Origin of the sequence: Pseudoalteromonas sp. SCQQ13 (assembly GCF_015864415.1) — a bacterium.
Classification (GTDB): domain Bacteria; phylum Pseudomonadota; class Gammaproteobacteria; order Enterobacterales; family Alteromonadaceae; genus Pseudoalteromonas; species Pseudoalteromonas nigrifaciens.
The window spans coordinates 1-57,671 of sequence record NZ_JADYXG010000002.1 but is presented as its reverse complement, the minus strand read 5'-3'; the positions used below and the strand labels follow the sequence as shown (position 1 = coordinate 57,671).

54 protein-coding genes and 2 tRNA genes are annotated in these 57,671 nt (G+C 40.0%); 31 read left to right on the top strand and 25 right to left on the bottom strand.

The window, feature by feature from the left end:
- Positions 1 to 120: 120 nt before the first annotated feature.
- The 4 genes from I6F41_RS01945 (at position 121) to gcvP (ending at position 5,465) form a co-directional block, all read left to right on the top strand.
- Positions 121 to 720: a hypothetical protein gene (locus tag I6F41_RS01945; protein ID WP_182683934.1), complete on the top strand. Its 600-nt coding sequence runs from the start codon at positions 121 to 123 to the stop codon at positions 718 to 720.
- Between the two features lie 157 nt (positions 721 to 877).
- A complete protein-coding gene (gcvT, locus tag I6F41_RS01940) occupies positions 878 to 1,960 on the top strand; it encodes a glycine cleavage system aminomethyltransferase GcvT (RefSeq protein WP_011329123.1) in 1,083 nt (360 codons plus the stop codon).
- A 59-nt stretch (positions 1,961 to 2,019) separates the two neighbouring features.
- A complete protein-coding gene (gene gcvH / locus I6F41_RS01935) occupies positions 2,020 to 2,409 on the top strand; it encodes a glycine cleavage system protein GcvH (protein WP_011329122.1) in 390 nt (129 codons plus the stop codon).
- Between the two features lie 164 nt (positions 2,410 to 2,573).
- The gene (gcvP, locus tag I6F41_RS01930; protein WP_182683935.1) at positions 2,574 to 5,465 is read left to right on the top strand and encodes an aminomethyl-transferring glycine dehydrogenase; all 2,892 of its coding nucleotides are present in this window, start codon (positions 2,574 to 2,576) and stop codon (positions 5,463 to 5,465) included.
- 129 nt (positions 5,466 to 5,594) lie between these two features.
- Here the strand turns inward: gcvP and I6F41_RS01925 are convergent, their stop codons facing one another.
- Entirely contained in the window at positions 5,595 to 6,506 is a 912-nt protein-coding gene (locus I6F41_RS01925; protein ID WP_182683936.1) for a hypothetical protein, read from the bottom strand.
- Between the two features lie 4 nt (positions 6,507 to 6,510).
- Positions 6,511 to 8,346: a type I restriction enzyme endonuclease domain-containing protein gene (locus I6F41_RS01920; RefSeq protein WP_231613351.1), complete on the bottom strand. Its 1,836-nt coding sequence runs from the start codon at positions 8,344 to 8,346 to the stop codon at positions 6,511 to 6,513.
- A 199-nt stretch (positions 8,347 to 8,545) separates the two neighbouring features.
- Here I6F41_RS01920 and I6F41_RS01915 point away from each other — a divergent pair, with 199 nt between their 5' ends.
- Positions 8,546 to 9,520, top strand: a complete 975-nt coding sequence (locus I6F41_RS01915) for a transposase (protein ID WP_182683937.1) — start codon at positions 8,546 to 8,548, stop codon at positions 9,518 to 9,520.
- A 93-nt stretch (positions 9,521 to 9,613) separates the two neighbouring features.
- Here the strand turns inward: I6F41_RS01915 and I6F41_RS01910 are convergent, their stop codons facing one another.
- The gene (locus I6F41_RS01910; RefSeq protein WP_182683938.1) at positions 9,614 to 9,985 is read right to left on the bottom strand and encodes a hypothetical protein; all 372 of its coding nucleotides are present in this window, start codon (positions 9,983 to 9,985) and stop codon (positions 9,614 to 9,616) included.
- 523 nt (positions 9,986 to 10,508) lie between these two features.
- On the opposite strand from I6F41_RS01910, the gene I6F41_RS01905 reads away from it, so the two are divergent.
- Positions 10,509 to 11,123, top strand: coding sequence for an acyl carrier protein phosphodiesterase (locus I6F41_RS01905; protein WP_182683939.1), 615 nt, complete (start codon positions 10,509 to 10,511; stop codon positions 11,121 to 11,123).
- Between the two features lie 52 nt (positions 11,124 to 11,175).
- Here I6F41_RS01905 and I6F41_RS01900 read toward each other — a convergent pair whose 3' ends face one another.
- On the bottom strand, positions 11,176 to 11,484 hold the full coding sequence (locus I6F41_RS01900; protein WP_011329115.1) for a hypothetical protein: 309 nt from the start codon (positions 11,482 to 11,484) through the stop codon (positions 11,176 to 11,178).
- Between the two features lie 366 nt (positions 11,485 to 11,850).
- Between I6F41_RS01900 and I6F41_RS01895 the strand changes: the two genes are divergently transcribed.
- Positions 11,851 to 12,189, top strand: coding sequence for a YajD family HNH nuclease (locus I6F41_RS01895; RefSeq protein ID WP_041454557.1), 339 nt, complete (start codon positions 11,851 to 11,853; stop codon positions 12,187 to 12,189).
- 392 nt (positions 12,190 to 12,581) lie between these two features.
- On the opposite strand, the gene I6F41_RS01890 is transcribed toward I6F41_RS01895, so the two are convergent.
- The 3 genes from I6F41_RS01890 to I6F41_RS01880 form a co-directional block, all read right to left on the bottom strand.
- On the bottom strand, positions 12,582 to 13,559 hold the full coding sequence (locus I6F41_RS01890) for a GGDEF domain-containing protein (RefSeq protein WP_182683940.1): 978 nt from the start codon (positions 13,557 to 13,559) through the stop codon (positions 12,582 to 12,584).
- A 249-nt stretch (positions 13,560 to 13,808) separates the two neighbouring features.
- Positions 13,809 to 14,135: an SMR family transporter gene (locus I6F41_RS01885; RefSeq protein WP_011329111.1), complete on the bottom strand. Its 327-nt coding sequence runs from the start codon at positions 14,133 to 14,135 to the stop codon at positions 13,809 to 13,811.
- Complete coding sequence (locus tag I6F41_RS01880; protein WP_011329110.1) at positions 14,132 to 14,470, bottom strand: DMT family transporter; 339 nt, start codon at positions 14,468 to 14,470, stop codon at positions 14,132 to 14,134. Before I6F41_RS01880 ends, I6F41_RS01885 begins: the two co-directional genes overlap by 4 nt.
- Positions 14,471 to 14,571: 101 nt before the next feature.
- Between I6F41_RS01880 and I6F41_RS01875 the strand changes: the two genes are divergently transcribed.
- Together I6F41_RS01875 and I6F41_RS01870 are read left to right on the top strand one after the other, a co-directional pair.
- Positions 14,572 to 15,474: a LysR family transcriptional regulator gene (locus I6F41_RS01875; protein WP_011329109.1), complete on the top strand. Its 903-nt coding sequence runs from the start codon at positions 14,572 to 14,574 to the stop codon at positions 15,472 to 15,474.
- Between the two features lie 173 nt (positions 15,475 to 15,647).
- Positions 15,648 to 16,358 carry a VC0807 family protein gene (locus tag I6F41_RS01870; protein ID WP_011329108.1) on the top strand — a complete coding sequence of 237 codons (711 nt, stop codon included), beginning with the start codon at positions 15,648 to 15,650 and terminating at the stop codon, positions 16,356 to 16,358.
- A gap of 62 nt (positions 16,359 to 16,420) precedes the next feature.
- On the opposite strand, the gene I6F41_RS01865 is transcribed toward I6F41_RS01870, so the two are convergent.
- The 6 genes from I6F41_RS01865 to I6F41_RS01840 all read right to left on the bottom strand — a co-directional run bounded on the left by I6F41_RS01865 (position 16,421) and on the right by I6F41_RS01840 (position 27,093).
- Positions 16,421 to 18,160, bottom strand: coding sequence for a SulP family inorganic anion transporter (locus I6F41_RS01865; protein WP_011329107.1), 1,740 nt, complete (start codon positions 18,158 to 18,160; stop codon positions 16,421 to 16,423).
- A 153-nt stretch (positions 18,161 to 18,313) separates the two neighbouring features.
- Positions 18,314 to 21,253 (bottom strand): TonB-dependent receptor, encoded by a 2,940-nt coding sequence (locus tag I6F41_RS01860; RefSeq protein ID WP_011329106.1) that lies wholly within the window; start codon positions 21,251 to 21,253, stop codon positions 18,314 to 18,316.
- 852 nt (positions 21,254 to 22,105) lie between these two features.
- Entirely contained in the window at positions 22,106 to 22,621 is a 516-nt protein-coding gene (gene dps / locus I6F41_RS01855; protein WP_182683941.1) for a DNA starvation/stationary phase protection protein Dps, read from the bottom strand.
- A 294-nt stretch (positions 22,622 to 22,915) separates the two neighbouring features.
- Positions 22,916 to 24,784, bottom strand: coding sequence for a bifunctional glutathionylspermidine amidase/synthase (gene gss, locus I6F41_RS01850; protein ID WP_182683956.1), 1,869 nt, complete (start codon positions 24,782 to 24,784; stop codon positions 22,916 to 22,918).
- A 120-nt stretch (positions 24,785 to 24,904) separates the two neighbouring features.
- Complete coding sequence (locus tag I6F41_RS01845) at positions 24,905 to 25,501, bottom strand: DUF6515 family protein (RefSeq protein WP_011329103.1); 597 nt, start codon at positions 25,499 to 25,501, stop codon at positions 24,905 to 24,907.
- A gap of 248 nt (positions 25,502 to 25,749) precedes the next feature.
- Entirely contained in the window at positions 25,750 to 27,093 is a 1,344-nt protein-coding gene (locus I6F41_RS01840) for an L-cystine transporter (RefSeq protein WP_182683942.1), read from the bottom strand.
- Between the two features lie 229 nt (positions 27,094 to 27,322).
- On the opposite strand from I6F41_RS01840, the gene I6F41_RS01835 reads away from it, so the two are divergent.
- The gene (locus I6F41_RS01835) at positions 27,323 to 28,447 is read left to right on the top strand and encodes a glycosyltransferase family 4 protein (RefSeq protein ID WP_231613350.1); all 1,125 of its coding nucleotides are present in this window, start codon (positions 27,323 to 27,325) and stop codon (positions 28,445 to 28,447) included.
- A gap of 103 nt (positions 28,448 to 28,550) precedes the next feature.
- Here the strand turns inward: I6F41_RS01835 and I6F41_RS01830 are convergent, their stop codons facing one another.
- Together I6F41_RS01830 and I6F41_RS01825 are read right to left on the bottom strand one after the other, a co-directional pair.
- Positions 28,551 to 28,913, bottom strand: a complete 363-nt coding sequence (locus tag I6F41_RS01830) for a DUF1971 domain-containing protein (RefSeq protein WP_089368711.1) — start codon at positions 28,911 to 28,913, stop codon at positions 28,551 to 28,553.
- A gap of 40 nt (positions 28,914 to 28,953) precedes the next feature.
- Positions 28,954 to 29,340 (bottom strand): lipoprotein, encoded by a 387-nt coding sequence (locus I6F41_RS01825; protein ID WP_011329099.1) that lies wholly within the window; start codon positions 29,338 to 29,340, stop codon positions 28,954 to 28,956.
- A 186-nt stretch (positions 29,341 to 29,526) separates the two neighbouring features.
- Between I6F41_RS01825 and I6F41_RS01820 the strand changes: the two genes are divergently transcribed.
- Positions 29,527 to 30,000, top strand: coding sequence for a VOC family protein (locus tag I6F41_RS01820; RefSeq protein WP_182683943.1), 474 nt, complete (start codon positions 29,527 to 29,529; stop codon positions 29,998 to 30,000).
- Between the two features lie 32 nt (positions 30,001 to 30,032).
- On the opposite strand, the gene I6F41_RS01815 is transcribed toward I6F41_RS01820, so the two are convergent.
- Together I6F41_RS01815 and I6F41_RS01810 are read right to left on the bottom strand one after the other, a co-directional pair.
- Entirely contained in the window at positions 30,033 to 30,908 is an 876-nt protein-coding gene (locus I6F41_RS01815) for an endo alpha-1,4 polygalactosaminidase (protein WP_182683944.1), read from the bottom strand.
- 110 nt (positions 30,909 to 31,018) lie between these two features.
- Positions 31,019 to 32,161 (bottom strand): alkene reductase, encoded by a 1,143-nt coding sequence (locus I6F41_RS01810; protein WP_182683945.1) that lies wholly within the window; start codon positions 32,159 to 32,161, stop codon positions 31,019 to 31,021.
- A 118-nt stretch (positions 32,162 to 32,279) separates the two neighbouring features.
- Between I6F41_RS01810 and I6F41_RS01805 the strand changes: the two genes are divergently transcribed.
- On the top strand, positions 32,280 to 33,197 hold the full coding sequence (locus tag I6F41_RS01805) for a LysR family transcriptional regulator (RefSeq protein WP_197107643.1): 918 nt from the start codon (positions 32,280 to 32,282) through the stop codon (positions 33,195 to 33,197).
- A gap of 84 nt (positions 33,198 to 33,281) precedes the next feature.
- Here I6F41_RS01805 and I6F41_RS01800 read toward each other — a convergent pair whose 3' ends face one another.
- Both I6F41_RS01800 and I6F41_RS01795 read right to left on the bottom strand, forming a co-directional pair.
- Positions 33,282 to 34,553: a mechanosensitive ion channel family protein gene (locus tag I6F41_RS01800; RefSeq protein WP_011329094.1), complete on the bottom strand. Its 1,272-nt coding sequence runs from the start codon at positions 34,551 to 34,553 to the stop codon at positions 33,282 to 33,284.
- A 117-nt stretch (positions 34,554 to 34,670) separates the two neighbouring features.
- Positions 34,671 to 36,554, bottom strand: a complete 1,884-nt coding sequence (locus tag I6F41_RS01795) for a propionyl-CoA synthetase (protein ID WP_197107641.1) — start codon at positions 36,552 to 36,554, stop codon at positions 34,671 to 34,673.
- A 363-nt stretch (positions 36,555 to 36,917) separates the two neighbouring features.
- On the opposite strand from I6F41_RS01795, the gene rpsF reads away from it, so the two are divergent.
- The 9 genes from rpsF (at position 36,918) to alr (ending at position 43,122) form a co-directional block, all read left to right on the top strand.
- Positions 36,918 to 37,259 (top strand): 30S ribosomal protein S6, encoded by a 342-nt coding sequence (gene rpsF, locus I6F41_RS01790; RefSeq protein ID WP_011329092.1) that lies wholly within the window; start codon positions 36,918 to 36,920, stop codon positions 37,257 to 37,259.
- 44 nt (positions 37,260 to 37,303) lie between these two features.
- Positions 37,304 to 37,621, top strand: a complete 318-nt coding sequence (gene priB / locus I6F41_RS01785; protein ID WP_041454555.1) for a primosomal replication protein N — start codon at positions 37,304 to 37,306, stop codon at positions 37,619 to 37,621.
- A 12-nt stretch (positions 37,622 to 37,633) separates the two neighbouring features.
- Positions 37,634 to 37,861 carry a 30S ribosomal protein S18 gene (gene rpsR, locus I6F41_RS01780; RefSeq protein ID WP_002962753.1) on the top strand — a complete coding sequence of 76 codons (228 nt, stop codon included), beginning with the start codon at positions 37,634 to 37,636 and terminating at the stop codon, positions 37,859 to 37,861.
- A gap of 36 nt (positions 37,862 to 37,897) precedes the next feature.
- Positions 37,898 to 38,350 carry a 50S ribosomal protein L9 gene (gene rplI, locus I6F41_RS01775; RefSeq protein WP_011329089.1) on the top strand — a complete coding sequence of 151 codons (453 nt, stop codon included), beginning with the start codon at positions 37,898 to 37,900 and terminating at the stop codon, positions 38,348 to 38,350.
- Positions 38,351 to 38,580: 230 nt separating this feature from the next.
- The gene (locus I6F41_RS01770) at positions 38,581 to 39,129 is read left to right on the top strand and encodes an RNA polymerase sigma factor (RefSeq protein ID WP_197107639.1); all 549 of its coding nucleotides are present in this window, start codon (positions 38,581 to 38,583) and stop codon (positions 39,127 to 39,129) included.
- Entirely contained in the window at positions 39,116 to 39,601 is a 486-nt protein-coding gene (locus I6F41_RS01765) for a hypothetical protein (RefSeq protein ID WP_197107637.1), read from the top strand. Before I6F41_RS01770 ends, I6F41_RS01765 begins: the two co-directional genes overlap by 14 nt.
- Positions 39,602 to 39,610: 9 nt before the next feature.
- Positions 39,611 to 40,549 (top strand): DUF4097 family beta strand repeat-containing protein, encoded by a 939-nt coding sequence (locus tag I6F41_RS01760; RefSeq protein ID WP_197107635.1) that lies wholly within the window; start codon positions 39,611 to 39,613, stop codon positions 40,547 to 40,549.
- Positions 40,550 to 40,663: 114 nt separating this feature from the next.
- Complete coding sequence (dnaB, locus tag I6F41_RS01755; protein WP_041454554.1) at positions 40,664 to 42,043, top strand: replicative DNA helicase; 1,380 nt, start codon at positions 40,664 to 40,666, stop codon at positions 42,041 to 42,043.
- Complete coding sequence (gene alr, locus I6F41_RS01750) at positions 42,043 to 43,122, top strand: alanine racemase (protein ID WP_197107633.1); 1,080 nt, start codon at positions 42,043 to 42,045, stop codon at positions 43,120 to 43,122. Before dnaB ends, alr begins: the two co-directional genes overlap by 1 nt.
- A gap of 13 nt (positions 43,123 to 43,135) precedes the next feature.
- On the opposite strand, the gene I6F41_RS01745 is transcribed toward alr, so the two are convergent.
- Complete coding sequence (locus I6F41_RS01745) at positions 43,136 to 43,375, bottom strand: DUF2960 domain-containing protein (protein ID WP_011329083.1); 240 nt, start codon at positions 43,373 to 43,375, stop codon at positions 43,136 to 43,138.
- 95 nt (positions 43,376 to 43,470) lie between these two features.
- Between I6F41_RS01745 and I6F41_RS01740 the strand changes: the two genes are divergently transcribed.
- The 6 genes from I6F41_RS01740 (at position 43,471) to I6F41_RS01715 (ending at position 47,085) form a co-directional block, all read left to right on the top strand.
- Positions 43,471 to 43,722, top strand: coding sequence for a hypothetical protein (locus I6F41_RS01740; protein WP_011329082.1), 252 nt, complete (start codon positions 43,471 to 43,473; stop codon positions 43,720 to 43,722).
- Between the two features lie 41 nt (positions 43,723 to 43,763).
- Positions 43,764 to 44,387, top strand: a complete 624-nt coding sequence (gene pnuC / locus I6F41_RS01735) for a nicotinamide riboside transporter PnuC (RefSeq protein WP_041454551.1) — start codon at positions 43,764 to 43,766, stop codon at positions 44,385 to 44,387.
- A 7-nt stretch (positions 44,388 to 44,394) separates the two neighbouring features.
- Positions 44,395 to 45,201: a phosphotransferase gene (locus I6F41_RS01730; RefSeq protein ID WP_197107631.1), complete on the top strand. Its 807-nt coding sequence runs from the start codon at positions 44,395 to 44,397 to the stop codon at positions 45,199 to 45,201.
- Between the two features lie 210 nt (positions 45,202 to 45,411).
- A tRNA-Arg gene (locus tag I6F41_RS01725) sits at positions 45,412 to 45,486 on the top strand.
- Positions 45,487 to 45,545: 59 nt separating this feature from the next.
- On the top strand, positions 45,546 to 45,767 hold the full coding sequence (locus I6F41_RS01720) for a Rho-binding antiterminator (RefSeq protein WP_041454550.1): 222 nt from the start codon (positions 45,546 to 45,548) through the stop codon (positions 45,765 to 45,767).
- A 103-nt stretch (positions 45,768 to 45,870) separates the two neighbouring features.
- Entirely contained in the window at positions 45,871 to 47,085 is a 1,215-nt protein-coding gene (locus tag I6F41_RS01715; RefSeq protein ID WP_197107630.1) for an HD-GYP domain-containing protein, read from the top strand.
- Here the strand turns inward: I6F41_RS01715 and I6F41_RS01710 are convergent.
- The gene (locus I6F41_RS01710) at positions 47,045 to 47,368 is read right to left on the bottom strand and encodes a hypothetical protein (RefSeq protein WP_086997811.1); all 324 of its coding nucleotides are present in this window, start codon (positions 47,366 to 47,368) and stop codon (positions 47,045 to 47,047) included. The two genes, I6F41_RS01715 and I6F41_RS01710, sit on opposite strands and share 41 nt — an antisense overlap.
- A 283-nt stretch (positions 47,369 to 47,651) precedes the next feature.
- On the opposite strand from I6F41_RS01710, the gene I6F41_RS01705 reads away from it, so the two are divergent.
- Positions 47,652 to 48,893: an outer membrane protein transport protein gene (locus tag I6F41_RS01705; protein ID WP_182683952.1), complete on the top strand. Its 1,242-nt coding sequence runs from the start codon at positions 47,652 to 47,654 to the stop codon at positions 48,891 to 48,893.
- 146 nt (positions 48,894 to 49,039) lie between these two features.
- Here the strand turns inward: I6F41_RS01705 and I6F41_RS01700 are convergent, their stop codons facing one another.
- The 3 genes from I6F41_RS01700 to pepA form a co-directional block, all read right to left on the bottom strand.
- Entirely contained in the window at positions 49,040 to 51,895 is a 2,856-nt protein-coding gene (locus I6F41_RS01700; protein WP_182684578.1) for a valine--tRNA ligase, read from the bottom strand.
- Between the two features lie 60 nt (positions 51,896 to 51,955).
- Positions 51,956 to 52,402 carry a DNA polymerase III subunit chi gene (locus tag I6F41_RS01695; protein WP_058374054.1) on the bottom strand — a complete coding sequence of 149 codons (447 nt, stop codon included), beginning with the start codon at positions 52,400 to 52,402 and terminating at the stop codon, positions 51,956 to 51,958.
- Between the two features lie 151 nt (positions 52,403 to 52,553).
- The gene (pepA, locus tag I6F41_RS01690; protein WP_011329073.1) at positions 52,554 to 54,065 is read right to left on the bottom strand and encodes a leucyl aminopeptidase; all 1,512 of its coding nucleotides are present in this window, start codon (positions 54,063 to 54,065) and stop codon (positions 52,554 to 52,556) included.
- Positions 54,066 to 54,369: 304 nt separating this feature from the next.
- On the opposite strand from pepA, the gene lptF reads away from it, so the two are divergent.
- Both lptF and lptG read left to right on the top strand, forming a co-directional pair.
- On the top strand, positions 54,370 to 55,482 hold the full coding sequence (lptF, locus tag I6F41_RS01685; protein WP_011329072.1) for an LPS export ABC transporter permease LptF: 1,113 nt from the start codon (positions 54,370 to 54,372) through the stop codon (positions 55,480 to 55,482).
- The gene (gene lptG / locus I6F41_RS01680) at positions 55,479 to 56,546 is read left to right on the top strand and encodes an LPS export ABC transporter permease LptG (RefSeq protein WP_089368699.1); all 1,068 of its coding nucleotides are present in this window, start codon (positions 55,479 to 55,481) and stop codon (positions 56,544 to 56,546) included. The genes lptF and lptG overlap by 4 nt, the downstream gene beginning before the upstream one ends.
- Positions 56,547 to 56,658: 112 nt before the next feature.
- Here lptG and I6F41_RS01675 read toward each other — a convergent pair whose 3' ends face one another.
- On the bottom strand, positions 56,659 to 57,153 hold the full coding sequence (locus I6F41_RS01675; RefSeq protein ID WP_182684577.1) for an RDD family protein: 495 nt from the start codon (positions 57,151 to 57,153) through the stop codon (positions 56,659 to 56,661).
- Between the two features lie 272 nt (positions 57,154 to 57,425).
- On the opposite strand from I6F41_RS01675, the gene I6F41_RS01670 reads away from it, so the two are divergent.
- Positions 57,426 to 57,510, top strand: a tRNA-Leu gene (locus tag I6F41_RS01670).
- The last annotated feature ends 161 nt before the right edge of the window (positions 57,511 to 57,671 follow it).

Genomic DNA, 57,671 nt, shown 5'->3' with positions numbered 1-57,671 from the left:
ATCACAATTAATATCGCCATATATATAAGCATTATTTATCAATTGATTAATAATTACAATTTGTTGTTGTACAGCGGGAGCAATATACTTTTGATATTATAAGTTTGATAGGTGTTTGTTATGACTTTTAGCCCCATTATGTTTGCCCGCCATAGCAAAGCTAACAGCGCGGTTATTAATTCTTTGCAGGCCAGCAACAACCACGTTGTAATAGACTTTAGCGGCACAGAAGCCTCGGTATTTTTAAGTAATATACTAGGCCACGATTTAACTAAGTTAACTGCCAGTGGTTTGGGTTTAATTGGCACCCTTGATGGCGATTTTAATTCTGATTATAGCTATGCCGTTTACTGCTTTAGCGAAACTGCTTTTAGATTTATATTACCGCACTGCGCAAGTCTGCAATTACAAGCACTTATAAACGAGCAACAACTGCGTTATGACATTGATTATGTTATGCGTACTGACCTAGCAAGCTTTATTTTAAGCGGCAGTAATGCCTTTGACTCAATTGTAGAAGCCTTTAAATTAACGCCGGGTTTACGTCTTTCAGATGCACAATTATGTTACGGTACGCAAAGCGGTGACGTATTTATCACAGCCATAAATAAAAACGACCAGCAACAATTTGTACTGGTGGCTAAAACTCCTGAGCTGCAAAAGTGGCAAGAGTATATGGAAGCCCAAGGCTTTGCCCTTATTCAAGGCGCTGCAGCGTAAAATATTCACCCTAACTTGGGTGCTCACAGCTTAGTATTAATATTTGGCTGTGTTTAATTACAATTTGGCAGGCGTTAAACGCAGGCCATATTATTCCCCCTCATTAAATTGAGGCCACGCCCAAATAACTGGGTTAATTTAAAAGTGAAGGAATATCATGACTTCTAAAACAGTACTTTATGCTAAGCACCTTGAAGCGGGCGCTAAAATGGTTGATTTTCATGGCTGGGAAATGCCAATTAACTACGGTTCGCAAATAGAAGAGCACAATGCAGTACGCAACGATGCCGGTATGTTTGACGTATCGCACATGACCATTGTTGATATACAAGGCGAGCAAGCACAAGCATTTTTACAAAAACTAGTAGCAAACGATGTTGCTAAACTTACCGTACCTGGTAAAGCGTTATATACCCCAATGCTAAATGAGCAAGGCGGCGTAATTGACGACTTAATAATTTATTTTTTCAGTAACACCTCTTATCGCCTAGTTGTTAACTCAGCAACCCGCGAAAAAGACTTAGCTCACCTTGCTAAAATATCAGCCGATTTTGCCGTTACCGTTACAGAGCGTAACGAATTTGGCATGATTGCAGTGCAAGGCCCTAACGCTAAAGCTAAAACTGCCACATTATTAACAGCTGAGCAAAATGCAGCAATAGAGGGTATGAAACCGTTTTTTGGCGTGCAAACAGGTGATTTATTTATTGCCACAACGGGTTATACTGGCGAAGACGGTTACGAAATTGTAGTGCCAAAAGAGCAAGCTGCCGATTTATGGCAACAACTGTTAGACGCAGGAGTTGCACCAGCAGGTTTAGGCGCACGCGACACGCTACGTTTAGAAGCGGGCATGAACCTTTATGGCCTAGATATGGACGAAAGCGTATCGCCACTAGCGGCTAACATGGCTTGGACTATTGCATGGGAACCACAAAGTCGTGACTTTATTGGCCGTGATGTACTAGTACAACAACGCGCCGACCAAAGCACTGATAAACAAGTAGGCCTAGTGCTAGAAGAAAAAGGTATCTTGCGCAGTGGCTCTAAAGTAATTGTTGATGGTGGCGAAGGTGTTATTACTTCTGGCACTTTTTCACCAACACTGGGTTACAGTGTAGCGCTTGCACGTGTACCACGTTCAACGGGCGACACCGCTCAGGTAGAAATGCGTAAAAAATTAGTTACCGTAAAAGTAGTAAAGCCTGGCTTTGTACGTAACGGTAAATCAATACTTTAAAGTATAAATAAATTTAATTTTGGTGCTATCACCCAATATAAACCAAAGGACAAAACAAAATGAGCAATATCCCTAGCGAGTTAAAGTATGCCTCTTCACACGAGTGGGTTCGCAACGAAGGTGACGGTACGTTTACTGTTGGTATTACTGAACATGCGCAAGAGTTACTTGGCGACATGGTATTCGTAGAACTTCCAGAAGTAGGCGACGAAGTAGATGCAGGCGAAGAGTGTGCAGTAGCAGAATCGGTAAAAGCAGCATCAGACATTTACGCACCAATTGGTGGCGAAATTGTTGCAATTAACGAAGAGCTAGAAGACGCACCAGAAACAGTTAACACCGACGCGTTTGGTGACGGCTGGTTATTTCGCATTAAAGCATCAGATGAGTCTGAGCTTGAAAACCTACTAAATGCAGAAGACTACGCAAACACTATTGACGAAGATTAATCTTTAGTGAGTAAAAAGCCCCATTATTTAAAACATTGGGGCTTTTATGATTTTGCTGCTTACCTTTCCATACACTGTAAGTTATTAAATCATATTAATTTTAAGTTATTGCTGGTTACCCATTAGTAATAATCACATTTTTTGGATCATAGGAATCTGGACACATGTCAAACGCCAAATCTCTTGAGCAGTTAGAGCAAACGCAAGATTTTATTCGCCGCCATATTGGGCCAAGCCCAGCGCAAGTAAGCGATATGCTTAGCGCGCTTGAAGTATCGAGTGTTGAAGAGCTGATCGGTCAAACTGTACCTGCAGGTATTCGCCTTGAGCAGCCTTTAACCGTGGGCGAAAGCCGCACCGAAGTTGAAACACTAAGCTACTTAAAGTCAGTAGCAAGCAAAAATAAAGTTTTCAAATCGTATATTGGCCAAGGCTACCACCCAACACATGTACCGCACGTAATTTTACGTAACGTACTAGAAAACCCAGGTTGGTATACTGCGTACACTCCATATCAGCCAGAGATAGCGCAAGGGCGTTTAGAGTCGCTACTTAACTTTCAAACTATGACCCTAGATTTAACCGGCCTAGATTTAGCAAGTGCATCGTTACTTGACGAATCAACCGCTGCAGCAGAGGCTATGGGCCTTGCAAAACGTGTATCTAAAGCGAAAAAAGCCAATGCATTTTTTATTGCCGACGACGTACACACACAAACAATTGACGTAGTAAGCACCCGCGCCGAGCAGTTTGGTTTTGAAATAATTGTTGGCAAAGCAGCCGACGCTGTTAACCATGAGATTTTTGGCGCGTTATTTCAATACCCATCAACAACTGGTGAAGTGGTAGACATTACCGACCTAATTGCTGGCGTACAAAGCAAAAAGGCAATTGCCTGTGTTGCTGCCGACATTATGAGTTTATTACTATTAAAAGCACCGGGTAAATTAGGCGCAGACGTAGTATTAGGTTCGGCGCAGCGTTTTGGTGTACCTATGGGTTACGGTGGCCCACATGCTGCATTTTTTGCAACACGTGACGCGTACAAACGTTCATTACCAGGTCGTATTATTGGCGTATCTAAAGACCGTTTAGGTAACGATGCACTGCGTATGGCAATGCAAACGCGTGAGCAACACATTCGCCGCGACAAAGCCAACTCAAACATTTGTACCGCGCAAGTATTACTTGCCAACATGGCAGCGTTTTACGCTGTGTACCATGGCCCACAAGGCTTAAAAACTATTGCTCAGCGTATTCATCGCTTTGCCGATATTTTAGCTGCAGGCTTACAAGCTAAAGGCGTGAGCCTTAAACACAACACCTGGTTTGATACCCTAACGGTAGTAAGCGATAGCAAAGCCGACGTTATTGCGCGTGCACTAGCAAGCGGTGTTAACTTTGCTACTAACCGCGATGGCGAATACTCAATTGCCGTATCAGAAACCACCACACGTGCAGACGTAGCGCAGTTATTTGATATTGTATTAGGCGAAGGCCATGGCCTAAGTGTTGATGCAATTGCAGCCGATATTGAAAACAATGGCAGCACGTCAATTCCAGCAAGCTTAGAGCGTGATGACGAAGTATTAACGCACCCTAACTTTAATTCGTACCACAGCGAAACTGAAATGCTACGTTATATTAAGCGCCTAGAAAACAAAGACTTAGCGCTTAATCACTCAATGATCTCGTTAGGTTCATGTACTATGAAACTAAACGCGACTGCTGAGATGATCCCAATTACCTGGCCTGAATTTTCAAACTTGCACCCATTTTGCCCGCTAGATCAAGCACAAGGCTATCAAATTATGATGGGCGAACTGCATGATTGGTTGGTAAACATTACCGGTTACGATGCGGTTTCATTGCAACCTAACTCAGGTGCTCAAGGTGAATACGCAGGCTTAATTGCCATTCGTAAATACCACGAGTCACGCGGCGACGCTCACCGTAACGTATGTTTAATTCCAAGCTCGGCGCATGGTACTAACCCAGCGTCGGCACAAATGGCCAGCATGAAAATTGTGGTGGTTGATTGTGATAAAAACGGTAACGTAGACATGGCCGATCTTAAAGCGAAAGCAGAAGCGGTAGCCGAAAACTTATCGTGTATTATGATCACTTACCCATCTACACACGGCGTATACGAAGAAACAATTCGTGAAATTTGCGATATTATTCATCAGCACGGCGGCCAAGTTTACATGGACGGCGCAAACATGAACGCGCAAGTTGGCGTAACTAGCCCAGGCTTTATTGGCTCAGACGTATCGCACTTAAACTTGCATAAAACCTTTTGTATTCCACACGGTGGCGGTGGCCCAGGTGTTGGCCCAATTGGTGTTAAATCGCACCTTGCGCCATTTATGCCTAACCACAGCATTATTAACGTACCAGGTACTAACGAAGGTAATGGAGCGGTATCGGCAGCGCCATATGGTTCAGCGTCTATTTTACCTATTTCGTGGGCTTACATTACCATGATGGGCTCAGAGGGCTTAAAACAAGCCACTGAAATGGCAATTGTAAATGCTAACTACTTAACGCATGAGCTAAGCAAGCACTTTCCAATTTTATACCGTGGCCGTAACAACCGTGTTGCGCACGAATGTATTGTTGACTTGCGTCCGCTTAAAGAGTTGTCGGGTATTACTGAAATGGACGTGGCTAAACGCCTACAAGACTACGGTTTCCATTCACCTACTATGTCGTTCCCAGTAGCGGGCACGTTAATGATAGAGCCTACCGAGTCTGAGTCTAAGGTTGAGATCGACCGCTTCATCGAAGCAATGGTGTCAATTAAGAGCGAAATCGACAAAGTAATCTCTGGCGAATGGTCTATCGAAAACAACCCGTTAGTGTTTGCACCGCACACCCAAGGCGACGTGTTAGGTAACGAATGGGACCGTGCATACGACCGTTTTTACGCAGCATTCCCAGTGGCAAGCGTGGCTAAAAACAAGTTCTGGCCAACCGTAACACGTATTGACGACGTATACGGCGACCGCAACTTAGTGTGTGCTTGCCCACCGGTTGAGACATACCGCGATTAATAATTGTTATTGTTCATGATAAATAAGTTTGCGAACGTGAATAAATAAGTTTGCGAATGGATAAAAGGTGAGCCTAGTGGCTCACCTTTTCTATTTTTTTGAGGATATGAATTAATTATTTAAGCGTTATTATCTAATATAATTAAAAGTTATTTGATTACCATCAATAGTTTTTACTGCTAATGGAAAACCAATTTCATATGTAGTATCGTTTTTAACTGTTTGAACTACATAATCAGTAATGTCCTCTTGTAATGTATTGCCTGTGGTCATGGCTTTTTGAGCGACATTTTTTGCCTGTGGACCATAGGTATTAATCATTCCTAAGATGCCAATATCGTTTGCTTGTACCAAATCCTTTTGGCAATAAGCTTCAACCCCACCTCCTGGGATATTTCTAATTCTAAATGAGTATGTGTAAAGGTGATCAACTTTTTTTATCGGGCATGTAAGACCAAGCATAATTTCAGTGCGCATTGCATCCAAGGCTTGTTGGTCTATGACGTGTTTCATTTTCGATTCGAGTGCCTTATTTATGGAATGCTCCACAACATCTGAGACAAACTCGGCAGATAACAAATTTTGATAATCTCGATCTGGGATAAAGATATCTTCATCATAAATGCTAGATCTACCATTTGATATCAAATTGTTTGGATCGCAGCTTTTTCTAACAACACATTCAAATTTCTCACCTGATTTATAGTCAATTCTTAGCTTCCCTAAATGACCTGTAATACAGTTGATTATGTGCTGCGCTGTTAGAGTACTGCCCGCAAAGGCGATTAAACATTTGTGAGAGTTAAATACTTTTATATAGTCGTGAAAGTTTTCACCAATAAAATGAGGTTCCCAAACATGAATCGGAACTTCTATTATTTTTCTAAACTCAGAGACTAAAGGCTTTCTTCCTGTTGCCGTTACAGTACTAATAATACTGTCAGCGACCATAAAAATACCTGAACGCCTATCTGGCACATAAGTACTGGGTGTTCCCCAAGAGAGACTGCTTTGTCTGTATCCTGCTACTACTAATGTCATTATCTTATGCTACCCACTTATTATTATTTGCAGAAAAATCTACAACCAAGCTATAAATCTTGTCACACTTCTCTTTAAATTCAATTCGACCATAGCTCTCAGGCAAGTCTTTATCTAACACTTCTTCAATTGCATTCTTAACCTGAAGTTGTGTTTGACCGTCTTTCCACCAATCTTGAACCAATACCTTCGGATGCCCATCAAGTAGCCTTAGAATTAGGTGCTTAGCTGCAAGTTTAACCTTTTGTTCCTCAGCTCTTGTAATTTTGTCTTTTTTGAGTAAATCAAAAAGTTCGAGTTCATCTTCGGTCAAACCTTCACGCATATGACGCTCATCTTCTTCCTTCATGCTTTCGGTAAACTTCATCAAGTCATCAAAATAGTTTTCTGTTGATGAGCCGCCAGCGTTATACTGCTCTACGATTTGTTGAAGTTTTTCGGCGAAATCAGTTCGGGTATGATTTTGCTCCATCATTTTGCGAAGCTTATCTTCAATAAATGCCTTGAGTTCGGCAATCTCTACGTTTTTATATTTAGCTTCCTTGAAGTCTTCCTTTAGCTTTTCAAAGTTAATTTTGGAAAGGTCCCAAGTTTTACCTTTTTGAACTATTTGATAATTGGCTTTGTGTTCTTTAACCGCAAACTTTTCAGTATTGTCTACAACAACACTCTCATCAAGCAAATCAGAAACTTTCCGAGTTAAGTCATCAATGTCTACTTGCTCAACATGCGCATCAACAATACCTCTTAAATATTGGATAACTGCAATAAGAGGGCGGCGACTTTGTTTCAAAATTTCTGGTTTACATGCCTCGAACAGGGAAGAAACGGTATTATCGTAAACATAAAAGTTCTTTCTCCACTCATCCTTGCTCAACAGGGTATCTGCAAATTCTTCAAATAATTCTATGTTTTGAAATATATCGTCACTATCAGCAATTGATTTGAGGTTTATATTTCTTTCTTTACACCAATGATCAGCTTGAGTGATTGCATCGTCTAACAATCTGAATAGCTCAGATTTTTCTTGTACTGAAGGTATTTCACCTTCTTTTTCATCCTCACCAACAACGTCGCCTTGTCCATAGTCTTTTAGTGCCTCCTTCATGTTGCGGAAAACATTGTAGTAATCGACAATTTCACCATTTTTCTTTTCGATGAACTTCCCGCTATATCCTTTTATTTTATGAGATGCCACCCGGTTCGCTCTCGCGATAGTTTGCATTAAAGTGTGTCCCTTCATAGGCTTGTCTAAATAAAGCGTTGATATAGTAGGAGCATCAAAGCCTGTTAGCCACATGGCACAAACAAAAACTATTTGAAGAGGATGTTCTGGATCTTTAAAGTTATATTCAACATCGCGACCGTGTTTATCTAATTGATCTAATCGAGCTATATGCGGCTTGATATCTAAATTAGCTTTTTCGAATCTTTCTTCATCCGCTTTCGGGTCGCTAATAACAACTGCCATTTCGACAGAGCGCATGTAATCAACAATTTTCTTAAATCGAGCTTTCTCAATGTCACTTGTAGACTTTTTAACAAGACCTCGAAGGCGCTTAATTTCTTCTTTCCAGTGATTTTGAACCTTGTCATACATTTTCACAGCAGTGAACTTGTCCAACGTGACTACCATGCCTTTACCTAAGTATCCACGCCTTGGAAAGTGATAAACAATATCCTTAGCCAGTGTTTCAAGGCGGTCATCACGCACAATTACGTGCATCTCTTTTGAAAATTTCTTTTCTAGCTTTTGCTGCTGCGCTTCATCTAAGCTTTCATCCTCTAGCAGCTCATAAAACTCATCGCTTAAATCATCATTTTGAACCAAAGGGGTCAAATCTTGACTTCATACATCAATGGTCTAGATTTATAGTTTATTGCTCATTGAGTTTATTATTATGTCTAAAACCAAAGGGGTCAAATCTTGACTTCATACATCAAACCACATCAAACCACATCAAACCAAAGGGGTCAAATCTTGACTTCATACATCAATGGTCTAGATTTATAGTTTATTGCTCATTGAGTTTATTATTATGTCTAGACCACTGCGAATAGAGTATGAAAATGCGTTTTATCATGTGATGAATCGCGGAAGAGGGCGTGAAAATACCTTTTTGAGTGATGACGATTTTAAGTGTTTTTTATACTGCATTGAGCAAGCAAGCCTTCGTTTTAATATTGAAGTACATTCGTATTGTTTAATGACCAATCATTACCACCTGTTAATAAAAACCCCAGATGCAAATTTAGGCAGAGCCATGAAGCATATTAATGGCCTCTATACGCAATATTTTAATAGAGCACATAATACAGATGGTGCACTGTTTAGAGGTCGCTACAAGGCGGTGCTGGTGGATGCTGATAATTACTTACTACATGTTAGCCGTTATATACATCGTAACCCAATAGAAACAAGTACACCGTTAGTAGATGTACTTATTGACTATAAATGGTCTAGCTATTCAGCTTTCATCAAAAAAACAGCGACGCCAAAATGGCTAGTTCGAGACTTTATATTTTCGCTTCAAGGAAAAAATCGTAAATATGCTGCGTACAAACAGTTTGTTGAATATGAAAATAATAAAGAGGTAATTACGTTTTATGGCGCTAAAAAGTTACTTTCAGTTTTGGGTTGTGACGCATTTATTGAAAAAATAAAGGGGTATATAGCAATACCAGATAGCGAAAGAAGTATTGTTATTAAAAAACGCTCAACGGATGATGTAATTGATTACTTAGCTAAATATTTTTGTATAGATACACATGATATTGTAACGGTTAAAAAAGGGCGAAAAGAGAAAAACTTGCCACGTATGTTTGCTATTAAATTATGCCAAGATTTAACTGGGCAAAATTTAAAAGCGTTAGCCGTTATTTTTAATGTTCAACATTATTCAGCCATATCTCAAACGGTATGTAGGCTAAATAAGTTAATAATTGAAGATGATAAGGTCAAATTACAATTCGAAAAACTGCGAGATAGCTTGATGTGTGAAGTCAAGATTTGACCCCAAACCTTCAACGCAAATAAGGTAGGCCGGATAAGCGGCGCAGCCGTGCCATCCGACAGTTTACATAATTGCTTAAATAAACTTAAGAGCTTACGCTTCAGCCCCCAATAAACTATCAATATAAGCGAGTTCTTCGCTAAAAATACCACTAATGAATGCACTTTGTTCGCTAATTACAGCGTCATGAGGTTGGGCTTTATAGTCTTGTTGGCACCTGACAAGTTCGGTGGCTAACCATTGGCATGTGTTGTTTGCTGTATTTATGGCTGTTTTTAAAAAAGATGACCATTTTATTTTTTGTAGATTAAAGCGGTATAGCGCGACAGCAATTAAGCTATAGGCTTGTTGCTTGGGCGATGGTGCGTTATTGCTCTTTAATGTGTAGCTGTTTAAAAGCTTGGTGCTGATAAGGGCTTGTTGCAGTGCGACTTGCTGTAATTGGCTTAAAAAAGTAGTTGTCATAACGTGTTGTGCCTCTGTGAGCTTAATAACCTGATCTCCGGATAATAAACTTATCTCAAGCAGCTATTTTCAGCGCTAACTGCGTTGAATTTACTTGCAATAGGCCAGCTATTGACGCGTAAATTCGCCTTGTTTTCACTGAAAGCCTTTGGCTAGAGAAAATAAAATTAAATATAAATATGATTCAATACGTTAGTAAATCTCTTAACCAGAGTTCAGGTTTAATAGTTAAGGTTAAGCAAGGCGTTTTATGACTCATGCAGTACCGAAAAATACAGCAACATTGATAGCAAAATAGGGCTGACTCTTTACTGAACTAATCAAACATAATTGTAATTGGGTGGGGAGCAGGTTTGTGTTGTCTTTTTTATGGGGAGCGCAGGAGCCTGTGTTTTATTGGTGAAAAAATCACGAACTAAAATATCATTCCCTTGAAGCTTAAAGCCTTTCACTTTTCCTTTATATGAATTTCATCTACAACTGCGTTATTATCTAAAAGGTATTAACCAAACCCGAGAACACGTTGAATTATTTAGCTCATCTTTATTTAGCACAGCCTACGGCCGATTCGCACTTTGGTAATTTACTGGGCGACTTTGGTGGTCAACGGCATTTAAACCAGATACCTATAACGGTAAAGAATGCGCTCGATAATCACTATTTAGTGGATAAATTTACTGACTCTCATCCTATAGTTAAAGAGGCTAAACAGTATTTTTCACCTAAGCGTAAGCGTTTTGCAGGGGTGGCTATTGATGTGGTGTTTGATCACTTTTTAATTATGCATTGGCAAAAATATAATCTACAGCCATTAAACGACTTTAAACAAACTAGCTTTGCGCTTTTGCATAAGCGTATGCTTGTAATGCCGCCGCGAATGCAGCACGTTGTAAAACACATGACCGACAACGATTGGTTTAAAGAGTACGAAACCCTTGATGGGGTAGGGCTAGCACTTGATAATATAGCCAAGCGCATTCGCTTTACTAATACCTTTGCTGGTGCTGTTGATGATATAGCAAAGCATTATGATGAATTGAATGTTGTATTTTTAGCATTTTTCCCTGAGCTGATTACGCATGTAAATCAGTTTAATCTTGAAAACGCTAAAAACATCCGTGGGTTTTATACTTTATAGCCGGGGGATTTAATCCCCGAATCTACTTTTTATCCTCGGTAATAAACCTGATTTAGCTATCGGGTGCTTCTAATGTAAATACTAAATGTTTACGCATATCTTTTAAAACAACGCCTTTTTTTAGCATGGCTGCGCTTAAGCGCTTTTGCCATTTTAATAACTCTGGCTTTGCTGCAGCTAAGGCTTGCTCGTTGTCAAATTGAAAGCACAGTAATAAGGAGCCAGGGAATAAGTGATATTGAACGTCAAACCAGCATTGCAGCATACCAGGGAGTTCTGCTAGGCCTTGTTTTTCGAGTGTATCGGCAATATTAAGGACAAGCGCTTGCTGTTTTATTTGCACTGCAGAGAGTTTTTTCATTGTTTTATCCAAGTTGTAGGCTAACAAATACAGCCATAAGTACTCATTATACCCAAGCTTTTAGGTGAGCAACAACTTTGAGGATAGTTAACCTAAACTCTGGATAATAAATTTATCTCAAGCAGCTATTTTCAGCGCTAACTGCGTTGAATTTATTTGCAATAGGCCAGCCATTAACGCGTAAATTCGCCTTATTTTCACTGATAATCTCTGGCTAGAGAAAATAAGTTTAAACATCATTATTATTATTCAATGTGTTAGTAAATATCTTAACCAAAGCTCGGTGGTTAAAATAAAAGGCGCTGTTCAAAGTGGTTTTTAAAGGCTAATCTGGGCTTATTGTAAAAAGACGGTAGTAATAAGTTAATGAGTAAAACCACGAGTGGTATGCAGGCTTATCAGCAGCAAGAAGAAGGTTATCGAATTAAAGCGTTAAGATTGTACCCTTGGGTATGTGGGCGCTGTGCACGTGAGTTTGAGTATTCTAATTTACGAGAGTTAACGGTGCATCATATTGATCATGACCATAATAATAACCCTGATGATGGTAGTAACTGGGAGTTATTGTGTATTTATTGCCATGATAATGAGCATAATAAATATCACGAATATGTGTTGTACGGCGGCACTACAGAGCAAAAAGTGGTGGTGGCTACACATAACCCGTTTGCCGACTTAAAGGCGCTGCTAAACAAAGATAAATAATGGGTAAAGCCATTTTGGCCAAGTGGTTAGTTTAGCTTACTTATTTCAAAGCTTTAGGGTCTGTTTATCTTTCAAGGTTAAATTTGCAACAGTGTGTTTGGTATTTAGGCAAGGCAGAGCCTATGTGGTGTGGTTATTCCCCATAAATAGGCGATAACGTAGAATCAATACCAAACATGCGCTGCCCGAAGGGTTCTTAGGGGCAATTAACTCTTTGTTAGGGGCGTGAGCAGGATGCAAAAGCTTTGCTCGGTTTTTGCTTATTCTTACATGGATGTAAGCCAGTAGAATAACGCAGGAGCAGTTGTCGAGCCCACTAGGTTACAAACCTCGCGCCGTGATTAACTCGCCCCTAGTTTGAACGAATTTTAATCCGCAAAGGTCAGCAGAACCTAATCGTTACTAAATACGGCGCAGTCGCGGCCTTGTTTTTTTGCTTGATACATAGCATCGTCGGCGCGTTTAAACCAGCTAGCAACTGTGGTGCCCGGTACCCAAGCTGCAACACCAAAAGATACAGTAACTGAGTTACCTGTAGGTGTTTTCAACTCGTTTTTTATTGTTTCGCGTAGCTTGTTTATAAAGCTAACTTGCTCTTTGGGCGGGATTTCGGGAATTATTAGCACAAACTCTTCGCCACCAAAGCGGTATAGCTTATCTGATTCTCTTATATGTGAATTGGTAATTGACACTAATTGCTTTAGTACTCTGTCTCCTTCGGCGTGGCCGAATTCGTCGTTTACCTTTTTGAAAAAGTCTAAGTCTAAAAACGCTAATAAATAAGTGCTGTTATAACGCTCTGCTCGCGAAATGGCGGCTAGTGTATCGTCGTTAAGCGCACGGCGATTTAATGCGCCGGTTAAAGGATCGGTACTGTTTAGTTCTGCAAGTAAAGCAAGCTGCTTGTTGCCAAAAGAGGCATATACAAAAGCACAGGCAGCTAGCATTAAGTTGGTTGTAAAGTAAGAGTTTAGTGGCATAACATCGAATAAATTAGGTATGCTCGCAATAATTGCCACATTGCTAAGGGTGAGTATGAGCGCTTCTATTGGTTTAACTAAAAAAAACGTAACGGCTACTACCGGATAAACCCATAGCATACTGTTAATGCCGTTGGTAATTATAATGGCAATAACGCCAATATTAACAAGCAATGCAATAACGGCGCTAATAACGCGCGGCTTTTTAGTGTAATGGGCATAACCGACTAAGGTTAAAATACCGCTTACAATGGCTAAGTCAATTAGCGCTGCGACTATGTTATTTTCTATAAAACGAATAATAATAAATGGCGTAATACCAAATACTGACACAATACTGAGTATAAGCAGAATAGAAAGCTGATGTTTTTCTTGTAGTTGCTTGAACATAAATGCCTCAAGGTAATAAGTATAATAATGCCAAACCTAAACTAGTGATAGCTTAAGCAAGCGGTGCGCTTTTAAGTTTTTATTTACTACTTTGTAGGTTGGCACAGCGCAACGTGTTACAAGTTATAGCGTTGCGCTATAAAATAGTCAACTAAGTTAGAAGTTTAGCCTAAAGTTAACTAAGGCAAAACAGCAGGAAAAACTAGCTTGAACTGCAGAGCACTTTAGCTAGTTTTTAATAAGAGGTATTTACGCGGGGCCAACTAATTGCATTGTCACAATAGATAAAATAAGTACTGCTAAACCAAAACAAACAACCCAGTTTAATTTATGACCAAACAACAACCAAGTTGCCAGCGCAGTACCGCTAATTGAAAGAGCTCCCCACGTGGCGTAGGCAATAAACAGTGGGATGCCTTGCACAGCGAGGGTGAGTAAGGCAAACGCGGCCATAATAAAAACAATGGCAAGTATGCCAAAGCGTTTATGTTTAAATCCGTGCGACATTTCTAAAAATACGTTGGCGGCAATGTCAAAAATTACTGAGCCAAGAATATAAAGCCAATATACTGTCATTGTTTTTGCTCTTGCATAGCGTGGCCGCTGTTAATTATAACAATGCCGATAATAGCTAATAAAAGTGCAAACATTTGGCCAATAGAAATAGCTTCGCCTAAAAATACAAATGACACAGATGCAATTAATATCATCCCCAAACCTTCCCAGAAGGCGTTAGCAAGTGCGATAGGAATTTTGCTGGTGGCTTGGCTAAGAGCAAGATAAGCTAAGCCAACCATTAAAGTTACAAATAAGCTACCTAATAGTAACTGGTCTTCGTTTACCAGCCACTTCATTACTGTTGTACCTATAACCTCAAGAGTTACAGCTATTATTAAATATATCCAATGCATTTTTCCTGCTCTTAATACTAAAACATTGTGCGTATAATACTGCTTATTATTTTTATACTATAATTGCTCAGAGTCAAAATAATTGACACTAAGGGGGCTTGATGAAATTAGAGTCGTTACAGTACTTTGTGATGATTGCACAAACCGGCTCTATTGCTAAGGCGGCAGCGCGCTTGTCGGTTAATCGTAGCACTATGAGTATGGCGCTATCGACGCTAGAGGATCAGTTGGGTACTGCGCTATTTATTCGCACTGGTAATAGTATGCAATTAGCCCCCGCGGGTGAAAAAATAATTGACGATAGCATTCGCTTAATTAACCTTGCTGAGAGTATTAAGCACCGCTGCCTGCACGATGACGAGCAACTGCCACACCGCTTAGTTATTGGCCGTGATGATGCTTTACCCGAAGCCTTTTGGCGCGAAATTATTCGCAGTATTCGCAAGCGCTACCCAGGTATATCGTTAGAAATGCACTATGCGAGTGCAAATGCGTTGCAGCAAATGGTTGAAGAGGGCTTTATGGACTTAGCTTGTTGCTTAGATCAGAGCTTGTATGCAAATACTCAGCTACCTTTACAAGTTTTGGGCTGGGTGGCATTGCATATGGTTATTGCCAAAGATCATCCGTTAACGCAAATGCGCTATGTAAGTAATGAAGACTTAGCCAGTGTGCCGCAAATTGCTTATTTAGATTTAAGCCAAAGTGACATTCAAACTAATGTATCTGAGCGTTACGATATTGCGTTAAGTAGCTTTGAGTTAATTAGGGATGCAATACGCGACAAGCTAGGTTGGGGTTATGTGCCAGAGCCATTATTAAAAGGGTTTCAACCACAAGAGGTGGCGCGCATTGCTCATGGCTATAATGTTTCGTGGCATGGGTATGTGGCTATATCGCAGCAAGTAGTTGAAAACGAGCAGCCAATAATTCGTGATATTCGCCGCCTTATTAGCGATCAGATGGTGGCTTTACCTGGCATCGATATGAGTTTGCCTGCGTAATAGAGGGCTGTTTGTGCACTTATACACAAAAAATAATTGCTCCCTTTCGGCTTTTTAATCAATACAAAAACGACAAGCTAGAATGGCGAAGGTATTGCGAGTATTATAGCCTTTGGCAGTAGCGAAGAGGTGCTCTTTTCGTCTTAGCAATAATATATTAATGGAAGTAACGAATGACAACCAGTGGTCAAAATAACAGTAAAGGTAAAAAAAACAATCCATTATTTGAGGTCGTTTTTAATATTATAGTGCCTTCAATTATTTTAATGAAGTTTTCGGGGCCTGAATATTTAGGAACCGTTGTAGGGTTAATTGTCGCGCTTATATTTCCTGTGGGTTACGGTATTTATGATTTTATTAAAGCACGCTCGTTAAATTTTATTTCATTATTAGGTTTTTTAAGTACTTTATTAACGGGTGGCATTGCGCTGTTTGAGCTTAATGTAGAATGGTTGGCAATAAAAGAAGCGGCTATACCGGGTATTATTGGCCTGACTGTTTTAATGTCGGGTTTTTTTGGTAAGCCATTATTGGCAAAGGTGCTGTTAAACTCGATTTTATTTAAGTTAGATGTAATTTACGATACGTTAGATGCGCGCGGTAATACCCAGCGTTTTAAGCAGCAAATTACCAAGGCTAATTATATTTTAGCGCTTACTTTTGCTTTTTCATCAACTATGAATTACGTGCTTGCTAAGTGGATAGTGACCAGCCCTGCGGGTACGGTAGAGTTTAACGAGCAGCTTGGTGAAATGACCTTGCTCAGTTACCCTATTATTGCTATTCCGTCTATGTTGGCAATGATTGGTATTTTCTTTTATGTGATTAAAGTAATTACTAAATTAACCGGCATGAAGTTTGAACAAATGGTTCATTCACAGTAATTTAAGTTACTAAGTTTTTAGTATAAAAGGCTTACAACTATGTGTTGTAAGCCTTTTTGCGTTTATAGCGGCTCGGGTTTTGCCTCATTGGTATGAGCTTCAAATAAGGCGACTTCGTCGGTAGGCTGGCTTACGCTATTTTTTTGTAGCGCAACATATAGATCGGAGTGAACATAAATGCCATTTTTACCCGATACCATTCCGGCAATTTCAAACCACGATAGAAGCTGGCGTTTTCTACCTGCTAGCTCAAGGCTAATGCCACGCTTTTTAAATATAACGTCTAAATCGGCAAGCATGGCCATAACGCTTAAATCTAAATGGGTAAAGCAAGGTACGGCATCAATAATAACGCATTGGGTATCGTCTTTTTGTTTTGCGTATTGCTCAAGTAATCTGCGTTTAAAGTAACTGGCATTAAAGTAAGTTAATGGCGAATTAAAGCGGTAAATAAATACCCCTTGCACGGCTTTTGCTTTATCGGTGGCATCTAAGCTTCTTACCACGCCTTTTATATCTACGCCTAATATGTTGTCGGTAGGGCGCATTACGGTGCGAATAAATTGAAATAAACCCAGTAATACAGCAAGCGTAATACCCGGAATAACACCAATAAACAGCACTGCAAACAAGGTGGCTAAGGCAAGGTAAAACGCCTGCTTATCTTTAAACTTTAGTTGCCATACCGCTTTTAAATCTAACAAATGCACAGAGGCAATAATAAGTACCACGCCGAGTGCTGCGCTAGGTATAAACTCGAGCGGGGCGGTTAAAAAAATAGCAATAATAGCAATAATAGTGGCGGCTATAATCGACACTAATTGCGTTTTACCGCCATTAGCGTCGTTAACTGCGGTGCGAGAGTCGGCGCCACTTACGGCAAAGCCTTGCGACAACGCAGAGGCGAAGTTGGCAATACCTAGGGCTCTAAACTCTTTATCTGCATCTATGTCGTAGCCATTTTTTGCGGCAAAACTACGCGCTGTTAGCATCATACTTACAAAGCTCACTATGGCTAAGTTAAGTGCCGGCACAACTAGTTCACGAATAATACCAATATCAAATACAGGGGTGTTAAATACCGGCAGTCCGCCGGTTACTGTGCCTATGGTTTTAATATTAAATTGCTCTAAATTAAAAAACCACACTAATATTGCGCCCAAGGTAATGGCAAACATTGATGCGGGCCATGTAGGCTTTAGTCGTTTCATAACAAAGTAAATAACCACAGTAAATAAGGCCATTAATAAAGTGGGAATATGGGTTTGTGATAAATAAGTGGGTACCCCCCCTAAGCGTTCAAGTAGGTATCTTTCATCAAAGGTAAAACCAAATACTTTAGAAAACTGACCCACAATGATAGTTATGGCTACACCGTTTAATAAGCCCATTAAAATAGGCTTAGATAAAAAGTCTGCTAATACACCTAATTTAAATTTACTGGCTATAAAACACCAAAAACCGGTCATGGCGGTCATGGTTACAACTAGCTGCCAGTGCTTAAAACTGTCGCCTGCGGCAAGCGGGGTAACTACTGCAGCTATAACTGCACAGGTTGCTGCATCGGGGCCAACTATTAATTGTTTTGAGGTGCCAAAAAGTGCATATAGCATCATGGGTAGTATGCAGGAATACAGCCCAACTGCAGCATTAACACCAGTTAACTGTGCATAAGCAATAGCAACGGGTAGCGCCACGGCGGCAACCGATAATGCCGCTCTTAAATCATCAGCAAACCATTGTCGTTCATAATGAAGTAAAGTATTTAAACCCGGCATAAAATTATATAAACGCGACAGCACTACCTTTCCTTATTAATAGTAATTGCTCTTTGATATTAAGTTTTATATTAAGATAAGTATAGCTAGGGAGTGGGTTTTTTATGCAATATAAAGCTACTTTTATTTAGGCATAAAAAAGCCTGCATAAAAGCAGGCTTTAGCCTTCAGGGAAAATTAAAATTTAGCGCGAATGCCTAAGCTATAACGGCGATCCGCCTCAGTGTACTTCCAAGCACCGCCTAGTTCAGATAGGTAGATTGAAGGTTCACCGGTTAAGTTTGTTGCGTTACCTACTAGGGTAAAGTTTTCGTTTATGTCCCAACTTGCAGAAAAGTCTAATTGGCCTCTGTCATCGCGGTAGTTATTACCATAAACAGTACCGTCTTGTGAAATGCTGCCGTTAGAGTTAATGTTTTCTACGCGTTTTTCGTTTTCAGTACTTAAGAAACCGTCACGGTAGTTATAAGCAAGGCGAGTAGAGAAACCTTCGTGTTCCCAAAATACTTGTAAGTTATAAGTGTTTTTAGAAATGTCTAATAGTGGGTTGCCGTTTGGCTGTTCGCTGTCTGCGTAGGTGTAGTTTGCATTAATACCTAAACCAGAAAACGCACCCGGCAGGCTTGTAAAGAACTGCTGGTAACCTACTTCAAAACCTTGAACAGAGCCGTTTTCACCGTTAATGTTTTTAACGGTATCGATGCCGGTAAGTCCTGCATCTCTAAGGCCCGCAACGTGATTAAAACCATCAGCATCTACAGGATAGTTAGTTGCATCAGAGTAAACCATATTATCTTGAGATACGCCGGCAGTATCAAGCTGACATACTTGGTTCCACTGTGTTACGTTTTGCAGTGCAGCGGTAGTTGATGAGGCAACACACGTGCTTTCGTTGCTTAAAAATGACTTAACATCTTTATAAAATAGTGCAAAAGACAATACGTTACCTTCGTCAAAGTAATGCTCTACAGATAAGTCGTATTGGGTTGCGCGGTATGGTTCTAAATCAATAGCTCCTTGAGTTGCACCGGTTCGGTCGTTATTTACGTCAAATGCAGGGCTTAGCTCGCTAAAGTCGGCTCTGCGCATAACTTTTGCCGCAGCAAAGCGAAATAGTGTTTCGTCTGAATAGTTATATGTCACGTTTAAGCTAGGTAAAAAGTCGGTGTAATCATTTTCACCCGTCACTTTTACACCGTTTTGGTAAACACTTGACTCAAGATCTGTTGTTACATAACGAGCGCCCACAATGGCTGTAACGCTATCAAAATCTAAATAAGCCGATATATAAATTGCAGCGGTGTCTTCAACTACATTTTTGTATGCGCTTTCTTGAAACTCTTGATTGTCGTGTAAGCTCCCAGTAGACGCTAAATTAGTGCCTGCTAATAGTTGTTGTAATTGAGCATACGTATTACTTGGGTTAGATAAGCCATTATAAGTAAGGAATGTTAATAGATCGTTTTGACCAGAGTGACCCAGTTGATTAAAAGAGTTATCGTGGCTCATAGTTGTAAAGCTGCCAGGGAACAGCGCGTTATAATCATCGGCCCATAAAGTTGCTAATGACCCATCTGAGTCGTTAATAGCGTTTTTATAAATATCTTTAATTTCTACTTTGTATTGTTCATATTCGTAATCACGTTTAGTAGCGCGAACACCTGCTTTTACTTTAGAGATCCAGTTTGCACTGCTTAACGGCTCAAACATTTCAATATCAAAACGAACCGCTGTTTCATCATTATTGGTTTTTCTATCTTCACTTTTGAATGTTCTTAATGCTAAGTTTTGTGGATTAGTAAATGCAGTTGGATCTGAGTGTATAATGCTTGGTAAGCGATTACCGTCTTGTGAAAATGCGCCATCATATAAATGGTTTACTAAATCAACACCGCCACTGGCTTCAAACGTCGATTTTTCGATTGGACGCAATGTAAATTCTGAGTCTGGTCTTATGCTTTCAGAGGATGCAACAGCAACTTCACCAGAAATTTTGATGCTATCGGTAAGACTCCATTCTGCACCAAGTGCATTTGAAAACGAGTCAGTATCACGAAAATCACTGTATGTTTTAGGAATACCAAATTCGTTAGTTAACGTATAGTTATTTACGCCGTTAGCGTCTTGTGTGGTGTTTGCATCTGTTGATAGTGAACCTGCTACACCTAAAATAGAGTTACCAGCTTGCTCACCAGAGCGCTTAGTACCACTTAAATCAAGGTATACCATGCCATTACCCGAGTGTGGTGCCCACTGAAGTGATAAATTTACAGCAGTACGTTCACGTTTCTCTACATATTGCTCAATACTGTGCTCATCTCTGACGATGGCGTTACCGCTTGGTGTGTTTCCTTCTTGAGCGTTAATTACTATGTCTTGAGGTTTTACGCGGCTAGACGTTTCGTCTTGGCGAATTTCGCGATCTTGATATGAAAACATAGCAATGGCACCAAACGTGCCCATTTCATCAAAATCCCAATTATTACCAACAGATCCACTGAAAATAGGCGCTACGTTTTCGGTTTTATCTGCATATTCTGCATCTAATGACATGGCCGCTGTTAGTTTATCTAATTCTAATGGGCGAACCGTTCTTAAACTAACCGTACCACCCAGTGCGCCTTCAATCATATCGGCAGTTGGCGACTTAACAACTTCTACTGTTTTTAAGAAACTTGATGGAAAATCTTGAAGGCTAATGCCATCACGAGAATCGCCAATAGTAGAGCGACCATTTAATTCAACCCGGTTTTGCGGTAAACCACGAATCGAAACACTATCACCCACACCAAAGTCAGAATTAATAGATACACCAGTAATACGTTGCAGGGCTTCGGCAATATTATTGTCTGGTAATTTACCAATGTCTTCAGCAACAACAGCATCAACAATACGACCGTCAGTACGTTTAAGCATTGCAGCTGCTTTCATACTGTTAAGAATTCCTTTTACTTCAATAACCTCTATGTTTTTATCTGCTGTGGCTGAGGTGTTTTCAGACTCTTGTGCAGCTAAAGTAGATGATGTCATTAAAATAAGTGCGGCCGCGCTAATAAGTGCAGGATTACTTTTATGTTGTTTATTGATTAGTGAGGAAGTAATTCGATTAAGCTTCATGTATCTCTCCCGTTTGGGTAATTGTGTGTTGATGATGCGCTTTGGTTTACCAATTTTTCAGCGTTTTACTTTTTTTTGGTAATGCGTAAAGTGTGGTTAAAATTAGTCCAATTAAGTTTTAATTTCAAGCTTTGTTTACCAGTAATGTGAATTTGGTATTACAATTTTGGTTTCTTTTTGTTTAATATTTAACAAATTTAACAAGTTATGTTTTTAATTTATTTTGTAATCGCAGTTAAAAAGTTTAATTTAATGTTGGTATATAGGTTTGTTATTGCTATTTATTAATTATAATTTTTAAAAGCAAGGTGAGTTTAACCTTACTTATTTGGGAAGATTGGGGTTTTAACCTATAAAAAAATTCATTGTTTTAGATAAGAAAGTGCTGATAAGTACCAAGGCGATAAAAAGAAATTAACTTACTGAGGGTGTATGAGGCGTTTATTTAAAATAAGAAATGTAAATTACTTACTGGTAATGGCTTTGTAGTTTTTATTTTAAGTTTAAAATGTAGTTGGTTAACCAATTTAGTTGCTAATATAAATAAAATATCGACTGGTAATAATAGTATAAAATTTAAATGCAGATGTACGAGGGGTTAATCGGGGGAAGTTCTTTTTTATGCACTTGCTGAGCGTGACATTATTTAATGGCTACTTGGGGGTAAACTTTTTAAGAGCAAAATGTAGATACTTTGCTATGTATGATGTGCAATTATTTTAGTAGGTTATTATTTTAGTAAGTTATTAGCACTTAAAAAGCCCGCATTATTAATAATGCGGGCTTTTCTTAATTTTAAATTATTAACTAACAATAAATATTTAGCTATGTATGCCAGTTATAATAGTGCACCTACTTTTGTAGTTCACCTGTTGATGATTCAAGGTGAGCACGAATAAACCATTGAAATTGCTCTAGCTCGGCTAGTTGGCTGGTGATCATATCCTCAGAAACCGGATCAAGATCAGCAAGCGTATCTATGGCTTTACGATGATCGCTATTAATACCGCTATATACATTATCGAGTGCAGTTAAATGCTCGGTAACGAGGGCTTTACCAATTGAGTACTCGTCCCATGTACGGCGATCAACAATTGATTTTGGCGTACCAACAGGTACTCCACCTAGCGTTGCGATGCGCTCAGCAATGGTGTCTGTCATTTCGCGTACAACCGCAACTTGTGGGTCTAGCATTTCATGCACGCCAATAAAATTAGGGCCAACTACGTTCCAGTGAATATGTTTAAGGGTAAGTTGTAAGTCAATTAGCGCAACCATACGATTGTCGAGTGTAGAGATAGTTTTTTCTGCTGAATCGTTACTCATACCTGGAGCGGTAAATTTAGCTGTTTTGTTACTATTACTCATAATTTCTCCTACTTAATTATTTTGCCTATTAATTACTATATGAACATACTTTACTTTATTTAAAGCAATCACCATGCCGAGAAGGGATTTTAAATAAAGTTGTTTATATACAATCAGATAGGGTTTTCAATATGAGGGGAAGAATGATGTTAAATATTACATATTTGAAAACTATGCACTTTTTTGTAAATTATGCACAGTGTAATAAATATAATAGCTAAAGGGCTTAGCTATTATATTTAATGCTAAGCCCTAAAACTAAGCCCGCAAAGTATTGTTTATTAATTTGACGAGTTATTCAATCCGCAGTGCCATACAGTCACTATTGCCATTAATAATCATGCTTTTATCGACTCGCACACCCGCACCAGAATATTTTCCTGCTGTGGTAAAACTGCATATTTGTACAAAGTAATCGTCTACTTTTGGTAGCGCAAATAATTGCTGATATATTTGCTCTTGGGATGCAAAGTGTCCGGCGGTTTCCTCAATGGTTTGTTGTTGCTGATCGACTAGTTGAATATTTGCTCCGCAGCGGCCAACAATGGGTTTTACTACATAGCCGGTTTGTAATAATTCATCACTGAGCTCAAACGCGGTATTGAGCAAATATTTATGATTAGGAAATAAACTCCACAGCACCGGTAAGATTGCTTTATTACTGGGGATCAGTGTCCATAGTGGTTCAAAAACCATGACATTTTTACGCAATAATACATCAGCCAACCGCGGGGTTGCTCCTGCTTGCCATTGCGGCTCAAAATTATGATTTTGAGCTTGATCAGCCTCGCATTCTTCACGAATTTGCTCAAGTGCAGTTTCCCACGACCAGGTTTTCCATACATAATTAAGTTTATTGCCATCGGCATCAATAATATTGCCAAAGGCATCCCAAGACAGAGTATTTAAACCAATAATAATTTTGCACTCAAAACCTGCTGCCGCAATTGTTTCTTTCATAAATAAAGCGTGGTAATGCTCTTCTGGCTCGTCATCTTGAAGAATATGAACTAAACCTTTTACTTCACTTTTTCGCCATGCTTTTACTAAGTCTTTAAATAAGTCTTGGCCTGCATCAATACCCGTTTTAACCCCAAAGTGCTTTGCCCATTTACCCTGAACTTTACCGCTTTCCATATAACACGAAGCGGAGTCGCAGTTGTATTCATACACTTTTAAGCCTGCGGGGGTTAGTGCAAAGTCAAAGCGACTGGTGATCAATTGATTTAAGCGGTTATCCCACGATTGACGAATTTTATTGAGTACTACTTCAGGTAAATTAAACTTTTTTAATAGCTCAGGGTGCTGTAACACATAATCGGTGGCATGCATAAATAAGCCATGCAGCTCATTAGTGGCGTGCTCAATGACTTGTTGGGTTGTGTGTGAAATAGTAAAGTAGCTATGTTGATCCTCTGCATTGGAGGTAAGCTTGTGGCCTTGCATCATGTCTACATAGGCGGCTTCGTCATCATTAGCAATATTTAACCATGACTTTGCAGCTTGGCCTGTATCGGCAATGTAATTAGATTTTATTGTAAATAAATCGGTGTTTATTTCAGTGGTAGGTTCTGCGTGTTCAATTTGATCAGTTTGGGTCATCCAGCCTAAAATAGTTGCATCGTTATAAGAGCATTCAATCCAATAGTCGCCATCTTTGGTTATTTTAGCTTTAAGCTCGCGGCACCAATTTTGACCTTGTGGCCATGTTTGATGGCCAACATTTTGCTCAGCAAGACGAATTTTATCAGGGTGAACTTCTACTACAATGGCAACATGGCCGGTTTCTTCAAACTCACCACCTTCTTCCCAAATAAGTAAACTACCAACTTGAGGGTGATGCTTTGCGCCATTTTTAAATGCTTGTAAGGGAAGTCTATTTTGGCTGTTAACTTCACGTACTGAGCGTAGCTCAAAAATATCGTAAGCCATGGCTATGTCATCAAAAATATAACCATGATTGAGATACATCCAGCGCCTAGCAAATTCAACGCACTGCCATTTATAACCCATATAAATGCCATCTAAATAACTGCGATAGGCACTGCGGTTAGGGTAAATGCTTTCGTCGGCAGAGTCATAGTCAGACGAGTAAACAGCAACATTACCAGGTGCGTAACCTAATAGTTCACCAAAATCACGAGCTGGAGTGCTAGTTTTCATAACAAGTTTGTTCAAAATAAAGGCCTATAATCTGCTGACTATAGGAGCGAAGTAGCTTGATAGCAAGATAAAATGCTATGCCCTTATTTAGGTTTTTATTTGCGACAGATAAAGACAGTATTAATTGAGTTTAACAGCGAGATATTTAATTACATCATCACTAACTTGCGGTAAAAAATAAATGTCATCATATTTAAAGTACTGCACCGAGCTAATAGTTACGGGCTTTGCTGCCGTTGGTAGCGAGTCGTAAAACAGCCCAAGCTTATAATTGTTGCTGTTATTTACTTTGATTGCTCGGTTAACCTGTATTTTAGGCGTATCTACTACTGTGTAGCCGTTATTTTCGGCAATATAATATACATTTTGATAGGTATAATAAGTGTTATTGCGATGCCTTAAACGTGAGTGGTATCTAGGCAGTGATCTAATATGTAAACCTCTTGGTGGCATTACCTCTCGATAGCCTCTGCTGTGTTTACGATAGTAAGTGCCATTATGGGTATTAAATACTGCACCATTAAAACGTACCGATACACTATTACTAGGAATATGACGTATCACTTTACCTGGTTTATGGTGTTTGTTATGTACATTTTGCGGATTTGCAAAGGCGTTACTTGAGAGCATAGTAAGTGTTAAAAACACTGCTAACAAAACAGTTAAGTTAATAGTGTTTAGCTTTATAGGTGTTAGTTTCACAGTTATTTGTTTCATAGTAATGTCTCGCTTATGTTTTTTATACATAACCGATATTAGAGCCTGAAACTGAATAGCAACTGATAGCGGCAGTAATTACACAAAGCTTTACATATGTTTACATAACTAAAATGCTTGTTGGTAGGGTTTTGAGCATGCTAGATGAGCAGAGAAGTGGTTGATTATGGGCTGTTTTGCGGGTTTTATATATAACTGTAGCGCAGTATAAAAAGCCCAGCAAAGCTGGGCTTAATTATTAATTAGTCTTACTGTGGCGTTTTCATTATTTTACTGGTGATCACACCTGAAGTAATAGAGCCTGACACATTAAGCGCAGTACGTGCCATATCAATTAATGGTTCTATTGATATAAGTAACGCAACAATTTCTATGGGTAATCCCATTGTTGGTAATACCACTAGCGCAGCAAAAGTTGCGCCGCCGCCTACACCGGCAATGCCAAAAGAGCTAATCACTACAATACCTATTAAGGGTAGAATAAACTCAAAAGTCATCGGGTCTATTCCCACACTAGGTGCAACCATCATTGCTAGCATTGCAGGGTAAATACCTGCACAGCCATTTTGTCCAATCGTAGCACCAAAAGAGGCTGATAAATTAGCAATAGCTGGGGGAACTTTAAGTTGGTTTACTTGTGTATCTATGTTCATTGGAATTGATGCCGCTGAACTGCGCGAACTAAAAGCAAAGGTCATTACTGGCCAAATCTTAGTAAAATAATGTTTTGGACTAACCCCAACTAGGCTTAACAGTATGCCGTGCACAACAAACATTAATAAAATAGCGACATAAGAGGCGATAATAAACGCCAATAAATTAAGAATGTCGTTACCACTTGAGTTTGCGACTACATTCGCCATTAATCCTGCAACACCGTAAGGCGTTAAAGCTATAACCATTTTAACTAAGCTCATTACAGTGGCTTGTAAAGCGTTTACACCAGTACGAATAGGCGCTGTAAGTTCGCTGCGCTCTATCATTACTTTACGTGCTGCAATGCCTATTAACACGCCAAAAATAACGACGGCAATAATAGAGGTTGAACGTGTATTACTTAAATCGGCAAATGGGTTTTCTGGAATAAAGCTAAGCAACATTTGTGGCACATTTAAGTTAGTAACATTAGCCGCTTTACTCTCTAAAGTAGTCATTTGTGCCGCTTCACGAGTGCCGGCCACTAATCCTTCTACGCTTAAGTTAAAGCCATAAGTAACCGCAATACCAACCAATGCAGCAAGGGCTGTGGTAACCAGTAAAATAGAAATACTTACAAATGAAATCTTACCTAAAGAGCCTTGGTTTTCAAGTTTGACTACCGCGGCAATCATAAACACTAATACCAAAGGCATAATGACCATTTTTAATAGCCCAACATAGCCTTTACCAACGACGGCAACCCAACTTAAAACATGGTTAATAACTTGGGGTTGTTCGGCAAATAAAAACTGTAAAGCCAAACCAAAAGCACTGCCCAGTACTAGGCCAAATAAAACGGTGCGTGATAACGTTTTACTTTTTTGCGAAAAAAGATAAATCGCGAATAACAGACCAACAAACAATGCCAGCATTAATAGTACAGCAAGCGACATAATATCCTCTTCATTAGCTGTGATTTAGCGGCGCACTTTAACGCTTTAAACTTATTTAAGAAAATACACTTTCGCTATGACTTAGAAGAAATTGTTATGTATTGCTAATATTTGGTTATAAGGGATGGCAAGCGTTTGTAAATATCTTCAAAGATGTATGGCTAAATGTTATATTACCAAAAGAGTAATCGCTGTAATTGCAGCAAACTAAACAAGTTTGTCAGGATATATGATGCCTAATATTTATATTATTTACCGTGCTATGTTTGATCATAACGGCACTATGCATACCATTGGTGGCATTGAAAACTATATCTTAAGTTTGTGCGATGTTTTTACTCGCCAAGGTTGGCCATGTCATATAGTACAACCGGCTAAAAAAGCGTTTACCTTAACTACTCCCCAGTACACTATTCATAGCGTTACTACCGGTTTATATCGCGGTAACTTAAAAAAAATCGCCCTTGCAAACTGGGTCAGTGAAAATGCAGACAAAAATAACGATATTATTATTTTTGCTACCGACTCTTATTCAGTAAAAATGCCTGATTATAAAACGCTAGCGATTCAGCATGGTATATCTTGGGATAAACCTCGCGCAGCAAAATCAGCCATATCACAATATTGCTCCTCGCTATTAAGTCAGTACAAATATTTATCCTATATAAAATCAGATTGCAGTTTGGTGTGTGTAGATCATAACTTTGTTAACTGGTATCGCACTTGGTTTAATATTGAGCAGCAACATATGAAGGTTATTTATAACTTTTATAGTGAAAAAATTAGCGAAAGTGAATTTGCCAAAAAATGGTCAGATGATAACGCAACACTAAATATTATTATTGCTCGTCGTTTTGTTGATTACCGTGGTATTAAATTAATAGCACCTATTATTAAGCAGCTTTTACCGCAATATAATATTCAAGTAAGCTTTGCCGGAAATGGGCCATTAAAACCATATTTAACAGAACTATTTGCTAATGAAGTAAAAGTGAAATTAATGCAGTACGGACCAAATGAAAGCTTTAGCGTACATAAACGCCAACACATTGCCATTATTCCAACACTAGGTTCAGAAGGTACTTCGTTATCTATGATAGAGGCAATGGCCGCAGGTTGTATGGTTATAAGTAGTAACGTTGGAGGCTTATCTAATCTTATAATTAATGGTTTTAATGGTCGATTAGTGATGCCTAATACTGCCGAGTTTACCCAAGCGCTAACAACTAGCTTGAATGACTATCAGCAAAGTAAAACGTTGGCATATAACGGGTTAACATCAATAGCGAAAGTGTGCTCTAAAGAAAATTGGGCGCAAGATTGGATTGATATGATCAAACATAAACAAGGCTAATATGCAGTGCATTTGGCATTAATTGCACCGTTATTTATGAAAGCACTTAACTAAATGTTAGGTGCTTTTTTGTTTGTACGTAAATTAGTTATTTTAAGTGGTATTAATCTAAAATAGGTTTGCTATGAATACGTGAACTTTTAAACAGGGCTTTATTGCCTGTATCGGCTTCGGCCCAAAAGTTGATATTAAATTGCGCGTCGTCGCTTAGCTCTACTTTATGCCAGTATTGTGGCGGGCTGGTAGCAAATTGCCCCGCGTTAATTACAATAGTTTGCTCAGGCTCTGTGGCGGCTTCATTTGCAAATCCGTAAAAGGTAACAGTGCCTTGCATAACGCAAATTTGGCCAAACACACCCTCGGCTGTGTTGTGGTGAGTAAGTAACGCTTTTGGAATGTTATCTTTAGTAAAAAAGTGAGTGGAGCGTTTTATTTTCCAGTGACTTGGTATAGTTAAGTGACTCATAACAATTCCTTTTTTGTATTAGTGAAACAAATATAAAAGTTTAAATCATTTCAGCATCAATATGGCGCATTAAATTAGTTACCCAATTAATATACTGACGGTGTATTTTACTACCGTTGTAATTAAGGTTAGTCGAATCTTGGTAATTGATAGAATAGGCTGTTTTGTCATAATTAATATTAACGATTAATTGATGAGTACGAATATTAAGAATTCCCTTTATTTTACCTTCACTAACAGGAGCACACTGCCAACCTAGTTGAATGCAGGCTTTTAAAATACCTGTTTCAACATCTGCTGTGTTATTAATTATTTTAGATGTTTGTGGAATAAGGTTTTGTTCAAAGTTTTTAATTGGCACTGAAGTTGAACAACCCGCGAGTGCGAATAACGCAGTGGCTATAAAAAGTGTTGTTTGTTTTTTCATGTTAGTCCTTTTGTTTAAATATGCAGCGTATCAGTAAATATTATTAAGTGGTAGATACTAGCAAAATTTACTAATAATTTTGCAAATAAGTGCCACTAATATTGATAAATAAATACGTGTTTATTTTATATTGTTTGCCACTTTAGACTAACCTTTGTAAGGAGAGCATATAACGAGGAGCACAACATGGCGGTATCAGCTATTCCAAAAGGGTATCATTCAATAACCCCTTATTTAATTATAAACGGTGCGCAACAAGCAATTGATTTTTATTGTGCCGCTTTTGATGCGCAGCTAGTTATGCAAATGCCTATGCCTGAAGGCGGCATTGCTCATGCAGAAATTAAAATTGGTAATTCACATATTATGATCTCAGATATGTGCCCAGATGTTTATTTTAAAAGCCCTACAGAGCTAGGCGGTACACCCGTAAGCATAATGTTGTATGTTGATGATGTAGATACGGTATTTGAAAAAACCATTGCGTTAGGAGCGAAAGAAATACGCCCCGTTCATGATCAGTTTTATGGTGATAGAGCAGGTACGCTGCAAGATCCTTTTGGCCACGTATGGACCATTGGCACTCATAAAGAAGACATTAATGAGCAAGAGCTCAGAAAAAGAATGGTAGATCTTATGAGTAAAGATCAAGATGCTTAGCTTTATAAAATAAAGGTAAGTAAACAAGGCTTTTACAAGCAGCTAATCCTAAATTCGTCATCTAGGTTTATTGGCAAAACCAGTGTATTAAATTGCCTATTAATAGCATCATCACACATATTGTTCAGTTCAGCGCTACCATTACTATACTTACTATTATATTCAACATGAAAAACAGCTTTATTGCTATTTATAAAAGGGGTGAGTAATTCGCACTCTTGATACTCGTAGCATTGCTCGTTTACTGCAAAATCAAAATAACTATGCAGCTCATTTACCTGATGAAGATTGTTTTTTAAGCCAACCGCCAAGCCACGAGTATGCGCCTGATTTGCTATAAAGCGAGTAAATACAAGCTGATCGTTTGCAGTTAAATTAAAGCCCGAATTATTCATATAGCCGTCAACGTTATCGGGCTCTACGCCATCACATCCTTTTTGTACTGCTAAATCTAGACGACTAGCCATTATTGCTTGCACATTAGGTGAGCGAATATCTAACCAACGCTCTCCTTGCCAATTAGCTAAAGAGTTACCTAATTCGTTGATTAAAAATTGGCTTTTATCACTTCGCCACGATTCATAAGAACCCGCTGAAAAATAGCAAATAACCCGCTTACCTTGAGCTTGTAATGTTTGTATTAACTGTACTGGGGAATCGAATAGGTCTATGTCGTAAATATTAACATTGTAGTTAGTATTTATTGTGCCAGTTAGCTGCCATTGCCAGGTGCTCCCCAATGCGGGTTTATACCAGTTACCGGTAGTAATAGGGGCAATTGCAGGCTCGACTTGGCTAGAGGAAGTTGCTGGTGTATTGTCATTTTCACCGCAGCTACTAATACTGATTAGCAGTAAAAATATAACACAGTGGCCTGCGGTTTGTTTATTAAATAAAGACAAAAACATAACATACTCAAACGGTATTAGTAGTTATAAATTTAGCTGAAAACTATTGATATTGCATTAAGGATGTCGATTTTTATATTGAGTATTAGGCCTTCCATGGCCTGCTTAAATTAAATGTTTTTATAGTATGGATAATCACTATAACCAACCTCTGTGCCGCCATACATAGTGGCTGCATCAGCTTCATTTAAAGGCCATTGTTGTTTAATACGCTCAGGTAAATCGGGGTTCGCAATAAAAGGCCGACCAAAAGCAAACAAGTCACCGTAGCCATTATTTAAAATACGCAGTGCTTTATCTACCGTGTATTTTCCTGCATATATAATTCGACCAGAGAACTGCGCTCTAGCTGCTTTATAAAACTGCTCAGGTAAATCAGGTGCGTTATTCCAATCGGCTTCAGCAATCGATAAGTAAGCAATACCTGCTTGTTCAAGTACCTTAATCGCTTCTATGTAGGTATTTTGTGGATCAGACTCGACCAAACCCAAATAAACGCGGGTTTCATCTGTGCTGCTAAAAAGTGGTGCAAAGCGAACGCCTAAGCGATCAGCGCCTACAACCGCGCTCACAGCAGCAACAATTTCTTTTAAAAAACGCAGACGATTAGTAAGTGATCCGCCGTATTGATCGTCACGCACATTAGTGTGCTCTGAAATAAATTGATTAACTAAATAACCGTTAGCACAATGTAGTTCAACGCCGTCAAAGCCGGCTTCTAATGCATTTTTTGCTGCTTGCGCATACATATTAACTAACTCGCTCACTTCATCAGTACTTAAAGCGCGCGGTGTACTTGGTTCACTTAAAGCACCTTGGCCTGGGCCGGTTTCAATAAACACCTTAACGTTGTCAGCTGTAATTGCCGAAGGAGCTATTGGCTTGGCTTCATTAGGTTGCAAACTGGTGTGCGATACACGGCCAACATGCCACAGTTGAGCAAATATAATGCCCCCTTTAGCATGCACAGCTTGAGTTACTTTTTTCCAACCTTCAATTTGCGCCGCAGAATGTATACCTGGAGTCCATGCATAGCCTTGACCTCTTGGCTCTATTTGCGTGCCTTCGGTAACCATAAAACCAGCGCTGGCACGCTGCGCATAATAGGTTGCCATTAAGTCGTTAGGAATATTATCTGGTTGGGTGCTACGAGAACGTGTAAGTGGTGGCATTACTATACGGTTTTTAAGTGTATAAGGGCCAAGTTCTACAGATGAAAATAACGAGCTGGTATCAGAAATAGATTGATTCATTAAAACTCTCTCTTAAAGCAAACTTAGTGGCTTATTACCTCGTAATTAACAAAGTAAAGTATGTTGATGCTTAGCTGTTTAAGCAATGTTGGTAAGCGTAGAGCTTTAAGGGTACAATTTGAAACAAAACTTTATTGTTTTAGATACAATTATGAATGGTATTAACCGACTCGATATTAAACAGCTTAGGGTACTAAATGCCTTGCTTGATTTAAAAAGCTTGTCGCAGGTTGCACGTAAAATGGGCTTAACCCAGCAAGCAATTAGCGAGCAACTGCGTAAACTACGTGACTTATTTGACGATCGTTTGTTTATTCGCCAAGGAAATAGCATGGTGCCAACGCCTAAAGCGTTATCTATGCAGCAACCTATTAGCCATATTTTAAAGCAACTTGAAATGCTGTTAGAGCCCGATGTATTTACACCGCAAACATACAAAGGTGTATTTACTATTAGCGCGACAGACTACGCAACTCAAGCCTTGTTACCGCAGCTTTTTAATATAACTAGGCGAGAAGCCCCCGGATTAAAACTAATAGTGCGCGACTTTGCCTCAGATAATGTTAACCAGCTAATTACGGCGGGCGAGCTTGATTTACTGATTAGTTTTCCTGAATTTATTCCAGATAACTTAGCTTATGTTACTTTGCTTGAAGAGCAGCATTTATGCGTTACAGGTTGTGGCAACAAGCTAACAAATGAGCCGTTAACACTGGCACAAATTGCAGCTTATCCGCAGCTAGTGGTATCACCTTCGCGTGCCAATTTACGTGGTTCTCACGATCAGTGGTTTGCAGCAAAGGGCCTTAAACGCAATATTGTTATGTCGGTACCTAGCTTTTCGGCAGTACCAAACATTCTTCATACAACCGATATGATCGCGTTTTACCCAGCGCGATTACTACCAAACAATAAAGTACAAGAGCTAACCGTGGAAGCATTGCCGCCGCCTTTTAAAGTAATAGCTGCATGGCATCCACGTACCAGTGAAAGCCCAATTCATCGCTGGATACTGGAGCAATTAAAAGTAATTTGAAGTGTGAATAAATTTTAGCGAGCAACACTCGTTTTATAGTGTTACTCGCTAATATAGGAGCTAACGATAAAGTAAGCCGTAATTTTAGAGCTTACCTATCGACAAAGATCGCACATCGTTACCTGTTGGCGACTCATGTGCTTTAAGGTAAAACACCGGTAAAATAGCCAGTATATGGTCAAAAATATCAGCTTGAATACCTTCGTACTCTGCCCACACTGTGGTGTTGGTAAAGGTGTAAATCTCGATAGGTAAGCCTTTATTAGTTGGCTCTAATTGCCTTACCATTAGGGTCATATTTTGATGGATTTTAGGGTGTTGTTTTAACAGTTCTATTAAATAATGCCTAAAGGTACCGACGTTAGTTAAGCGGCGGCCATTAAGTAGGCAACTCATATCTTTGCTAGCGTTTTCGGCGCTAATAGATGATATTGTGGTATCTATATATTTGGTTAGTAAATTTGCTTTTCTAAGCTCAGTGAGCTCTTGTTCATTTAAAAAGCGCACACTGTTCATTTCTAAATGAATACTACGTTTTATTCTACGACCGCCCGATTCCGACATGCCGCGCCAGTTTTTGAATGAATCAGAAATAAGCGCATACGTAGGTATTGTAGTGATGGTTTTATCCCAGTTTCTTACCTTTACCGTGGTAAGTGCAATGTCAATTACATCGCCATCAGCGCCATACTTGGGCATTTCTAGCCAATCACCTACCGCTAACATATTATTAGCAGAGAGCTGAATACCTGCCACTAAACCTAAAATAGCATCCTTAAACACCAACAGCATAACGGCTGATAACGCACCTAAACCACTTAATAAAATTAATGGTGATTTATTCATTAATAACGACACAGCTAAAATACCGGTTAATACACTGGCAATTAACTTAATGGTTTGTAATAACCCTCGTATCGGGAAGTGGGCTCTGACTGCGCGCCTATCAGAAATAACCTGAAAAATATCGAGCAACGAAAACAGTGATAGTAAAGAGAAGAGAATGATCCATTGGTCGGTAACCATTTCAATAATATGTAAAAAGCTACTCCCTTCGGGGATCCAAAGCCTAGCTTGAATAACGACAACCGCACCTTGAATTACAAAAGAGATATGTTTTGCAAGTTTAAATGCTAAATCGGCGGGAGTTTTTGCATCAGGCTGAACAATTCTTTCGCTAAAGCGACCTTTAAGAAAGTGCTTAGCTGAGTTTCTGATAATTAAATGTAAAATTATGGCAAAAATGGCGAGCCAGCAAAGTACTAAAATGTCGTACCATAAAAGAGGGTTGGCGGGTAAATATTGGCCAAACCACCCCAGTAAATACTCACGTAGTTCAGCTCTTATATCTGTCATTTAATCTCCGTTTACATCATAAAGTTATTTATTTATTCCAAGGTTATTTAAGCAGAAGGCGTAGTTAAAGTCTATCTTCACTCGGTGCCGATAGACTTTAACTATAAACAGTTCGTTTTATTTTTCAGCAAGTTGTTCACTTAACTCGGCAAAAATACTGGGGTCGTCAATAGTCGATGGAATTTGCAGTTCTTCGCCATCAATAAGCTGGCGTAAGTTTTTGCGTAAAATTTTCCCTGAGCGTGTTTTAGGTAAGCGCTCAACACACATAATATTTTTTAAACACGCGATAGCACCAATTTGGTTACGTACAGATTGCACAAGCTGTTGTTGTACTTCTTGGTGAGAGCCGGTAAAACCGTCTTTCAGTACTATCATCGCCATTGGGTTTTGCCCTTTAAGCGCATCGTTTACACCAAATACAGCACATTCTGCAACCGCAGGGTGGGCGGCAACAATTTCTTCCATTTCGCCGGTAGATAGCCTGTGGCCAGCAACGTTAATTACATCATCGGTACGACCCATAATAAATAAGTAGCCGTCTTCGTCTATGTAGCCACCGTCTCCCGACAGGTAATAGCCTTCATATTCGCTCAGGTAACCTTGTTTATAGCGCTCGGTATTTTGCCAAATTGTTGACAAGCAACCCGGCGGTAAGGGCAGTTTTATTACTACTGCGCCACTTTCGTTAGGGGCACATTCTTCGCCTTCCATATTTAAAATACGTACGTCAAAGCCCGGTGTAGGAACGGTTGAACTACCTGCTTTGGTTTCTAAGTGTTCAATGCCAATAGGGTTGCAAGCAATAGCCCAGCCGGTTTCTGTTTGCCACCAATGATCGAGCACAGGTAGGCCGGTTTTTTCTTTTAACCAACCGTAAGTAGCGGCATCAAGGCGCTCACCGGCTAAAAATAACCGTTTTAAGCTAGATGTATCATATTTTTTAAAACCCTCAGCTTCAGGGTCTTCTTTTTTAATTGCTCTAAATGCAGTAGGCGCGCTAAACAAGGCTGTTACCTTATGCTCCTCTACTACTCGCCAAAATGCACTGGCATCTGGGGTGCGCACTGGTTTGCCTTCGTAAAGTACAGTTGCACAACGATACATTAACGGCGCATATACTATGTATGAGTGACCCACCACCCAGCCAATATCAGACGCAGCCCAAAAAACTTCGCCAGGCTCCATACCATATACGTTTTTCATGCTGTAATTAAGGGCAACAGCATGGCCGCCATTTTCACGTACTACACCTTTAGGTAATCCTGTGGTGCCTGAGGTATATAAAATATATAGCGGATCACTACCACTTACAGGTACAGGGTCAACAGCTTGTGCTGTTTGCATAGCCTTTGCCCAATCAATATCTTGGTCACTATTGAGTGTTGCAGTTGCTTGTTCGCGTTGATAAATTACGCAGTGATCAACTTTATGTGTGGCGCGCTTAATGGCATCATCTAATAAGGGTTTGTATTCAATAATATTACTTACTTCTACACCACAAGAAGCACTTAATACTAATTTAGGTTTAGCATCATCAATACGCACCGCTAACTCATGAGCTGCAAAGCCACCAAAAACCACAGAGTGCACTGCACCTAAACGAGCACAAGCTAGCATGCCAATCACTGCTTGTGGGATCATGGGCATGTAAATAACCACACGGTCGCCTTTTTGCACACCTAGCGATTGCATTACACCGGCAAACTTAGCCACTTCTTGTTGTAGCTGTGAATAATTATAAGTTTGTTTAGTATTGGTAACAGGAGAGTCGTAAATAAGCGCAGTTTGCTCGCCAAAGCCGGCTTCAACATGTTGGTCAAGTGCTAAGTAGCTAGTATTAAGCTGGCCATCATCAAACCAATGGTATAAGTCATCGCTGTCTTGTGTATAGGCATTTTGGGGTGTTTTATACCAAGGAATACACTTACTTTGTGCTAACCAAAATTCAGCTGGGTTTTGTTTGAAGGCGTTATAGTGCTGTTTATATTGACCTGACATAAATGATCCTAAAACTAAAAAAGAGTGTGAGAGACATTAAAAACTAAGCGTTTTTGCTTAATTATTATATTAGACCTTGGTCGGCTAAAAGCTGAGCAAGGTGGTTGTTTTTTAGTTTGTTTTGCAGGGCCTAATTACGACTTAATACATAGCAAGCTAATTGAAATTGTTATGTTTTTATAAAAATCGTCAATTAAACTCTATTTGTACGGCTTTTTCTTTATTTTCGATAGAAAACTGGCTTGCTTAATTATCAAACTAAGCGTAAAATGCGCGCTCATTTCGGCTTTTAAACTATTAATTCCTTGCCTTAAACCGACCGGCCGAAACGGTAGAAGGCTCTATTAACCGTAAGGAATATCCATGCGTCATTACGAAATCGTATTCATGGTTCACCCTGATCAGAGTGAGCAAGTAACTGGTATGATCGAACGCTATACTGGTTCTATCACTGAAGCTGGTGGTGTTATCCACCGTCTTGAAGACTGGGGCCGTCGTCAACTGGCTTACCCAATCAACAAGCTTCATAAAGCTCATTATGTTCTTATGAACGTTGAAGCACCAACTGAAGTAATCAGCGAGCTAGAAACTACTTTCCGCTACAACGATGCAGTGCTTCGTAACTTAGTTATGCGTACTAAAAACGCGGTAACTGAAGCGTCTCCTCTTGTAAGAGAAGAGAAGAAAGAAGCACCAGCTGCTTAATTGTTTTGAGTCCTAGCATGGCGTTTAACTGGTGATGAATATAAATGGTTAGCCCTTTTATGAATCAACTGGTTTTATCTGGGGTAGTTTGTAAAACTCCCAAGTTAAGCCAAAGTCCTGCTGGTATACCGCATTGTATTTTTGTTATTGAACATAAGTCAATGCAAACAGAAGCAGATCTTAACCGTAATAGTTACGTTCGGCTTCAAGTGGTTGCCAGTGGAAAGCAAATGCAACAACAGACTCAACATTTGCACGTTGGGCAGGCATTGCAAGTGAGTGGTTTTTTAAATCGCCACGAAGGTCGTAACGGCCTTAGCCAATTGGTTTTGCATGCTCAGCATATCGAAAGAATTATTTGAGGAATTAATCTCATGGCACGTTATTTCAGACGTCGTAAGTTTTGCCGCTTTAAAGCGGAAGGCGTACAACAAATCGATTACAAAGATCTAGCTACTCTTAGAAACTATGTTACAGAAAGTGGCAAAATCGTACCTAGCCGTATCACAGGTACTAGCGCTAAATACCAGCGCCAGCTAGCAACTGCTATTAAGCGTGCTCGCTACTTAGCCCTTCTTCCATACACTGACTTACATAAGTAAGCAGCGGATTAACACGTTTTTAAAAGGTGTAGAAACATGCAAGTTATTCTACTAGATAAGATCGCTAACCTAGGTGGCCTAGGTGACCAGGTTGTTGTTAAATCTGGCTTCGCACGTAACTTCCTTTTCCCGCAAGGTAAGGCAGTTCCTGCAACTAAAGCAAACATTGAAACATTTGATGCTCGTCGCGCAGAACTTGAAGCGAAAATCGCTGATCAGTTAGTTGCTGCACAAGCACGCGCTGACAAACTTGAAGCATTAGCAGAAGTTACATTAGTATCTAAAGCTGGTGACGAAGGTAAATTATTTGGTTCAATCGGTACTCGTGACATCGCTGACGCTATCTCAGCTGTTGGTGTTGAAGTTGCTAAGTCTGAAGTTCGTCTACCTCTAGGTACTATCCGTGAGACTGGCGAATTTGACGTATCAATCGCAGTACATTCAGAAGTAACGGCTACTATTAAAGTAATCGTTATTGCTGAAGCTTAATTTTTAATTAAGCAAAAAAAAGCCGTGCTATTTAGCGCGGCTTTTTTGTGCCTAAAATTTAGCTAGCTGTAGATCTAAAAACACGCTTAATAAAACCTCTTCTAAATCATCTTTCCTTTTTGCAATTATTTTTTCATTTCATTTAAACCTTTTCAAACTGTCATTACGTCTAACTTATCAATACACTTAAATGCTAACCCAGTAATTATAATTTAAAGGCGACATTACGGATGTTACACGTTAAACCCGAACAGTCGCAATTGTGCGAAGCAGCACTCATTAAGCGTGTTAAGTCGGGGGATCAAGCTGCATACACACTACTTTATGAACTACACATAAAACGAGTATACGGGTTATGTTTACGTCTATTAGCTGATCAGTCGTATGCAGAGGATGCGGCCCAAGAAGTGTTTGTACAGGTGTGGCACAAAGTAGCGCAGTTTGATGGGCGCTCGCAGTTCTCTACTTGGCTTTACAGCGTAGCGAGTAATGTTGCGATTAATTATTTACGCAAACAAAAAAATTGGCTGCAAAAAGTGGTGAGTATTGAGCACAGCGGTATGGATGAGCAATCAGTTAACGACTGTAAAGGTTTAAATGGCCTAGATAAATTAATAGTAAGGCTTCCAGAGCGAGCACGTATGGTATTTGTGCTGTTTGCCATTGAAGGCTACAGACACGAAGAAATAGCCGAGCAACTAGGTATGGCTGTTGGCTCAAGTAAGTCGCAATATCATCGTGCTAGGCTGTTATTACAAGAGTGGTATGAAAATGAGTAAAGAAAATTTTGATGACTACTTAAACGAGTCACTCAATACACTTGATAAAGACATAACGCCACGCAAAAATTTATGGCCAGGGATTGAGCGAGCGATTATTAATGCTGAACGCTCTACACAAAAACACACTACTATTTGGCCAAAGTTAACGGCAGTAGCTGCATGCAGTGTTGCGGTTTTAATTGCAGTAAACATCGTTTTTATAACGCCTGAGCTAAAGCCTGCCGTGGCGATAAGTGATTACTTTTTAGCGCAAAAAAACAGTTTGTTAGTTGCGTATAAAAATCAAGACGCACTTACCAGCAATTGGCAAGTGCAATTGCAAGAACTCGAAGAAGCAGAGTTAGCCATAAAGCAGGTTCTTGAAAACGAACCACAAAACCAAGCGCTATTAACTATGTTAGCGCAAATATATCAACAACAACTTGATTTGATTAATAAGGTGCACGCACCTCGTTGGCAGCATATTTAGGAGCATAACATGAAAGCGATTTTACTAGGGTTGAGCTTATTTCCACTGGCGGTATTAGCGGGTGAAAAAATAGATAAGCAAATAGAGGTAGCCAATGGCGGCACTATTTATATTGAAAACCAACGTGGTGATATAAACATAACGGGCTGGGATAAAAGCGAATTTAAAGTGTCGGGCGAACTTGATGACAAAGCCGATGGCTATGAGCTTAAAACCAGTGGTGATAAAACCCAGTTTATTGTAAACATGCCACGTAATACGGATTGGGGTAACAGTGGTGATGGTTCAAAGTTAACTATATTTATGCCCAGAAGTAGTGCGCTTGAGTTTGCTGGTGTGAATGTATCTGTCAGTGCAAAAGAGCTACAAAACAGTGCAGAAATAGATGTGGTTAATGGTGAGATAAGCGCAAGTAATTTAGCGGGTAATATTAAACTTACCAGTGTTAATGGCGATGTAAAGGCGCAGAACTTAAGTGGTAATATTGCATTTGAAACCGTAAATGGCGAAATTAACGATAAAAACTCAAGCGGGAAGTTGCGCTTTAGCGCCGTAAATGGCGATGTTAAATCAAACTCAACGGCAAGCGATGTTCGCCTTGAAAACGTAAATGGTGATATAGACTTTACTTTGTCGAGCATTAAAAACTTACGAATTAATACCGTTAATGGTGAGGCCGAAGTGCATATTAAAGAGCTGTTAAAGGGCGCAGATGTTCGTTTTGAATCGGTAAGTGGCGATGGTGAATTTTACTTTGCGGCAGATGTATCGGCTAAGTTTGAAATTGAAGCGCATGCGAATGGCAAAATAATTAATAAAGTGACTAGCGATAAAGTCAGTAAAGCTAAATATGGCCCAGCCAGTAGTTTAAAATTTAGTATTAATGGCGGTAATGCTAACGTTGAAATGAATACAATTAGCGGGCGACTCGAACTTCATACTAAATAACATTCGCTACTGGCTATGATTACAAAAAGCAGGAAAAGATTTCCTGCTTTTCTATTTGCACAGCCCCTGCAAGTAGATAGAATAGGCACCATTGTATTTTAGTACTGTGAAGTCATGGCCAAACGAGATAAGCAAGTCGATACCCTTAAAGTTCCTCCCCATTCAATAGAAGCAGAACAATCTGTTTTAGGTGGCTTAATGCTTGATAACCAAGCATTTGACCGCGTAGCAGAGCTTGTTGTATCACAGGATTTTTATACCCGCACGCATAAGCTTATTTTTGAAGCGATGACAACGCTTGCTGAAATTGGCGATCCGATCGATTTAATTACTATTTCAGAGAGCCTAGAAAAAAATAATAAATTAGCAGGAATTGGTGGTTTTGCTTATTTAGCTGAAATAGCCAAAAACACCCCAAGTGCTGCTAATATTGACGCTTACGCAAGTATTGTGCGCGAACGTGCTGTGGTACGTGAAATGATTGGTGTAGCAAATGAAATTGCCGAAGCAGGTTTTAATACCGAAGGGCGCACCAGCCACGATTTGCTCGACTTTGCTGAGAGTAAAGTATTTAAAATTGCTGAGCAACGTACAAAAAACAATGAAGGCCCGCAAAGCATTCATAGCATACTTGAAAAAACAGTTGATAAAATAGAAGAGCTTTATCAATCACCGCAAGACGGTGTAACAGGTGTGAGTACCGGCTATGCCGACCTTGATAAAATGACCACAGGTTTGCAACCATCTGACTTAATTATAGTTGCGGCACGTCCATCTATGGGTAAAACCACTTTTGCGATGAACCTTGCAGAACATGCTGCAATGACCCAAGACAAGCCGGTATTAATTTACTCACTAGAGATGCCCTCAGAACAAATTATGATGAGGATGTTGGCGTCTCTTGGGCGTATTAACCAAACTAAAGTGCGTACTGGTCAGTTAGATGATGACGATTGGGCACGACTTTCATCAACCATGGGTTTGTTGATGGAAAAAGGCAAAATGTACGTTGATGATGCCTCGGGCTTAACACCTACAGATGTACGCTCTCGTGCACGACGTATTGCCCGCGATCATGGTGGTATTAGTATGATTATGGTCGATTACTTGCAATTAATGCGAGTACCTAGCCTTGCTGATAACCGAACGCTTGAAATTGCCGAAATTTCACGTTCACTTAAAGCATTAGCAAAAGAGCTAAAATGTCCGGTTGTTGCGCTTTCGCAGCTTAACCGTACGCTTGAGCAACGTGCCGATAAACGTCCAATTAACTCAGATTTACGTGAGTCGGGCTCTATTGAGCAAGATGCCGATTTAATCATGTTTATTTATCGTGATGAAGTGTACAACGAAGACAGTACCGATAAAGGTATTGCCGAAATAATCATAGGTAAGCAACGTAACGGTCCTATTGGTAAAGTACGTTTAACCTTCCAAGGTCAATTTTCTCGCTTTGATAATTATGCGGGGCCAGCAGTAGATGACGATTATTAATGCGCCTAGCTATAGCCGAAATTAACTTAACAGCACTTGCGCATAATCTTGCGCAAGTTAAGAGCTTTGCGCCTAATAGCAAAGTAATGGCAGTGCTAAAAGCCAATGCCTACGGGCATGGCTTAGTAACCATAGCGCAGCACTTAAACGATGCCGATGCATTTGCTGTGGCACGTATAGATGAAGCGCTGGCACTGCGTGCTGGCGGTTTAACTAAGCCAATTGTATTGTTAGAAGGCTTTTTTGATGAAGCCGATTTACCCATTTTATTAGCTAATAATTTTCAAACCATTATTCATGACGAAAACCAATTAGCAGCACTGGAAAATGCGCAGCTTGAGGCTCCTATAAGCTGCTGGTTAAAAATAAATACCGGCATGCACCGATTAGGTATTGCACCAGAGCAATTTGATGAGTTTTATAACCGCTTACAAAAAACAGCCAATGCGAATAATACGGTTAATTTAATGACCCATTTTTCGTGCGCGGATGATGTTGATAGCAGTAAAACAATGCAACAAATAGCATTATTTAATCGCTTGGCAGAAAACGTTGAGCAGGCACATTGTTTATCAAATTCTGCCGGTATTTTAGCTTGGCCAAGTGGCCACGGTGATTGGGTACGCCCAGGGTTAATGCTTTATGGTGTATCGCCTATGGCAAATACCACAGGTAAAACGTATCAATTAGAGCCGGTTATGCGCTTAACCACAAAAGTAATTGCAGTGCGTAATGTAGCTGCCCATGAAGCGGTGGGTTACAGCGGGCGTTGGCAAAGTGATAAGCCGACCCAGTTAGCGGTTGTTGCTATGGGTTATGGTGATGGTTATCCGCGCCATGCGAGGGCGGGCACTCCGGTAATAATAAATAAGCAGCGTTATGGTATTGTAGGTAGCGTAGCTATGGATATGATCACCTTAGATATAGGCAATAATACACATAATATTAAAGTAGGTGACGAGGTAACTATGTGGGGGCCTGAGCTACCAGTAGAAGAAATAGCCCAGTGCGCCGATACTATACCTTACGAGTTATTGTGTAATATTACACCAAGGGTAAGCTATCAGTATCAGCGTTAAACTGCTGGTACTATTACTCTTTTATAAAGTAAATATCGCTAAAGCCCATACGGGCAAACTCTTGATCGCGAAAATTACGCACCGACGCTGAGCCTTTCGAAGTCATTTCGATTTGCTGTACCATAGATAAATAATTAGTAAGATCGATACCTTCAGCGGCGGCAATTGCCTGATACATGTCGTGGTATTTATCTTTAGCGAAATTAATTTCGCGCGGTTGGTTTTTAAATGTATAGGTTATTCTGCGTGCCATATTAAGCTCATTTCGATTGCGAATTAGGGTGATTTTACACTGTATTGAATCACCATTGAATGATTTTTTTAAAATGAAATAATAAAGAGATAAAAATGAAATTGACAGTAGAGATCAGCAAGTACCCACTTCATCAAGACTATATCCCGTTTATAAAAGGCTTTATAGATCGCTTAAACGAGTACGATAATTTAAAAGTAATTACTAATACCTTATCAACGCAAATTTTTGGTGATTACGATTTAGTAATGCAAGTGTTAAGTACCGAAATTAAACGCTCGTATGAAGAGTTTGGTAAAGCTATTTTTGTATGTAAATTTCTATCTGGCGATTTGTCTCCACAATAACGGCTAATATGCATATTAGTAGTAACACGGAACCACACAATATGGATTTTTTAACACAAACCTTAAGCGGTTTTACAGCAATGTCGCATTGGGAGTATATTGCAGTGGGGCTGTCTATGGCTTATTTATTATTAGCAATAAAAGAGAGTTTATGGTGTTGGCCAGCCGCATTTTTTAGCACCCTTATTTATACTATTATGTATTGGAATGGCGCGTTATTAATGGAGTCGTTACTGCATTTTTATTATATGTATATGGCGGTGTTTGGTTGGCTAGTATGGCGTAAAGGCAAAACTAACAACGATAGTTTAAGTATTACCTCATGGTCAATGAATCGTCATATAATATTGATAATAGTGACCAGCATAGTTGCTCTTGCCATTGGTTACTTTATGAAAAATTACACCCATGCAGACTTTGCTTACCTTGATAGCTTTACAACCTGTTTTGCGGTAGTTACTACTTATTTAGTGGCAAAAAAAGTACTCGAAAATTGGCTGTATTGGATTGTAATAGATGCCGCGTCTATGTATTTATATTACGAAAAAGGCTACTACCCAACGCTCGCGCTCTTTATTTTTTACACCATAGTGGCTGCATGGGGGTTTAAAACTTGGTACGAAGAGTACGAGCAAAAACAAGCTAAACCTATAGCGCAGTTATAAGACATTCATGCAGTCAATTAGCGATATTATCAACGGGTTTAATGCACAATTAACACTACTTAGTAGTGAGCGATTACATAGTGGTTTAAGCAATGACAACTTTTTAGTGCGCGCTGCGCTAAATAATCAACAGTATGCTTATTTATTAAAAAGTTACCGCGATCACTGGCCTACATTAGGCTTAGCTGCACAAGCTCGATTTGCACAGCTGCAATTGTGCCCTAAACCACTTTGGTTAGACAAAGCTAACAGGCTCGCTATTTTTGAATACATAGAAGGCGACACAGCCCAAAGCAATTATACCCCTGAGCTAATTAAAAAGTTGGTTGGCTTACATTGTCATAATGTGGTTAGCGAGGCGATGAATATAAAGCAAGAGCTGGATTTTTATCAACATACAGCGTTATATCAACAATATAGCCAAACTGTAGGTGTGGCGGTAGCAGAAATAGAAAAGTTACCACGTGATGAAGGCTTTTGTCATAATGACTTAGTAAAAGAAAACATCATAGAGAACCCGCAAGGCATGTTTTTAATCGATTTTGAGTATGCCAAAACCAACGACGTTTACTTTGATTTAGCCGCAATAGCTGTAAGTTTTGAACTAGACAGGGAAGGTAAGCAACAGTTACTTAAAACCTATCAACAGCAGTTACCGCTTTCGCAACGCTTTTACTGCTCTATTAATAAGCTAGAGTATTATCAAGTAGTGTTTTTAGTACTGTGTGTTTGCTGGTATAGCGATCGCTCAATAAATGAAAAAGTGATGCCTCTGTGCGCGCAATTAGACGCATTAATAGCGCTGGAACATTAACTTATCTCTTTAGTGGCTAATTTTAGCTAGTGACCCACTTGGTTTTTAGCAACAAATAGCTGATTTACCAGCTACCACTAAGTCTTTTATTTAAAAGCGTTTAAATAATGAGCATATGAACGAATGACGCTAGCATTTACCTTTAGATGTCTTTATCATTACGCATGCCAAAGCATTGATATCGCGAGTTGATGTGGCGGCAACAAATGTGCTCTCGTGGTGAAATGGATATCACGTGGCCCTCCGGAGGCTGAGTTGTAGGTTCGATCCCTACCGAGAGCGCCATTTGCATTCCTCTAATACACTTGCTAACTTTTAGTATTATCCTTTAAAAAATATTCAACATGACTTATCTACCAATTAAATGTGGCGACTATGATCAGCTTGAGCTTTATTGCATGCGTGCAAATAAAGTGGCTATCACATTAGATACCCAAACCTTAGTGGGTGTTGCTAAAACCTTAGAAAATATTAAAGGCGAAGGCGAGTTTTTGGTGCTGCAAGAGCCAACAAACAAAATAATAAAAATACGGCTAGATAAAATTAAAACGATTTCACTCGCTTAGTTTGTAGCTATTTATTACTAGTAAAAACTTTAAAAGTAGACATTTAAGGTTAAAAAGTGCTATTTAAGAGACACGCCTTATAATTGTAGAACCTCCCACACTTATGCTTATCACTTTACCTATATCTGAGCTTGTCCCTGGCATGTTTGTTGACAATGTTACCAAGCAGCATGAAAGCATTAGTAGTATAAAAATCAAAACCAGTGGACTAGTGCGTGATAAGTCAATAATTAAGCGTTTAGTAACAGAAGGGGTGCTAGAGCTACTCATTGATTTTACTAAAAGTGATGTTGAGATACCCGCCAAATACAAACCGAAAAATAAAGCTAAAGTAGCTAGCAGCCAAGAAAAGCCAGCTAAAGCTGCTCTCGCTATATCGGTAGAGCAAGAGTTTGCAAAAGCGAGCGTAAGCTATGAGCAGCATAATCGCAAAATACAGGCTTTATACGGTGACTTAACAGCAGGGCTTGCGCTTAATATAAATGTGTTGGATGAAATTGCCGGTGAAATAGTGGCATCGGTATTTAGAAACCCCAATGCAATGACCATTCTTACCCGCCTTAAAGACAAACACAGCTATAATTGGCGTCATATGATCAACTGCGCCATTTTTGCAGCAGTATTTGCTAAATACTTAGGCTATGAAGAGTCTACTGTGCAGCAGCTTGCAATGGGGGCATTGCTGCATGACTTAGGTCAGGCAAAAGTGCCGCAGGGTATATTATCAAAGCAGACTAAAGTAACTAATAATGAGTTTGCTGCAATAAAAAAACATGTTGTACAAAGTTTAGGTTTAGTTAAAGGCGAAAAAGGGATCACACCGTTAATGCTTGATATGATAGTGAATCATCATGAGCGATTAGATGGTTCGGGTTATCCACGAGGCCTTAATGCAGAGAAATTAAGTCGCCCTGCACGTATAATGGCTATTGTAGATGTGTATGACGCGATAACAGCAGATAGGCATCACCAAGTCGGTGACGAGCCAATAAACGCACTGCGTTATTTGCTCGCTAACAAACAACTGTTTGACGCTGAATTAGTACAACACTTTATTAAATGTTTGGGTGTGCATCCGGTAGGTACTATTGTAAAGCTGACCAATGAACGTTTAGCACTGGTACTTGAGGGCAATAACCTTAATCCCATTAAACCTAAAGTTAAACTATTTTATAATGCGAAGCATGGCCACCATGTTACGCCAAAAGATATTGATTTGAGCGACCTGAGCCAAGAGCTTAAAATTATTGCCAGCGTTAAGCCCCTTGATTATCAGATTAACTTGTCTCGTTTATTAAAAGAGCACTTACTTTTATAGCGTTAGTACATTTGCGTTTTTGGCTTTGTTTAGCCGAAATAAACGCACCTAAAAAGCAACTTGCCATTAATGTTAACCATAATAAAGTACCAAGCTCTACATGCAGCGCTAAACAGCAAAATGTTAGCGAGATTAATGCACAAGTAATAGCCGCCAACCAAAAGTGATTAACTGGATTGTCACACTGCCCAGCACGAGTACACGCACAATAGTTTGCTTTATAAAAACAAAATACACTTGCGCCACAAAAAATAAGCCCAGTCAAAATAAGTAAAATGCTCACCGTTTTCTCTCATCATCGTTTTATAGAGAGTGTAGATTGCAGCGCATTTCAAGTCAATCCAAATGAGAATCAATTACAATTAGAGCTTGTGCTCTAATAGCATACTTCTAGTCCGATGAGTTTTAATAAGTTGTTAAATGGTCGTTAAAAAACGTGTTTTTTACTGTTTTTTGACGTGTTTGTAGAGTTTTTTATAAAAAATTAATGTAGTGTGATCAGGTTTGAAATCCTAATAACAACACACATAGCTACCCAAACAATAAGTTTGGTTAAGGAAACAACAATGAAATTTACTAAAACTCTAATCGCAGCGTCGCTGGTACTTGTTTCAGCAGATAGTTTTGCTGCAGCATTTCAGTTATCTGAGCAAAATGCCTCAGGACTCGGTCGCGCCTATGCAGGTGAAGCTTCAATCGCAGACGATGCGTCTGTAGTAGCTCGTAACCCAGCATTAATGTCACTATTTAAAGAAAAACAAATATCAGTGGCGGGTATTGCTGTACTTCCTGATGTAAGCTTAAAAGGCGAGGGTGCTCCAGCGGGTGTTCCGGCATCAGCATTAAATGATGACAGCATTGCCCCTAATGCAATTGTACCTGCGGGTTACTTTACCATGCCAGTTAACGATAAAGTGTCTGTTGGCTTTGGTGCGTTTTCTAACTTTGGCTTAGCTACAGAGTTTAGTGATGATTATGCTGCAGGCAGTCTAGGCGGTGAAACTGAAATCGTTACTGTTAATATGAACGTGAGCGCATCGTATAAAGTAAACGAGCAGTTTAGTGTTGGTTTAGGTTTAAACGCTATATACGCTGATGCCAAAATTATTCGTAATGTAGGTGCTAACCCTTATCAAATACCAGCACAAACGCAAGCGGTTCATTTAGAAGGTGATGACTACGGTTTTGGCTGGAATATTGGTGCTATGTACCAGTTAGATGAAAATAGTCGTTTTGGTTTTAATTACCGCAGCGAAACAGATATTACCTTTGAGGGTGAGTTTTCAAGCCAGTTACCGCCAACATTAGGTGGTACAAATGGCGCTTCAATTCCTGGCAGTGTTGAAATCACGTTACCAGCAATTGCTGAATTTTCGGGTTCTCATCAGTTAGATGAAAAAGTGGGTTTACACTACAGTGTAATGTGGACAGGTTGGAGCAGCTTCGACAAGCTAGAAGCTGAAGTCGGTGCCCCAACGCCAGCATTTACTAAAGAAGAAAACTTCTCAGACTCAATGCGTTATGCAATTGGCGGTGACTACCAGTTAAATGAAGACTTATTATTACGTGCCGGTGTTGCGTTTGATGAGTCACCAGCTGATAAAAACCATATGTCGATTTCTATTCCAGATACAGACCGCTTTTGGTTCTCGTTTGGTGGTAACTACGCAATTGATCAACATTCAGACTTTGATTTAGGTGTGAGTGTACTACGTGGTAAAACACAAAACTTTACTGAAGATGGTTTCTCGTTTGAATCAAAAGGTCATGCGATCCTATTAGGTGCTCAGTACAACTATACGTTTTAATGCTTGCCTAGAGCCTAGAGCCTAGAGCCTAGAGCCTAGAGCCTAGAGCCTAGAGCCTAGAGTCAAAAAAAGCCGCGCTATGTAATTACATAGCGCGGCTTTTTAATGCCTATATAAATGTTCTGGGCTAATGCCCGGAAACTAAATTATAAGCTTTCTATTTTTGCTTTTTGCTCAAGTAGCTTCGTTTTAGCATCGCTAAACTCAGCTAGTTTGGCATTTTCTTTAGCAAGTACAGCTTCTGGTGCGTTGTTAACAAATTTTTCGTTAGCAAGTTTATTTTGCACTTGTGCTAGGCCTTTTTCGGCTTTTTCGAGTTGTTTATTAATACGTGAAAGCTCGGCTTCTACGTCAATTAAACCCGCCATTGGGATCATAATTTCAAGATTACCAACATAAGACGCTGCACACGCAGGCGCATCATCTTTATTTTCGAGCATGGTGAACTCTTCAATTTTTGCAAGTGATGCTAAAAATGAGTTGTTCTCCTCAATGCGGCGCACGTCGTCGCTCGAAGCATTTGCAAGTAATACGCTAAGCGGCTTACTTGGGCTAATGTCCATTTCACCACGAATGTTACGAATTGCTAAAATGAATTGTTTAACCCACTCTAAATCGTCCATTGCTTTGGCATCAACGCTAGCTGCATTATAAACAGGGAATGGTTGTACCATAATACTGGTGTTCTCTGTTTCAAGGCCTGCAAGTGGTGCTACACGTTGCCAAATAGTTTCGGTGATGTATGGCATCATTGGGTGCATTAAACGCAACAAGCTTTCAAGTACGGTAATTAGTGTATTACGTGTACCGCGTTGCTGTGCTTCACTGCCTTTAAATAATACCGGTTTAGTTAGTTCTAAGTACCAATCGCAAAATTGGTGCCAAGTAAACTCGTACAGGGTGTTAGCAGCTAAGTCAAAGCGGTAATTATCTAAATGCTCAGTATAACTTTTAACAGTTGACTCAAATTGGCCTAAAATCCAACGATCGGCTAACGACAACTCTTTTTGTGCATCGGTTGCAAAACCACAGTCTTGCTCTTCTGTGTTCATTAATACGTAACGACTCGCGTTCCATAGTTTGTTACAGAAGTTACGGTAGCCTTCAAGGCGGTTCATGTCCCAGTTAATATCGCGACCGGTAGAGGCCATTGCTGCAAGCGTAAAGCGAAGGGCATCGGTGCCGTGTGCTTCAATGCCGCCAGCGAATACTTTGCGGGTATCTTTTTCGATTTTAGCCGCTAATTTTGGCTGCATCATGTTACCAGTACGCTTTTGTACTAACTCTTCAAGTTCAATGCCGTCAATCATGTCTAGTGGGTCAAGTACGTTACCTTTTGACTTAGACATTTTATCGCCGTTGTCGTCACGTATTAAACCAGTTACATACACGGTTTTAAACGGCACTTGTGGTTTACCATTTTCGTCTTTTATAAAGTGCAGCGTCATCATGATCATACGCGCAACCCAGAAGAAAATAATATCAAAACCAGTTACCAGCACGTCAGACGGGTGGAAGGTTTTTAAATCATCAGTGTTTGCAGGCCAACCTTGAGTTGAGAACGTCCAAAGCGCTGATGAGAACCAGGTATCAAGTACGTCTTCGTCTTGGCTTAGTGTTACGCTGTCTGCAATGTTATTTTCGCGGCGTACTTCAGCTTCATCGCGACCAACAAATACGTTGCCTTCGCTGTCGTACCAAGCTGGAATGCGGTGGCCCCACCAAAGCTGGCGTGAAATACACCAATCTTGTACGTCGTTCATCCACGAAAAGTACATGTTTTCGTATTGTTTAGGTACAAATTGAATGTCGCCGTTTTTAACCGCTTCTTTAGCCGGCTCTGCAAGAGGTGCAACACGTACATACCATTGGTCGGTAAGCAGTGGCTCAATTACCACACCCGAGCGGTCGCCGTAAGGAACGGTTAAACCATGATCTTCAATTTTTTCAAGTAAGCCTAGTTCTTCAAATTCAGCTACAATCGCTTTACGCGCAGCAAAACGGTCAAGCCCGTGTAGGCGCTCAGGAATTGGTGCATCAAACTCAAGTTCTTTGCCATCAAAGCTGTAGGTTTCGCCTTGAGTAAGAATAGCGGCGTCTTTATCGAAAATGTTGATCATCGGCATTTTGTGACGCTTGCCTACTTCGTTATCGTTAAAGTCGTGCGCTGGGGTTATTTTTACACAGCCCGTACCTTTATCTTTATCGGCATGTTCATCGGCTACAATTTTAATACGGCGATTAACAATGGGTAATAAAATCTCTTTACCAATTAAATCTAAGTAGCGTTCGTCATCAGGGTTTACTGCAACACCTGAGTCGCCCAGCATAGTTTCTGGGCGGGTTGTTGCTACTACTATGTAGTCTTTACCATCTTGAGTTTTAACACCGTCGGCTAGTGGGTAACGTAAGTTCCACATGTGGCCTTGCTTGTCTTTGTTTTCAACTTCAAGATCAGAAATAGCAGTGTGTAATTTAGGATCCCAGTTTACTAGGCGTTTGCCACGGTAAATTAGGTTTTCTTTATGCAGGCGTACAAACACTTCTTTAACGGCTTCAGATAGGCCATCGTCCATGGTAAAACGTTCACGATCCCAATCAACCGATGCGCCAAGACGACGAAGTTGTTTAGTGATTGTGCCGCCAGATTCTTTTTTCCATTCCCAGATTTTATTAATAAAATCTTCGCGACCTAAATCGTGGCGTGTTTTGCCTTCCTCAGCATGCAGCTTACGCTCAACCAACATTTGCGTTGCAATACCTGCGTGGTCAGTACCTACTTGCCATAATGTGTTGTTACCTTGCATACGTTTAAAGCGCGTTAAGGTATCCATTATGGTGTCTTGGAAAGCGTGGCCCATGTGTAAGCTACCAGTGACATTTGGCGGCGGGATCATAATTGAATACGGGACGCCTTGGCCAGATGGTTTAAAGTAGCCTTTTTCTTCCCAGCCTTGGTATAGAGACTGTTCAATATCTTGCGGATTGTAGGTTTTATCCATTACACAGAACCTTAAATAAGTACTTAAATTAGTTGGTTAGCTATTTTACTAAAAGTGTTTTTAGTTATTAATATCTTGCGTGGTGATGTTGGCACCGAGTTGGCGTAGCTTTTTAAAACGCTCGCGAGCTGCTTGTTTAGCAACGGCTTCTACGGGTACAAAATCAAAAACTTGGTTAAAGCGGCGAATAAAATCCGGTAAGTTATTAGCCAAGTTAATTAAAACTTTACGATTGCCAACAGGGGGCGTAGTACCAATTTCTACCGGTGCGCCGCCTTTTGGGCCTTCACCTTGTAGGTTATGAGGTACAAAACTGTCGGGATCAAATGCCCAAAGTGTTTCATCAATGGCAAAGGCGGTATTTTCGTTATCTACACAAATAAATACACGTTGGCCAAGCCGATACTGATCAGCGGCAATTTGAGCCGCCAAAGCAAAATGATCATCAGGCTTAGCTAGCGACTCATCTTGTTGCTTTAGAACGAAAAATTGGGCGTTCATGTTCATTGTATCGGGGTTTCCCATGACATTGAATGTGTAGCTAGTTAATACACATAAATTAAGAGGCTGATTTTGCCATATAACGGGTTTTGCTTCAATTAATACCAAAATAAATAAGGCGCCAAACGGCGCCTTAATAAGTAGCTAAGCGGTATGCTTAATCTTGAGCAGCTTCGTTTACGCCGGCTCTGTTTAATAAATATTGAGTAAGCATAGGAACAGGGCGGCCTGTTGCGCCTTTTTTAGCGCCACTGCGCCATGCCGTGCCTGCAATATCTAAATGTGCCCAGTTGTACTTTTTAGTAAACTTAGATAAAAAACACGCTGCGGTAATAGTACCAGCTGCACGGCCCCCTAAGTTAGTAAAGTCGGCAAATGGGCTCTCTAGTTGATCTTGATAGTCGTCCCATAGCGGTAGTTGCCATGCACGGTCGCCACTTTGCTCCGATGCTTTTAACAACTCATGCGCGAGCGGATTATGGTTAGAGAGTAAACCGGTTGCATGTGCGCCTAGTGCTACAATACAAGCACCTGTTAATGTGGCTACATCAATAACGGTTTCTGGCTCAAAACGCTCTACATAGGTTAGTGCATCACATAATACTAAGCGCCCTTCGGCATCAGTATTTAATACTTCAACGGTTTGTCCCGACATAGTGGTTAAAATGTCACCTGGGCGATATGCATTTGGCCCCGGCATATTTTCGCAGCCGGCTAAAATACCAATCACGTTAATAGGTAACTGCATTTGTGCCAGTGCACGCATTGCACCAATAACACCTGCAGCACCGCCCATGTCGTATTTCATTTCGTCCATGCCTTCGCCAGGTTTTAATGAAATACCGCCCGAATCGAAGGTTAAGCCTTTACCAACTAATACGATAGGAGCTTGATCATCTGCGCCGCCTTTGTAGTTAATTACCGACATAACCGATTCGTTCACACTACCGCGACCAACAGCTAAGTAAGAGTTCATACCTAGCTCAGCCATTTGCTCTTCGCCGATTAGATCAACAGTAATGTTGTCAAAATTAGTTGCTAGCTGTTGTGCTTGCTCGCCTAAATACGCAGGGTTACAAATATTAGGTGGCATATTTGCTACGTCTTTACACAGCTTACTACCGGCAGCAATAGCTAAACCATGCTCAATAGCGCTTTCGCCTATAGTTAGCTCGCGACGCGTTGGAACATTAAACACCATTTTACGCAGTGGACGACGTGGGTCTACTGTTTTACTTTTTAGTTGATTAAAGGTGTATAAACAATCTTGGGTGGTTTCTACTGCTTGGCGCACTTTCCAGTAGGTATCGCGACCTTTAACGTGTTGCTCTGTTAAAAAGCATACCGCTTCCATAGAGCCGGTGTCGTTTAAGGTATTAATTGTTTTAGAAATAATTTGTTTATATTGCTTATCGTCAAGCTCGCGCTCTTTACCACACCCTACAAGCAATATGCGCTCGCTTAAGATGTTTGGTACATGATGCAATAATAAAACTTGGCCCGGCTTTCCTTCTAGGTCACCTCGGCGAAGTAAATTTGAGATATAACCATCACTGATTTTATCGAGTTGTTCACCAATGGGGGATAACCGACGAGGCTCGTATACACCAACTACAATACATGCGCTACGTTGTTTTTCTGGGCTACCACTTTTTACGTTAAATTCCATTGTCACTCCTGATTTTGAGTCATCTTTAGAAGCTAAGCAGAAACTAAAAATATTTTTAGTCTTATATACCTAAATTATTTAGGTGTAGCTCTAATCTTAGCTGATTTTGCCCGACTCTTACTGTGTAATTGAACTTTATCTGCTTAAGGGTCACTAATGCAACATTATATCGTGTTGTTAGGTAGGATAATTAATTTTCATGGCTTATAATATTAGATCTATACTCGGCAACGCTGAGTAAAATCATGACTAACTATAAACTTTCACTATTGCAGTGACACACCATGTTTAACAGGGGCGACTATTGCTTATTTTTCGTTATTTGACTGCTGAGGTTTTAAAATCGCAGGTCGCCGTATTTTTAACTTTGATGACCATTTTTTTGTCGCAAAAGTTAGTTAGTATTTTAGGCGATGCCTCTGAGGGTAGTATTCCTGCTAAATTAGTGCTATCGATGATCGCACTTAAATTGCCACAGTTAGCCTCGTTAATTTTACCATTGAGTATATTTTTAGGCATAATTTTGGCCTACAGCCGTATCTACGCCGATAGCGAAATGACCGTACTTAAAGCCTGTGGTGTAAGTGAATGGTATGTGGTTAGAGTGACGCTTATATCAAGTGTGGGGTTGGCTATTTTAGCCGCCGCGCTCACTATGCATGTTGCCCCTTGGGCAAGCGAGCAAGAGTATCAATTAAAAGAGCAAGCTAAAGCCGATGCGGGATTATCTGCATTAAGGGCAGGTCGCTTTCAGCAAACCGGTAACGAAAAAGCCGTGGTGTTTATTCATAACATTGAAAACGGTGGAAAAGAGCTTAATAAAGTATTTGTAGCGCAACTCCCCGATAGCGAAAAAGACAACCTTGCACGCCTAGTTTATGCAGAGCAAGGAGTTGTAATTGAAGCGCAAAATGGCGAACAACAACTCGTTCTTAGCGACGGCAAACGCTATGAAACTGATGGCTTAACGCCAGCGCTCAATTTAACCGAGTTTGACGGTTATAGTGTACAAATACGTGAGCAAGAAATAGAGCACCAACGCCGTAAATTAGAAGCAATTCCTACTAATCAATTGTTGGCACTTAACACTCCAGAGGCAACCGCGCAGTGGCAATGGCGTATTGCTATACCGCTTTCTATTCCACTGCTGACACTATTAGCAGTACCGTTAAGTGTGGTTAATCCACGCCAAGGTAAATTTGCTAAGTTAGTGCCGGCAATTAGCTTGTACTTAGGTTATTTTATTTTACTTAACGCTGCTAAATTTGCTGTTGAAGATGGCAAAATACCTCCCTCTATTGGCCTTTGGTGGATTCACTTAAGTGCCTTATTTATTGGCGGACTATTAATAATTAAAGGGCGACCACTTGGCGCTTGGCTTAAAGCGGTAATTACTAAGCGGGAGTTGGGCGCATGATGAAAACCCTTGATTGGTATTTAGGTCGCAGCATTTTACAAACCACCGGCTTTGCATTATTGGTACTGGTAGGCATTAGCACCTTAATTAAATTTATCGACCAGTTAAAGTCAGTTGGCCGTGGTAGTTACGATTTAATGACCGCGATGCTCTACACGCTTTACACAATACCGGGCGATTTAGTGGTGTTTTTTCCGATGGCCGCGCTCATTGGTGGCTTAACTGGGTTAGGAGCGCTTGCCTCAAACAGCGAGCTGGTGGTAATGCACGCTGCAGGTATGTCGCGCTTACAAATTATAAGCTCGGTAATGAAAACCGCCGTATTTATGGCGCTATGTATGATGGCATTAGGCGAGTGGGGAGTACCCGAGGCGCAATTACAAGCTAAAGAAATGCGTAACCAGGCAATTCATGGTGGCGATGTTTTTAATGCGCAAAAAGGCGTATGGGCAAAAGACGGCAATAACTTTATAAATATAGAAGATGTAGATCAAAATGGTAAATTAAATGGTGTACATATGTACCACTTTGATCAGTCGCTATCGCTTACACAAATAACGAAGGCAAAAGATGCGCTAAGTCGCGAAAACGGCTGGTTACTGCGCGGCGTCAATAAAGTAAAAATAAGTGATGAGCTTATTACCACAGAGCAAGTGCCTGAGGAGTTTTACCCATCACAACTTACTGCTGAAAAGCTGGGTGTGGTATCGGTTAAACCTGAGTCGCTGTCGTTTACTGGGTTATGGTCTTACTTAGACTATTTAGAGCAAAACGATCAAGATACCAGCACCTATGAACTCGCGCTTTGGCGCAAACTTATGCAGCCAATATCTATCGCTGTAATGTTGCTAGTTGCACTGTCGTTTATATTTGGCCCGTTGCGTACCGTCACTATGGGTGCACGTATTATAATGGGCGTAGTTACGGGTATAGTGTTTCATCTAACTAACGAAATATTTGGTCCTGTGGTTATGGTGTATCAAATACCTGCGTTTATTGGCGCTGTAGTGCCTAGCATTATATTCACCGGTTTTGCTGCTTACTTAATGAATAAACGCGCATAAAACTAGTTATAAAAAGGTAGTTACAAAAATACCTTGAAACAAAAAAAGCGTGGCTACTTTATAAAAGTGCCACGCTTTTTTGTGCTTATAAATTACAGTGTATTACTTTTAATTAATCAAGCTCACGGTAAATACGCTTGTTTTCTTCTTTGGTGAGTGCAATAACTTCGGTTTTAGAAAGGTAATCTTGCAAAGCTTTTTTATTTTTAAAATCAACCAATACCACTAAATTACCTAAACCAAGTAATGCACTAACACTGCGAACAATTGCTTGCGGCCAGCTAATAAGTTGCCCATCTAGAGTTTGTACTTTTAAGCGCCATGCGCGCATGCCAATGGTTTGCCCGCTTTTAGTCCAAAAATAAGCAAAAAAGAATACGTTTACTCCAACAAACAACGCGCTTCTAATACCAGAGAGTAACGTGGAGTCTTGTATTAAAGCAGCAGGATCGTCAGTTTTAACTATCATATCTAAAGACGTTAGTAGCTGAATGACTGCAAAGTAGAGTATGGCAGTAAGCATAGATAAAGAAATTACGACCAAGGCATCATAAATTAACGACGCCAAACGACGCCAAAAGCCAGCTCGTGGAAATTCATTCAACATAAATATACTCTCACTATTAATATGCGCGCTAGTTTAGCAAATAGGCTGGTAAATACTACCTCTTCAGTAAGGCATTAAAGCGCTGCGCAGAGTTAAATGTTAATGGTTGCTTAATTGTTAAGCGGTTGATTGTACTTATGTCATAAAACGCTTGCCGCTACCTTTATTGATTGTATAATGCTTAGCATAGAGACAAAGGCAGTTTTATAAACCTAAGCTCTAAAGTGGTTTTTCTTTATCTTCTGGTATTTAGAAGGTTAAAGAAAAATTATGCCAGCGTGATGAAATTGGTATACATGGGGGATTCAAAATCCCCTGCCGAAAGGCGTGCCGGTTCGAGTCCGGCCGCTGGTACCACTTTTTATAGCCCCGATCAAATTGGTCGGGGTTTTTTTATGCCTACAGAAAAGTGCAAACGGACACAACCCACCGGACTCGAGCGGCACGCGGGAGTGCCGCTGTTATAAGTTAAAGTCCGGCCGCTGGTACCACTTTTTATAGCCCCGATCAAATTGGTC

Bases quoted from the DNA above. Each gene is read 5' to 3' on its own strand.
- I6F41_RS01945 (WP_182683934.1), top strand. From the start codon at position 121: ATGACTTTTAGCCCCATTATGTTTGCCCGCCATAGCAAAGCTAACAGC.
- gcvT (WP_011329123.1), top strand. From the start codon at position 878: ATGACTTCTAAAACAGTACTTTATGCTAAGCACCTTGAAGCGGGCGCT.
- gcvH (WP_011329122.1), top strand. From the start codon at position 2,020: ATGAGCAATATCCCTAGCGAGTTAAAGTATGCCTCTTCACACGAGTGG.
- gcvP (WP_182683935.1), top strand. From the start codon at position 2,574: ATGTCAAACGCCAAATCTCTTGAGCAGTTAGAGCAAACGCAAGATTTT.
- I6F41_RS01925 (WP_182683936.1), bottom strand. From the start codon at position 6,506: ATGACATTAGTAGTAGCAGGATACAGACAAAGCAGTCTCTCTTGGGGA.
- I6F41_RS01915 (WP_182683937.1), top strand. From the start codon at position 8,546: ATGTCTAGACCACTGCGAATAGAGTATGAAAATGCGTTTTATCATGTG.
- I6F41_RS01910 (WP_182683938.1), bottom strand. From the start codon at position 9,985: ATGACAACTACTTTTTTAAGCCAATTACAGCAAGTCGCACTGCAACAA.
- I6F41_RS01900 (WP_011329115.1), bottom strand. From the start codon at position 11,484: ATGAAAAAACTCTCTGCAGTGCAAATAAAACAGCAAGCGCTTGTCCTT.
- I6F41_RS01895 (WP_041454557.1), top strand. From the start codon at position 11,851: ATGAGTAAAACCACGAGTGGTATGCAGGCTTATCAGCAGCAAGAAGAA.
- I6F41_RS01890 (WP_182683940.1), bottom strand. From the start codon at position 13,559: ATGTTCAAGCAACTACAAGAAAAACATCAGCTTTCTATTCTGCTTATA.
- I6F41_RS01885 (WP_011329111.1), bottom strand. From the start codon at position 14,135: ATGACAGTATATTGGCTTTATATTCTTGGCTCAGTAATTTTTGACATT.
- I6F41_RS01880 (WP_011329110.1), bottom strand. From the start codon at position 14,470: ATGCATTGGATATATTTAATAATAGCTGTAACTCTTGAGGTTATAGGT.
- I6F41_RS01875 (WP_011329109.1), top strand. From the start codon at position 14,572: ATGAAATTAGAGTCGTTACAGTACTTTGTGATGATTGCACAAACCGGC.
- I6F41_RS01870 (WP_011329108.1), top strand. From the start codon at position 15,648: ATGACAACCAGTGGTCAAAATAACAGTAAAGGTAAAAAAAACAATCCA.
- I6F41_RS01860 (WP_011329106.1), bottom strand. From the start codon at position 21,253: ATGAAGCTTAATCGAATTACTTCCTCACTAATCAATAAACAACATAAA.
- dps (WP_182683941.1), bottom strand. From the start codon at position 22,621: ATGAGTAATAGTAACAAAACAGCTAAATTTACCGCTCCAGGTATGAGT.
- gss (WP_182683956.1), bottom strand. From the start codon at position 24,784: ATGAAAACTAGCACTCCAGCTCGTGATTTTGGTGAACTATTAGGTTAC.
- I6F41_RS01845 (WP_011329103.1), bottom strand. From the start codon at position 25,501: ATGAAACAAATAACTGTGAAACTAACACCTATAAAGCTAAACACTATT.
- I6F41_RS01840 (WP_182683942.1), bottom strand. From the start codon at position 27,093: ATGTCGCTTGCTGTACTATTAATGCTGGCATTGTTTGTTGGTCTGTTA.
- I6F41_RS01835 (WP_231613350.1), top strand. From the start codon at position 27,323: ATGATGCCTAATATTTATATTATTTACCGTGCTATGTTTGATCATAAC.
- I6F41_RS01830 (WP_089368711.1), bottom strand. From the start codon at position 28,913: ATGAGTCACTTAACTATACCAAGTCACTGGAAAATAAAACGCTCCACT.
- I6F41_RS01825 (WP_011329099.1), bottom strand. From the start codon at position 29,340: ATGAAAAAACAAACAACACTTTTTATAGCCACTGCGTTATTCGCACTC.
- I6F41_RS01820 (WP_182683943.1), top strand. From the start codon at position 29,527: ATGGCGGTATCAGCTATTCCAAAAGGGTATCATTCAATAACCCCTTAT.
- I6F41_RS01815 (WP_182683944.1), bottom strand. From the start codon at position 30,908: ATGTTTTTGTCTTTATTTAATAAACAAACCGCAGGCCACTGTGTTATA.
- I6F41_RS01810 (WP_182683945.1), bottom strand. From the start codon at position 32,161: ATGAATCAATCTATTTCTGATACCAGCTCGTTATTTTCATCTGTAGAA.
- I6F41_RS01800 (WP_011329094.1), bottom strand. From the start codon at position 34,553: ATGACAGATATAAGAGCTGAACTACGTGAGTATTTACTGGGGTGGTTT.
- I6F41_RS01795 (WP_197107641.1), bottom strand. From the start codon at position 36,554: ATGTCAGGTCAATATAAACAGCACTATAACGCCTTCAAACAAAACCCA.
- rpsF (WP_011329092.1), top strand. From the start codon at position 36,918: ATGCGTCATTACGAAATCGTATTCATGGTTCACCCTGATCAGAGTGAG.
- priB (WP_041454555.1), top strand. From the start codon at position 37,304: ATGGTTAGCCCTTTTATGAATCAACTGGTTTTATCTGGGGTAGTTTGT.
- rpsR (WP_002962753.1), top strand. From the start codon at position 37,634: ATGGCACGTTATTTCAGACGTCGTAAGTTTTGCCGCTTTAAAGCGGAA.
- rplI (WP_011329089.1), top strand. From the start codon at position 37,898: ATGCAAGTTATTCTACTAGATAAGATCGCTAACCTAGGTGGCCTAGGT.
- I6F41_RS01770 (WP_197107639.1), top strand. From the start codon at position 38,581: ATGTTACACGTTAAACCCGAACAGTCGCAATTGTGCGAAGCAGCACTC.
- I6F41_RS01765 (WP_197107637.1), top strand. From the start codon at position 39,116: ATGAAAATGAGTAAAGAAAATTTTGATGACTACTTAAACGAGTCACTC.
- I6F41_RS01760 (WP_197107635.1), top strand. From the start codon at position 39,611: ATGAAAGCGATTTTACTAGGGTTGAGCTTATTTCCACTGGCGGTATTA.
- dnaB (WP_041454554.1), top strand. From the start codon at position 40,664: ATGGCCAAACGAGATAAGCAAGTCGATACCCTTAAAGTTCCTCCCCAT.
- alr (WP_197107633.1), top strand. From the start codon at position 42,043: ATGCGCCTAGCTATAGCCGAAATTAACTTAACAGCACTTGCGCATAAT.
- I6F41_RS01745 (WP_011329083.1), bottom strand. From the start codon at position 43,375: ATGGCACGCAGAATAACCTATACATTTAAAAACCAACCGCGCGAAATT.
- I6F41_RS01740 (WP_011329082.1), top strand. From the start codon at position 43,471: ATGAAATTGACAGTAGAGATCAGCAAGTACCCACTTCATCAAGACTAT.
- pnuC (WP_041454551.1), top strand. From the start codon at position 43,764: ATGGATTTTTTAACACAAACCTTAAGCGGTTTTACAGCAATGTCGCAT.
- I6F41_RS01730 (WP_197107631.1), top strand. From the start codon at position 44,395: ATGCAGTCAATTAGCGATATTATCAACGGGTTTAATGCACAATTAACA.
- I6F41_RS01720 (WP_041454550.1), top strand. From the start codon at position 45,546: ATGACTTATCTACCAATTAAATGTGGCGACTATGATCAGCTTGAGCTT.
- I6F41_RS01715 (WP_197107630.1), top strand. From the start codon at position 45,871: ATGCTTATCACTTTACCTATATCTGAGCTTGTCCCTGGCATGTTTGTT.
- I6F41_RS01705 (WP_182683952.1), top strand. From the start codon at position 47,652: ATGAAATTTACTAAAACTCTAATCGCAGCGTCGCTGGTACTTGTTTCA.
- I6F41_RS01700 (WP_182684578.1), bottom strand. From the start codon at position 51,895: ATGGATAAAACCTACAATCCGCAAGATATTGAACAGTCTCTATACCAA.
- I6F41_RS01695 (WP_058374054.1), bottom strand. From the start codon at position 52,402: ATGAACATGAACGCCCAATTTTTCGTTCTAAAGCAACAAGATGAGTCG.
- pepA (WP_011329073.1), bottom strand. From the start codon at position 54,065: ATGGAATTTAACGTAAAAAGTGGTAGCCCAGAAAAACAACGTAGCGCA.
- lptG (WP_089368699.1), top strand. From the start codon at position 55,479: ATGATGAAAACCCTTGATTGGTATTTAGGTCGCAGCATTTTACAAACC.
- I6F41_RS01675 (WP_182684577.1), bottom strand. From the start codon at position 57,153: ATGTTGAATGAATTTCCACGAGCTGGCTTTTGGCGTCGTTTGGCGTCG.